Origin of the sequence: Vibrio sp. F13, from assembly GCF_020806305.2 — a bacterium.
In the GTDB taxonomy this organism is placed as follows: domain Bacteria; phylum Pseudomonadota; class Gammaproteobacteria; order Enterobacterales; family Vibrionaceae; genus Vibrio; species Vibrio crassostreae_C.
This window is the reverse complement of the sequence record NZ_CP170176.1, coordinates 403,700-461,370: the sequence shown is the minus strand read 5'-3', so window position 1 is coordinate 461,370 and position 57,671 is coordinate 403,700. Positions and strand designations below refer to the sequence as shown.

General features: G+C 45.7%; 56 protein-coding genes and 1 pseudogene (2 of these 57 running past the window's edge). 19 read left to right on the top strand and 38 right to left on the bottom strand.

The features are described 5' to 3' along the window. The 9 genes from LMH68_RS17025 to LMH68_RS16985 all read left to right on the top strand — a co-directional run. Positions 1–1,195 carry the 3' portion of an NAD(P)/FAD-dependent oxidoreductase gene (locus LMH68_RS17025; protein ID WP_102428126.1) on the top strand. It extends 77 nt beyond the left edge of the window, so only the last 1,195 of its 1,272 coding nucleotides appear in the window; its start codon lies off the left edge, out of view; the stop codon is at positions 1,193–1,195. Next, positions 1,192–1,998, top strand: a complete 807-nt coding sequence (locus LMH68_RS17020) for a DUF1365 domain-containing protein (protein ID WP_017061280.1) — start codon at positions 1,192–1,194, stop codon at positions 1,996–1,998. Before LMH68_RS17025 ends, LMH68_RS17020 begins: the two co-directional genes overlap by 4 nt. Before the next feature lie 105 nt (positions 1,999–2,103). Further along, entirely contained in the window at positions 2,104–3,384 is a 1,281-nt protein-coding gene (locus LMH68_RS17015) for an SAM-dependent methyltransferase (protein ID WP_229647555.1), read from the top strand. Continuing rightward, positions 3,362–3,883: a DUF2878 domain-containing protein gene (locus LMH68_RS17010; protein WP_017061278.1), complete on the top strand. Its 522-nt coding sequence runs from the start codon at positions 3,362–3,364 to the stop codon at positions 3,881–3,883. The genes LMH68_RS17015 and LMH68_RS17010 overlap by 23 nt, the downstream gene beginning before the upstream one ends. Before the next feature lie 3 nt (positions 3,884–3,886). Then, positions 3,887–4,462, top strand: a complete 576-nt coding sequence (locus tag LMH68_RS17005; RefSeq protein ID WP_017061277.1) for a chalcone isomerase family protein — start codon at positions 3,887–3,889, stop codon at positions 4,460–4,462. Next, positions 4,459–5,001 (top strand): DUF3833 domain-containing protein, encoded by a 543-nt coding sequence (locus tag LMH68_RS17000; protein WP_229647556.1) that lies wholly within the window; start codon positions 4,459–4,461, stop codon positions 4,999–5,001. Before LMH68_RS17005 ends, LMH68_RS17000 begins: the two co-directional genes overlap by 4 nt. A 246-nt stretch (positions 5,002–5,247) precedes the next feature. After that, on the top strand, positions 5,248–5,511 hold the full coding sequence (locus LMH68_RS16995) for a hypothetical protein (RefSeq protein ID WP_017061275.1): 264 nt from the start codon (positions 5,248–5,250) through the stop codon (positions 5,509–5,511). 271 nt (positions 5,512–5,782) lie between these two features. After that, the gene (locus LMH68_RS16990) at positions 5,783–6,451 is read left to right on the top strand and encodes an SDR family NAD(P)-dependent oxidoreductase (protein WP_017065090.1); all 669 of its coding nucleotides are present in this window, start codon (positions 5,783–5,785) and stop codon (positions 6,449–6,451) included. Between the two features lie 131 nt (positions 6,452–6,582). Next, positions 6,583–6,822 carry an RNA recognition motif domain-containing protein gene (locus LMH68_RS16985; RefSeq protein WP_017061273.1) on the top strand — a complete coding sequence of 80 codons (240 nt, stop codon included), beginning with the start codon at positions 6,583–6,585 and terminating at the stop codon, positions 6,820–6,822. Between the two features lie 144 nt (positions 6,823–6,966). Here LMH68_RS16985 and LMH68_RS16980 read toward each other — a convergent pair whose 3' ends face one another. The 4 genes from LMH68_RS16980 to LMH68_RS16965 form a co-directional block, all read right to left on the bottom strand. Further along, entirely contained in the window at positions 6,967–7,311 is a 345-nt protein-coding gene (locus tag LMH68_RS16980) for a ribosome recycling factor family protein (RefSeq protein WP_017061272.1), read from the bottom strand. Between the two features lie 169 nt (positions 7,312–7,480). Beyond that, a complete protein-coding gene (locus LMH68_RS16975) occupies positions 7,481–7,948 on the bottom strand; it encodes an OsmC family protein (protein WP_017065091.1) in 468 nt (155 codons plus the stop codon). A gap of 29 nt (positions 7,949–7,977) precedes the next feature. Continuing rightward, the gene (locus tag LMH68_RS16970) at positions 7,978–8,370 is read right to left on the bottom strand and encodes a GFA family protein (RefSeq protein WP_017057647.1); all 393 of its coding nucleotides are present in this window, start codon (positions 8,368–8,370) and stop codon (positions 7,978–7,980) included. Positions 8,371–8,483: 113 nt separating this feature from the next. After that, a complete protein-coding gene (locus LMH68_RS16965; protein WP_229647557.1) occupies positions 8,484–9,413 on the bottom strand; it encodes a LysR family transcriptional regulator in 930 nt (309 codons plus the stop codon). A gap of 173 nt (positions 9,414–9,586) precedes the next feature. On the opposite strand from LMH68_RS16965, the gene LMH68_RS16960 reads away from it, so the two are divergent. The 3 genes from LMH68_RS16960 (at position 9,587) to LMH68_RS16950 (ending at position 12,750) form a co-directional block, all read left to right on the top strand. Next, the gene (locus LMH68_RS16960; protein WP_102332307.1) at positions 9,587–10,270 is read left to right on the top strand and encodes an SDR family oxidoreductase; all 684 of its coding nucleotides are present in this window, start codon (positions 9,587–9,589) and stop codon (positions 10,268–10,270) included. 98 nt (positions 10,271–10,368) lie between these two features. Then, on the top strand, positions 10,369–11,577 hold the full coding sequence (locus tag LMH68_RS16955; RefSeq protein WP_229647558.1) for an MFS transporter: 1,209 nt from the start codon (positions 10,369–10,371) through the stop codon (positions 11,575–11,577). Positions 11,578–11,661: 84 nt separating this feature from the next. Further along, positions 11,662–12,750: an alkene reductase gene (locus LMH68_RS16950; protein ID WP_229647559.1), complete on the top strand. Its 1,089-nt coding sequence runs from the start codon at positions 11,662–11,664 to the stop codon at positions 12,748–12,750. Positions 12,751–13,057: 307 nt separating this feature from the next. On the opposite strand, the gene rlmJ is transcribed toward LMH68_RS16950, so the two are convergent. From rlmJ to phhA, 21 genes and pseudogenes are all read right to left on the bottom strand, one after another. After that, positions 13,058–13,924, bottom strand: coding sequence for a 23S rRNA (adenine(2030)-N(6))-methyltransferase RlmJ (gene rlmJ, locus LMH68_RS16945; protein WP_229647560.1), 867 nt, complete (start codon positions 13,922–13,924; stop codon positions 13,058–13,060). Between the two features lie 235 nt (positions 13,925–14,159). After that, positions 14,160–15,113: a protein translocase subunit SecF gene (secF, locus tag LMH68_RS16940; protein WP_017061264.1), complete on the bottom strand. Its 954-nt coding sequence runs from the start codon at positions 15,111–15,113 to the stop codon at positions 14,160–14,162. 2 nt (positions 15,114–15,115) lie between these two features. Beyond that, positions 15,116–16,915: a protein translocase subunit SecD gene (secD, locus tag LMH68_RS16935; protein ID WP_229647561.1), complete on the bottom strand. Its 1,800-nt coding sequence runs from the start codon at positions 16,913–16,915 to the stop codon at positions 15,116–15,118. 272 nt (positions 16,916–17,187) lie between these two features. Further along, entirely contained in the window at positions 17,188–17,652 is a 465-nt protein-coding gene (locus LMH68_RS16930; RefSeq protein ID WP_017072340.1) for a hypothetical protein, read from the bottom strand. Positions 17,653–17,944: 292 nt separating this feature from the next. Next, on the bottom strand, positions 17,945–20,719 hold the full coding sequence (locus LMH68_RS16925; protein ID WP_229647562.1) for a M16 family metallopeptidase: 2,775 nt from the start codon (positions 20,717–20,719) through the stop codon (positions 17,945–17,947). 297 nt (positions 20,720–21,016) lie between these two features. After that, complete coding sequence (locus tag LMH68_RS16920; RefSeq protein WP_229647563.1) at positions 21,017–23,779, bottom strand: M16 family metallopeptidase; 2,763 nt, start codon at positions 23,777–23,779, stop codon at positions 21,017–21,019. A gap of 175 nt (positions 23,780–23,954) precedes the next feature. Continuing rightward, on the bottom strand, positions 23,955–24,803 hold the full coding sequence (locus LMH68_RS16915) for a LytR/AlgR family response regulator transcription factor (RefSeq protein ID WP_229647564.1): 849 nt from the start codon (positions 24,801–24,803) through the stop codon (positions 23,955–23,957). A gap of 72 nt (positions 24,804–24,875) precedes the next feature. Then, positions 24,876–25,910 carry a sensor histidine kinase gene (locus tag LMH68_RS16910; RefSeq protein WP_229647565.1) on the bottom strand — a complete coding sequence of 345 codons (1,035 nt, stop codon included), beginning with the start codon at positions 25,908–25,910 and terminating at the stop codon, positions 24,876–24,878. Then, a complete protein-coding gene (locus LMH68_RS16905) occupies positions 25,910–27,202 on the bottom strand; it encodes a hypothetical protein (protein ID WP_229647566.1) in 1,293 nt (430 codons plus the stop codon). The genes LMH68_RS16910 and LMH68_RS16905 overlap by 1 nt, the downstream gene beginning before the upstream one ends. Before the next feature lie 9 nt (positions 27,203–27,211). Further along, positions 27,212–27,994 carry an outer membrane lipoprotein-sorting protein gene (locus LMH68_RS16900; RefSeq protein ID WP_017065102.1) on the bottom strand — a complete coding sequence of 261 codons (783 nt, stop codon included), beginning with the start codon at positions 27,992–27,994 and terminating at the stop codon, positions 27,212–27,214. Further along, positions 27,987–29,285, bottom strand: coding sequence for an ABC transporter permease (locus LMH68_RS16895; RefSeq protein WP_229647567.1), 1,299 nt, complete (start codon positions 29,283–29,285; stop codon positions 27,987–27,989). The genes LMH68_RS16900 and LMH68_RS16895 overlap by 8 nt, the downstream gene beginning before the upstream one ends. After that, a complete protein-coding gene (locus LMH68_RS16890; RefSeq protein WP_229647568.1) occupies positions 29,273–29,971 on the bottom strand; it encodes an ABC transporter ATP-binding protein in 699 nt (232 codons plus the stop codon). Before LMH68_RS16890 ends, LMH68_RS16895 begins: the two co-directional genes overlap by 13 nt. Before the next feature lie 46 nt (positions 29,972–30,017). Further along, a complete protein-coding gene (locus LMH68_RS16885) occupies positions 30,018–30,698 on the bottom strand; it encodes a hypothetical protein (protein WP_229647569.1) in 681 nt (226 codons plus the stop codon). Positions 30,699–31,158: 460 nt separating this feature from the next. After that, a complete protein-coding gene (locus tag LMH68_RS16880; RefSeq protein WP_102428112.1) occupies positions 31,159–32,034 on the bottom strand; it encodes an NAD(P)-dependent oxidoreductase in 876 nt (291 codons plus the stop codon). A gap of 12 nt (positions 32,035–32,046) precedes the next feature. After that, positions 32,047–32,211 (bottom strand): annotated as a pseudogene (locus LMH68_RS16875) (LysR family transcriptional regulator); the annotation flags it as partial. A 161-nt stretch (positions 32,212–32,372) separates the two neighbouring features. Beyond that, complete coding sequence (locus LMH68_RS16870; RefSeq protein WP_010432326.1) at positions 32,373–33,089, bottom strand: YebC/PmpR family DNA-binding transcriptional regulator; 717 nt, start codon at positions 33,087–33,089, stop codon at positions 32,373–32,375. A 96-nt stretch (positions 33,090–33,185) separates the two neighbouring features. Continuing rightward, positions 33,186–33,395 carry a DUF3283 family protein gene (locus tag LMH68_RS16865; protein WP_008216860.1) on the bottom strand — a complete coding sequence of 70 codons (210 nt, stop codon included), beginning with the start codon at positions 33,393–33,395 and terminating at the stop codon, positions 33,186–33,188. Positions 33,396–33,645: 250 nt separating this feature from the next. After that, positions 33,646–33,996 (bottom strand): hypothetical protein, encoded by a 351-nt coding sequence (locus LMH68_RS16860; protein WP_229647570.1) that lies wholly within the window; start codon positions 33,994–33,996, stop codon positions 33,646–33,648. A gap of 179 nt (positions 33,997–34,175) precedes the next feature. After that, on the bottom strand, positions 34,176–35,276 hold the full coding sequence (locus LMH68_RS16855) for a Fic family protein (protein ID WP_229647571.1): 1,101 nt from the start codon (positions 35,274–35,276) through the stop codon (positions 34,176–34,178). A gap of 141 nt (positions 35,277–35,417) precedes the next feature. Further along, complete coding sequence (locus LMH68_RS16850) at positions 35,418–35,756, bottom strand: 4a-hydroxytetrahydrobiopterin dehydratase (protein ID WP_229647572.1); 339 nt, start codon at positions 35,754–35,756, stop codon at positions 35,418–35,420. Beyond that, entirely contained in the window at positions 35,746–36,540 is a 795-nt protein-coding gene (gene phhA / locus LMH68_RS16845) for a phenylalanine 4-monooxygenase (protein WP_017065113.1), read from the bottom strand. The genes LMH68_RS16850 and phhA overlap by 11 nt, the downstream gene beginning before the upstream one ends. A 199-nt stretch (positions 36,541–36,739) precedes the next feature. Here phhA and LMH68_RS16840 point away from each other — a divergent pair, with 199 nt between their 5' ends. After that, complete coding sequence (locus LMH68_RS16840) at positions 36,740–38,779, top strand: acetoacetate--CoA ligase (protein ID WP_229647573.1); 2,040 nt, start codon at positions 36,740–36,742, stop codon at positions 38,777–38,779. Positions 38,780–39,302: 523 nt separating this feature from the next. After that, positions 39,303–40,232 carry a carbamate kinase gene (locus LMH68_RS16835; RefSeq protein ID WP_229647574.1) on the top strand — a complete coding sequence of 310 codons (930 nt, stop codon included), beginning with the start codon at positions 39,303–39,305 and terminating at the stop codon, positions 40,230–40,232. Positions 40,233–40,443: 211 nt separating this feature from the next. Here the strand turns inward: LMH68_RS16835 and maiA are convergent, their stop codons facing one another. The 4 genes from maiA to hppD are packed head-to-tail and all read right to left on the bottom strand — an operon-like array spanning position 40,444 to position 44,460. Next, entirely contained in the window at positions 40,444–41,133 is a 690-nt protein-coding gene (gene maiA, locus LMH68_RS16830; protein WP_229647575.1) for a maleylacetoacetate isomerase, read from the bottom strand. 38 nt (positions 41,134–41,171) lie between these two features. Beyond that, on the bottom strand, positions 41,172–42,209 hold the full coding sequence (locus LMH68_RS16825; protein ID WP_229647576.1) for a fumarylacetoacetate hydrolase family protein: 1,038 nt from the start codon (positions 42,207–42,209) through the stop codon (positions 41,172–41,174). 9 nt (positions 42,210–42,218) lie between these two features. Further along, positions 42,219–43,394: a homogentisate 1,2-dioxygenase gene (locus LMH68_RS16820; protein WP_104216085.1), complete on the bottom strand. Its 1,176-nt coding sequence runs from the start codon at positions 43,392–43,394 to the stop codon at positions 42,219–42,221. Further along, positions 43,387–44,460, bottom strand: coding sequence for a 4-hydroxyphenylpyruvate dioxygenase (gene hppD, locus LMH68_RS16815; protein ID WP_229647577.1), 1,074 nt, complete (start codon positions 44,458–44,460; stop codon positions 43,387–43,389). The genes LMH68_RS16820 and hppD overlap by 8 nt, the downstream gene beginning before the upstream one ends. Before the next feature lie 83 nt (positions 44,461–44,543). Between hppD and LMH68_RS16810 the strand changes: the two genes are divergently transcribed. Beyond that, the gene (locus LMH68_RS16810) at positions 44,544–44,774 is read left to right on the top strand and encodes a hypothetical protein (protein ID WP_229647578.1); all 231 of its coding nucleotides are present in this window, start codon (positions 44,544–44,546) and stop codon (positions 44,772–44,774) included. 123 nt (positions 44,775–44,897) lie between these two features. Here LMH68_RS16810 and LMH68_RS16805 read toward each other — a convergent pair whose 3' ends face one another. Continuing rightward, positions 44,898–46,946, bottom strand: a complete 2,049-nt coding sequence (locus tag LMH68_RS16805; RefSeq protein ID WP_229647579.1) for a DUF3466 family protein — start codon at positions 46,944–46,946, stop codon at positions 44,898–44,900. A gap of 309 nt (positions 46,947–47,255) precedes the next feature. Here LMH68_RS16805 and LMH68_RS16800 point away from each other — a divergent pair, with 309 nt between their 5' ends. The 3 genes from LMH68_RS16800 (at position 47,256) to LMH68_RS16790 (ending at position 49,822) form a co-directional block, all read left to right on the top strand. Next, positions 47,256–47,501: a hypothetical protein gene (locus LMH68_RS16800; RefSeq protein WP_229647580.1), complete on the top strand. Its 246-nt coding sequence runs from the start codon at positions 47,256–47,258 to the stop codon at positions 47,499–47,501. Between the two features lie 288 nt (positions 47,502–47,789). Beyond that, positions 47,790–49,160 (top strand): ATP-binding protein, encoded by a 1,371-nt coding sequence (locus LMH68_RS16795; RefSeq protein WP_229647621.1) that lies wholly within the window; start codon positions 47,790–47,792, stop codon positions 49,158–49,160. After that, positions 49,157–49,822, top strand: a complete 666-nt coding sequence (locus LMH68_RS16790) for a response regulator (RefSeq protein WP_136974564.1) — start codon at positions 49,157–49,159, stop codon at positions 49,820–49,822. The genes LMH68_RS16795 and LMH68_RS16790 overlap by 4 nt, the downstream gene beginning before the upstream one ends. Positions 49,823–49,897: 75 nt before the next feature. Here LMH68_RS16790 and LMH68_RS16785 read toward each other — a convergent pair whose 3' ends face one another. The 6 genes from LMH68_RS16785 to LMH68_RS16760 all read right to left on the bottom strand — a co-directional run bounded on the left by LMH68_RS16785 (position 49,898) and on the right by LMH68_RS16760 (position 55,317). After that, positions 49,898–50,557, bottom strand: a complete 660-nt coding sequence (locus LMH68_RS16785; RefSeq protein ID WP_229647581.1) for an HAD family hydrolase — start codon at positions 50,555–50,557, stop codon at positions 49,898–49,900. 1 nt (position 50,558) lies between these two features. Beyond that, complete coding sequence (locus LMH68_RS16780) at positions 50,559–51,578, bottom strand: ABC transporter ATP-binding protein (protein ID WP_017078395.1); 1,020 nt, start codon at positions 51,576–51,578, stop codon at positions 50,559–50,561. Continuing rightward, positions 51,578–52,363 (bottom strand): ABC transporter permease, encoded by a 786-nt coding sequence (locus LMH68_RS16775; protein WP_004732591.1) that lies wholly within the window; start codon positions 52,361–52,363, stop codon positions 51,578–51,580. The genes LMH68_RS16780 and LMH68_RS16775 overlap by 1 nt, the downstream gene beginning before the upstream one ends. Continuing rightward, complete coding sequence (locus LMH68_RS16770) at positions 52,363–53,256, bottom strand: ABC transporter permease (protein ID WP_102502128.1); 894 nt, start codon at positions 53,254–53,256, stop codon at positions 52,363–52,365. The genes LMH68_RS16775 and LMH68_RS16770 overlap by 1 nt, the downstream gene beginning before the upstream one ends. Next, positions 53,253–54,152: an alkaline phosphatase family protein gene (locus LMH68_RS16765; protein ID WP_229647582.1), complete on the bottom strand. Its 900-nt coding sequence runs from the start codon at positions 54,150–54,152 to the stop codon at positions 53,253–53,255. Before LMH68_RS16765 ends, LMH68_RS16770 begins: the two co-directional genes overlap by 4 nt. 61 nt (positions 54,153–54,213) lie before the next feature. Next, positions 54,214–55,317 (bottom strand): ABC transporter substrate-binding protein, encoded by a 1,104-nt coding sequence (locus tag LMH68_RS16760; RefSeq protein ID WP_102332330.1) that lies wholly within the window; start codon positions 55,315–55,317, stop codon positions 54,214–54,216. Between the two features lie 211 nt (positions 55,318–55,528). On the opposite strand from LMH68_RS16760, the gene LMH68_RS16755 reads away from it, so the two are divergent. Beyond that, on the top strand, positions 55,529–56,257 hold the full coding sequence (locus LMH68_RS16755; RefSeq protein ID WP_102428102.1) for a UTRA domain-containing protein: 729 nt from the start codon (positions 55,529–55,531) through the stop codon (positions 56,255–56,257). 103 nt (positions 56,258–56,360) lie between these two features. Here the strand turns inward: LMH68_RS16755 and LMH68_RS16750 are convergent, their stop codons facing one another. After that, on the bottom strand, positions 56,361–57,215 hold the full coding sequence (locus LMH68_RS16750) for an amino acid ABC transporter ATP-binding protein (protein WP_267868978.1): 855 nt from the start codon (positions 57,213–57,215) through the stop codon (positions 56,361–56,363). Beyond that, positions 57,208–57,671, bottom strand: partial view of an amino acid ABC transporter permease gene (locus LMH68_RS16745; protein ID WP_017071256.1) — the 3' portion only. Its footprint extends 202 nt past the window's final position; only the last 464 of its 666 coding nucleotides appear in the window; the start codon falls outside the window, past its right edge; its stop codon occupies positions 57,208–57,210. Before LMH68_RS16745 ends, LMH68_RS16750 begins: the two co-directional genes overlap by 8 nt.

The following is a 57,671-nucleotide window of genomic DNA, read 5'->3' as shown; positions in this document are numbered from 1 at the left end:
AACAGTATTCGAAAAGAATGATTACGTTGGGGGGCACACCGCGACCGTTGATATTGAACATCAAGGCTCGGCGTTTTCGATAGATACAGGTTTCATCGTATTCAACGATCGAACCTACCCGAATTTCAATCAGCTTCTAGAACAACTCGATGTCGAAAGGCAACCGACTGAGATGAGCTTCAGCGTCCACAACACGACGACCAAGTTTGAATACAACGGCCACAGCATTAATTCGTTATTCGCGCAGAGGAGCAACATCTTCAAACCTCAGTTCTGGTCTTTAGTGTCTGACATTCTCAAGTTCAACAAGCTGTGTAAGGCTCAGTTTGAAAGCAATGAATTCACACCAGACGTTACCCTTGGCAGTTTCCTACGAGATAATCAATTTTCCGACTTTTTCAGCCAGCACTACATCTTACCGATGGGCGCGGCGATTTGGTCGACAAGCTTGGAAGAAATGGAAGAGTTTGAGCTCAAGTTCTTCATTCAGTTTTTCTACAACCATGGATTGCTCGATATCGCGAACCGTCCTCAGTGGTATGTGATACCAAAGGGATCGCGTTCTTATGTTGAAATCATCCTTTCACGCCTAAGTAAGACTGTTGCACTGAATACATCGATTAAACAAGTGACTCGCCAAGAAACAGGCGTCACGATTGAATTTGAAGATGGCAGCGCACAAGGTTTCGACGAAGTAATCTTTGCTTGCCACTCAGACCAAGCCTTACGCTTGCTTGGTGATGCAACAGAACAAGAGCAACAGGTACTGGGCGAGATCCCATACAGCCGCAATGAAGTGGTTCTGCACACCGATACTCGCTTGTTACCAGACAGAAAACTGGCTTGGGCAAGCTGGAACTACATGTTGGATGGCGACAGTAAACGACCTGCCTGTGTCACGTACAACATGAACATTCTGCAAGGCATCGAAAGCCAAGACACCTTCTGTGTCACCTTGAATCAAAGCGAAGCCATCGACCCAGAAAAAATTATTCGCAGCTTTGTTTATCATCACCCGGTACTTAATTCGAACACGGTCGAAGCTCAGCACAAGCGTGAGCAAATCTGTGGCAAAAACCAGACGCACTTTGCTGGCGCTTATTGGTATAACGGCTTCCATGAAGACGGTGTCCACAGTGCACTCGATGTGACCAAACGCTTCGGTTTAGATTTGAGTACGAGTTCCGCGCTATGAACAGTCAAACCCTGACACCCGAGATGGGGATCGCATCCGAAAAGAGTGAAGAGCTCAGCGGTATCTATTGGGGTAACGTCAGACATCGCCGCTTTGGCGACATCACTCATGAGTTCAGCTATCAGCTGTATATGATGGGGTTAGATCTTGATGAGCTGCCCCAAACCACAGCGCGCAGTGCGCTGTTCGGAACTCGTTGGTACAACCCGATTCGCTTTGTCGAATCGGATTATCTCGCTGAAAAAAAAGAAAATGTCACCACGGATGAACCAAAATCACTTAAGCAACGTATAGCTTCCAAAGTGCAACAACTTGGTGGGGTTTGGTCTGATTCAAACCGTGTGACGATGCTGGCTCAGTGCCGCTGTTTAGGCATCTACTTCAGCCCAATCAACTGTTTCTTCTGTTATGACGAGACTGGAGATTGTAAGTACATGTTGGCTGAGGTGAGTAACACGCCTTGGCGAGAAAGACACTACTATCTCATCGACATGCACCAAGAATTGAAGGTAAAAAAAGAGTTTCACGTTTCGCCGTTCATGGATTTGAACATGACTTATTTTTGGAAGATTAAGCCACCAGCGAAACGCACGTTAGTTCACATCGAAAGCCGCCGAGACGACAAGCTTTTCGATGCGACACTAGCCCTGACGAAGCAGTCAGTAACCAAGACAAACATTAGACGAACGGTATTCAAGATTCCGGCGATGACGATAAAAGTCGTGATGGGAATTTATTATCAGGCTCTCAAATTATTCCTGAAAAAAGTACCGTTTGTGGCGCATCCAGACTCAACGTCTTAAGCGCACATGAAAGAACTCAATTGAAGCTTGGGTTCGCTCCAATCAAGGAGCAGAACTCAGCTTAGTTGGCACAAAATATTAGAATGAGTTATCAGCGAGGTTTACATGGAACAGCTTGCCAAACAAAACAACAATATTGAACAACAAGCTAAAGCCGTTGCTGTTTCAAGCAACTGTAAATATCGAGCTTTAATCTTCAAGGTGTTAGAAAGCCTGCAATTCGCGACGCTCGAGATCATTGAGCGCGACCAGCATTCGGTGTTCGGTGATCGAGAAGCAGACTTGAAAGGTCGAATCGTGATTCATGATGCGACCTTTTTTAGAGATGTGGTCATCAACGGCAGTATCGGCGCATCTGAAGCCTATATCGATGGTAAATGGACCAGCCCAAATCTAACGCGTGTGATTCAAATCATGGCTCGTAACCAAGCCCAATTGGATGAGCTTGATGACAAGACACAATGGATTTCTCGCATCAAAAACCTATTGCTGCGTCGTAAGAATGCCAACACCGAGCAAGGCTCTAAGCGAAATATTCTCGCCCACTACGATATTGGCAACGAGCTGTATGAGCGCTTCTTAGATAGCTCGATGCAGTACTCTTCCGCAATCTACAGCGAAGACGCAGAAACCTTGTCGAAGGCTCAACAAAACAAAATGAAAACCATCTGTGAGCGACTAGAACTGTCTGAGAAAGATAGCGTGGTCGAGATAGGCACAGGGTGGGGCGGCTTAGCCATCTTCATGGCGCAACACTACGGTTGCCACGTCACCACTACCACGATCTCAGATGCCCAACATGCACTTGCTGAACAGAGAGTAAAAGCGCTTGGTTTAACCGACAAAATCACCCTGCTCAAAGAGGATTATCGCAATCTCACTGGTGAGTATGACAAGTTGGTTTCGATCGAGATGATAGAGGCGGTCGGACATGAGTATCTACAAACCTTCTTTGAAAAATGTTCCTCGCTACTTAAGCCCTCAGGCAAGATGCTGATTCAAGCAATTACTATTGCTGACAGCCGTTACGACAAATACCGCAAAGGTGTCGACTTTATTCAGAAGTACATCTTCCCCGGCGGTTGCCTACCTTCTGTTTCAGTGATGACCCAACACCTTGCGTCCAGCACCGACCTTGTGGTTCAAGAAATTGATGACATTGGCCTGCACTACGCTCGAACGCTGAATGATTGGAACATCGCCTTTGAAAATAGTTGGGAAGAGCTAGAGTCTCTCGGCTATTCAGAAGAGTTTAAACGCTTATGGACCTTCTACTTCTGCTACTGTGAAGGCGCATTCAAAGAGCGCGTGATCAGCACTCACCATGTAGTCGCAAGAAAACCTCGTTACTTTGGAGCAAAAGATGAAGCGGTTTTGGATTATTAATCTCGTACTGTTTCAAGCGACCTGGGTTTGCAGTGCTTTCTTTACCGCGCAAGCCCCGTTCGTCACACCACTGATTGTAGTGGTTCACTTCCTTCTATCACCGACTCGCAGTAGCGATTTGAAGATACTCATTTTATTACCATTGGGGCTATTGCTTGATAGCCTCTTACTCCACTTCGGCGTGTTTGCCGTCGACTCTGAAATTGCGAATCAATCGTGGTTCCCGGTGTGGCTTGTCTGCCTGTGGATCATGTTCTTAATCAGTTTTAACCACAGCCTAAATTGGCTTTTAAAATGCTCGAAAGTGATCTTGTTTGTCATAGGGTTCGTAGCAGGTACTAGTAGTTATTGGGGAGGCATCAAAGCAGGTGCTCTTCTTACTACTTGGCCAGATGCATCGGTAGTTGCTGCCCTTGCAATAAGTTGGGGGATTTTGTTGCCCTTACTGGTGGCCGCCTACTCCAACTTAATACAACCTAAAATGGCAATAACGAGGTGACTTATGGCTTATCCACGCAACCCGACACAAACGTTCAAACCTGAGCGAGGTATTGTTCGCGCTCATCAGCAAGCAAAAAACACACTTCTAAGCTTTATTACTCTCCCGTTAATCTTTGCTGCGCTGTTATTTGCCGGACACGCTAGAGCCTCTGCTGTCGATGATCTGAACAAACGTGGTGAGGGTGAAATGAGTTACCTGTTTTGGACTCTCTACTCGGCAGAATTCTACGCGACTCCAACCAACTCCGAACGAGCTTTGAAGCTTGAGTATTACCGCTCTATCGATAGCAAAGACCTCGTAGACGCTACCGAAGATCAGTGGAACAAGCTTGGCTACTCTGACAGCAACATTCAACGTTGGTTGAAACCCTTGTACGCGATGTGGCCGAACGTGGAAGAAGGAAGCACACTCACGATTCGTGTCGCTGAAGATAACGTAAGTCGTTTTTATTTCGATGAACAACCGATCGGCACCATCCAAGACAAGCAATTTGGTGAAGCCTTTCTAGCGATTTGGTTGTCTGAAAACACCTCTGAACCCGGTCTTCGTAAACAACTTTTAGGTTTGAACAAATGAATCCAAAAACAACAATAATAAAATTTGCTCTGGCATTTTTTTCACTCACTTGGCTAGTGGGCTGTGGCTCTGCAAGTTTAGAAGACCATGTCGACACAACGCCAGAGCTCAAGCTTGAAACCTTTTTTAATGGCGAGCTAATGGCCTACGGCATGGTGCTAGACCGCTCTGGTAACTTACTGCGCCGCTTTGATGCCAAACTGATCGCGACTTGGGACGGTGACAACGGAGAAATAAAAGAGTGGTTCTCTTTTGCTGATGGCGAGCGCTCAACTCGCGTTTGGAATCTGATCAAAACGGGCGAAAACACCTATTCTGGGACTGCCAACGATGTCGTTGGAACCGCTTATGGTGAAACCCAAGGTTCTGCGCTGTATTGGAAATATGACTTAGAGATTGAAGTAGACGGCAGCACCTATGAAGTGGTGCTCGATGATTGGATGTTCTTAATGGACGATAAACGCTTGTTCAACAAGACTGAGATGTCTAAGTTTGGCTTTAAAGTCGGAGAGGTCATCTTATTCATCGAGAAGATTTGATGTAACTGCCGTTTCTGATTCTTAGTTTCAAATCGATGACTACATCTCCAGTACGTAACAAAACAGCCCACAACGAAAATTGTGGGCTGTTTTGTTTGATCCCTCGAATAGCATACCTGCATGCTCAAGCCATTGTGCTAAGATGCGCCACCAGCATACAAATGGACTAGACTGACACTAAGCAGTCCCCATTTGTTTCGCTAAGCGTAGATTCCCTACCATGAATAATTGAAAAGGCTTTAAAGCATGAGCAAGTTGACCTCAGCGGAGCGTAAAGCTCGCGACAATGAACGTTTCTCACAACGCGTAAACGACCGCAGAGAAAAAGGTGAAGACGTAGTTGCTTACGCACTGACCAACAAAAAAGCTGTAAAATTCCTGACTAAGTCAGAGAAAAAACGTTTCAACGAAACGAGAGCGACTCTGCAAGAAGAGAAGCGAGTGAAAGAACAAGAAGAGCTTAACCGAATCGAAGACGCGTTCACGATCAAACAGTTCGACGACGAATAATCACTTATGATTACTCAAAAGCGCTGGCTCTATGCCGGCGCTTTTACTTGTTAGTTCGTTGTTTTTTAACGCTGTTATTTCTTGCTAAACCCGTCGATTCTTAACGGCTTTCCCCCACTTTCTTAGCTCAGCCTTACCGCTCGACCGATCACCCAAGCTATCAACCTATCAACCTATCAACCAGGCTATCGATCAACTTTAGCCATAGATCTCAGAAAATCTTAGCCTAGCCCCTTACTATCTCGAATCAACTCTACAAATTGAAGACAGTATGATTTTAATTACCGGATCAAGCAGCGGTTTAGGCGCAGCTCTCGCGAAACAATATGCTAACGCCGACGCTCAGCGCGTAGCCATTACAGGTCGCAATGCACAACGTTTAGCAGAAGTGGCGCAAGGCCTACCTGCGAATACCATTAGCCAAGCGTGTGATCTCTGTGACCCGCACTCAGTGAGCGAGTTATTGGATGCGTTACCTGAAATGCCGAAGCTGGTGATCCACAGCGCTGGCAGTGGGTACTTCGGTAAGATAGAACAGCAAGATCCAACCATCATCAGCGACATGCTGAAGAACAATATTGAGTCTTCGATCTTTTTGATTCGCGAGCTTGTACAGCGCTACAAAGATCAATCGGTCACCATCGCTGTGGTGATGTCGACGGCGGCACAAGGTGCTAAAGCGGAAGAGTCCACCTACTGCGCGGCAAAATGGGCCGTGAAAGGCTTTATCGAATCGGTAAGGTTAGAGCTAAAAGGTCACCCGATGAAAATCGTGGCGGTTTACCCTGGAGGAATGGCGACCGAGTTTTGGAATACAAGCGGTAAAGGCATGGATACCTCGAGCTTTATGACCGCGCAAGAAGCCGCTCAGATGCTACAACAGGCGTTGACCAGCACAGAGCATGGATTCGTGTCAGATATCACGATAAACCGCGGCTAGCAGGTAAACAGCTCGCTTAATCGGTAAATAGAGCGACACATTACCAAAGAAATGATTAGAGTAATTATTTGTGAGGGTGAGCATGAAAGTGTGCGACAATGCTCGGCGTAAATTCATATTCAAGGTTTATTATGAAACTTCTAGTTCGTAACCTATCGCGCTCTACCTCTGAGCAAGACATCCGTGTGCTATTTTCTGAGTTTGGCTCAGTAAAAGAGTGCAGCCTAGTTTTAGACCAAGAAACTGGCGACTCAAAAGGCTTCGCTTTTGTTGAAATGCCAGAGCAAGAAGAAGCTAAAGCGGCACTAAACAAGCTGAACTTGTCAAAGCTTGGCAAAAACACGATTCGTGTAAAAGTAGCGAACTCTTAATCGATTCAATGCTTCATCAGCCGCATGGCTTAGCTTAACAGCAGCACAGATGATAAAGCCCGTAACGATATGACGTTTTCCAGCGCAATATCGTTACGGGCTTTTTGCTGCTCGCAATTCTCTTTTCACACGATTTGAATACGCCTACAGACCTTCATGTTCATCAATAGCACGTCTTGCTTCGGCCATTGAACATCCAGATTCCATCACCAGCTGAGCCACAGTCATTGAAGGTGTAGCGGCCAACAGAGATGCCAAACACACCACGGGTTTAGGCAGCACTTTGTCGATTGCAATTGCTATCCAACCGTCTTTTTCATGGGTTAACATCGTTTTAAATTCAACGAGTTGATACTCTTGAGCGACCAACAGCCAATTACGCGAACGACGAACTCGTTTCAACTGACATCCACATTCCGCAGCATTCACCATCACTTGGCTTTTATCACTCACACGATGTACAAAACTATTCAATGGGACGCTAAACATAACTCTCTGCTAATCAATCTATTCCTACCATTCAAGAGCTCTCTACCTATCTCTCAAAACTTTCTAACTGTCACTCAATTAAAACCGTACGTAGGATTACACAGACACAAAAAAACCGCCAGTGATGCACTAAGCAACCTCGCGGTTTTTGGATGTTAACGTGTGTGGTTTACGCTTTAGTTTCTACCACAATGTCCGTTTTTACCGAGTTCGCGATAAAGCAGTTTTTGTGCGCCAAGTGGTGCAGTTTGTCGAGCTGCTTGGCGGTGGGCTTTTTGGTACCTAAAAACACAATTTTAGGGCGCAGAGTCACCTTAGTGACCGATGAGCGGCCAGATTCATCTTCTTCCAGCACACCAATCGCATCATCGACATAGGAGTCGATCACGTACTTCTGCTTTGCGGCAATGCCCAAAAACGTCAGCATATGGCAGCTAGAAAGTGCCGCGATAAACGCTTCTTCTGGATCAACATTCGCTTCCACCGAAAACGGCAGTGGCACAACATGTGGAGAGGACGAAGCAGGCACAGTGACACCACCATCGAACTCCCACGTATGACCTCGACTGTATTGATTGTCGCTAAAGACTTCATCTTCTGCTTTTTTCCAGCGAATGATCGCTCCGTATTCAGACATAATTTCTTCCCTTTTTAAAGCTCAATAAATTAACGATCAGCTGGATGATTGACACCATCGTTGGTCACCACATCACCAATATCAAAAGGATTCACCCCTTCCAAACAGCCGATGTTAAAACCGTATTCGTTTGGGCTAGAACGGCGCTGATGATGGGTATAGATACCGCAGTTTGAGCAGAAGTAATGCTTCGCGGTATTGGTATTGAATTGGTAAAGCTTGAGATGCTCTGCACCTTTAAGGATCTTGATGCCATCCAGCGCAACAGAGCCCACAATCGCTCCCCTGCGACGACAGATCGAGCAATCACAGCGGCGTGGTTTTTCTATCCCGTTAGGTAAACTGAGCTCTAGTTCAACCGCACCGCAATGGCAGGTTGCCTTGTGAAAAGGTTGGATAACCGTATCTCCGACGACTTTCATTTTTCTCTCCAATCACATCCTTATGTTGGTCGTATCATAACCAGTTCAATGTTCTCTGTCCGTACCCGGGTGTTGAGTTCGAGAGATCTGTCATGCGCTGCTTCTCGGCTAATCTAACTAGACTTTTCAACCAAATCGCCAAACCGCTCAAACAAGAAATCAAGAAACAACCGGATACGCTTGGGCTGATATTTCTTGCTGATGTACACCACATTCAAATCGGCACTCGACACCGACATCGCGGTGTTGAAGTTCTTCATGTAGCCATTAAGTAGCGTCACAAGGCGTTGGTTATTGATGTCATCTTGCACATCGAGTACCGACTTCAACGCAATCCCTTCTCCTTGCAATGCCCAGTATCGAATCACTTCACCATCGTCTGAAAAGCGCTTCGGCACAACCGTCACAGCCTTCTTCATATCATGATCTTGAAAGTGCCATGTCTTGAGCTCTTCATTGCTACGCAGCATAGCCAAACAGTCATGTTCAACCAAATCTTGTGGCTTGATCGGCGTGCCGTGTTTGGCGAGATATTCTGGTGAAGCACACAGCACACGTCGGCTTGGTGACAAGCGTCTGGATATCAAACTGCTGTCGACCAGTTCACCATAACGGACCACGATATCCATGCCAGATTCAGCAATATTCGAGAGGTTATCGTTTAAATACAGGTAAGGGATCACGTCCGGATACTGCTGGCAAAACTCCGAAAGTATAGGAAGAATGTACTGCTTTCCGATGTCTTTAGGCGCGGCGATTTTTAGCGAGCCTTTGACTTCTTTTACGCCATTTTGAATCAGGTTTTCGGCCTCACTGACGTTGTCTAAAATCTCCAAACATGCCTTGTGATACAGCTCCCCTGAGTCGGTCAAAGACACATGACGCGTGCTTCGATTCAACAACTTCACACCATATCGTTCTTCAAGCGCCTGCAGCCTTGCTGTCATGGTCGCAGGAGAAAGCCCTAACTCTCGCCCCGCCGCCGCTAACCCGTGATGCTTAACAATACTGACGAACATCGCCATATCTGAAAACTTATCCATACGATTCTCGCTTCCACCTCTTTGTCTTACTTCTCGATCTTAATGCTCGATTTGAATACTCAGTCACACTATTCAGGTTAACCGAATAATGAATTTATATTTTAACCAATTATCAAATTTAGTCGAATAAATATAATGGCAAACATCAACAGAACAACGCAGGAATTCAGAGCATGACTAACGAATCGACTAAACAAGAGAAACACACTTTCGTCATCATTGGTGGCACATCAGGTATCGGCAAGGCACTCGCGATGAAATTGAGAAACGAAAACAACACAGTGCACATCGCTAGCCGACATACAGGACTTGATATCAGCAATGAAAAATCAATTTGTGAATACTTTGAATCGATTGGCGTGTTTGACCACTTAATCGTAACGGCTGGCTCATCCGCTCCCGCAGGAAAAGTAACAGACGTAGCAACCGCAGACGCCAAGACAGCTTTTGACACTAAGTTTTGGGGCAGCTTAAACGTAGCCAAACATGCCGCTCGTTACATGACACCAAACGGGTCTATCACGTTCACAACTGGCATGTTGTCACGCAAAGTTGTTGCTGGTACTTACGTAAAAACCGCCATCAACGCCGCACTAGAAAGCGTAACCAAAATACTGGCGAAAGAGCTATCACCTATTCGAGTCAATGCCGTTAGCCCGGGTTTAACCATGACGGAAGCCTACAAAAACATGGACGATTCCGCTCGTACAAGCATGTACGACAACGCCAAAAACAACCTACCCGCAGGCAAGGTTGGCGAGCCTTCAGAGATAGCCATGGGTTACCTGTTCGTAATTAATAACCCATACGTCACAGGGTCAATCATCGATATCGATGGCGGCGCTCTACTCGGCTAACACTCCGCAAAGAAGCAAAGAAGCAAAGACATAAAGAACAATCGTTAGGGCGTGTATCTCACGTCCTAACAAACAAGAATTAACACAGGTACTTCACTATGAAATCAGAAGCGATCCATAAAGAAAAGATCCCATTCCAAGTTTGGATACTGACACTCGCAGCTTTTGCCATCGGCACCGCTGAGTTTGTTATTGCAGGCATCCTTCCACAAATTGCCACATCCCTTTCGATCACCGAAGGTCAAGCCGGATACCTAATCAGTGCTTACGCATTGGCTATCGTTATTGGTGGCCCGATCTTAACCATCTACCTCGCACGTTTTAACAAGAAGATGGTACTGATTGGCTTAATGGCACTGTTCATCATCGGTAATGTCTTATCAGCCCTTGCTCCTAGCTACCCACTTCTACTTGCCAGCCGTGTTATCGCAGGCTTAGTGCAAGGCCCTTTTTATGGTATCGGTGCGGTTGTTGCAACCAACTTAGTGTCTGAAAAAATGGCAGGTCGTGCCGTTGGCCAAATGTTCGCAGGCTTAACACTCGCTAACGTTCTTGGCGTTCCAGCTGGTACATGGGTCAGCTTGCAATTCGGCTGGCACACTACTTTCTTTACCGTGGCAGCACTTGGCACTATCGCGATGCTTGCAATTTTGATATCGATTAAATCGACAGGTCACAGTGAAGCGAAAGACATCAAAACTCAGCTTCTAGCGTTCAAAAACCCAATGCTGCTGATCAGCTTGGCAATCACTGCTTTTGCTTGGTCTGGCTTCATGACGCTATACGGATACCTTGCGCCAATCGCTATGCACATCACCGGCTACGGTCAAGAGTCTGTTACTTGGATCTTAGTGATTGTGGGTGTCGGCTTAATCATCGGTAACACCTTGGGCGGACGCTCTTCAGATAAAAACCTAGGAAAAGCTTCAATGTTTTGGGCTATCGCGATGATCATTTCATTGGTGGTAGTTGGCCTTGTGGTAAACAACAAAATCCTATTCGTTGCAGCTACATTTGTCTTTGGTATTGCATCATTTGCGAACGTCCCTGCCATGCAACTGCGAGTAATGAACCACGGTGGCGAAGGGCAAGAGCTAGCAGCAACTGCGAATATCTCAGCGTTTAACTTAGCCAATGCCTTTGGTGGATTCCTTGGCGGCATGGTACTCGACAGCCAACTAGGCGCAGGCATGATTCCGTTCGCAGCCGTTGTGGTTCCTATCGTCGGCTTGTTCTTAATCGCTAAAGCTAACCGAAACGAGAAACCACAAAGCAACTCAATATTTGCACCAACAGAAGCTAAATAATTTAAGAACTCCGTAACTTCAAAGTGCCAATTCATTATCAAACTGGAATTGGCACAGCACTACAAATTCATAAAGGTAGAGATCATGAACAAGTTATTCGAAACATCAGAACTGAAAGGCCTAGAGCTGCAAAACCGTGTCGTTATGGCACCCATGACACGCGCTCGCACTAGCCAACCTGGAAACGTGCCAAACGACATAATGGCGACTTATTACCAACAACGAGCAAGTGCAGGGCTTATCATCACTGAAGCCACACAAATTTCAGATGATTCCCAAGGTTACTCATTCACACCCGGCGTCTATACCGATGCGCAAATCGAAGGTTGGAAATCAGTAACAACAGCAGCAAAAGAGCAAGGTGCCGCGATATTCTGCCAACTATGGCACGTAGGCCGAGTATCACACCCTACCTTTCAAAAAGGCGAGTTGCCGATTGCACCTTCTGCACTGGCACCCATAGAAACGCAGGTTTGGATCTCTGATGAAAATGGTAACGGCAACATGGTGGATTGCATCCAACCAAGAGAGATGACCCAAGCAGACATCGATCGTGTTGTTCAAGATTTTGCTAACTCAGCGAAAAAAGCTGTCGAGGCAGGGTTCAACGGAGTGGAAATCCACGGTGGTAATGGCTACCTCATCGATCAATTCCTAAGAACCAATTCAAATAAGCGCACCGACAACTATGGTGGCAGTCGTGAGAACCGACTTCGCTTTCTAATTGAAGTCGTGGATGCGGTAATTGAAGCGATTGGTGCTGACAAAGTGGGCGTACGTTTAGCCCCATTCATCACCTTCAAAGACATGAACTGCCCAGACATCGTGCCAACGATTTTAGAAGCGTCAAAGGAACTGCAGGCTCGTAATATCGCTTATCTACACCTATCAGAAGCCGATTGGGATGACGCGCCTGTGATACCTGAAAGCTTCCGTGTCGAACTAAGAGAGTTGTTCTCTAACACCATCATCGTTGCTGGCAGCTACACACCAGAACGCGCCGAAGAAGTGTTAAGCAAAGGCTACGCCGACCTTGTCGCATTCGGTCGCCCATTCGTTGCTAACCCAGATCTAGTTTCACGCCTACAAAACGGCAGCGAACTATCCGATCTCGATGGCGCCACTCTGTTCGGCGGCAACGAAAAAGGCTACATCGATTATCCAGCGTTGTAGTGAATTTGGAGGAGGTGATGGTTTCTAACCACTAGAAACATTTCCTTCAGGCAAAAGAAAGGCTCGCATGACTAGTGCGAGCCTTATGCAGTTTAGGGGGTAAACCACAATCTAGTTTAATCTTAAGATTAATTATTTAACTTATGAGCCATTATGCACTTGTGCGCATTGATATTCTATTTTTAAATGATTCACTGCAATTAATCAATCGATAAAAGTTAGCGTTTGGTCAATTTAAACCACATAGATAACAGTGGTTTAGTTAGTGATGTCTAGAAAACCATCATAAAACCCATAAAAATCAGATCTATAAACTTCTCATTTGCCAGTAACCTTCACCATTAGTCGCGAGTTGGCTGTGTAAATAATCGAGCGTATCTGCGACCGTTCCCGCAATGCCTTGTGGTGGATTGAACAACAGCAAACCACTACCGATCAGGCGATCATCACCCTTAGGATCTCGAAGGCGAAGCTCCGACTTGATCGGACTTGGTAGCAAGCCATCTTTTACCGCTGTCACGCAGTGATTCAGAATCAGTGAGCTCTTATCATCCGTGTAAAGCGGATACCAAATCAGGGCCGAAACCTTCTCAGATTGCTGATATGCCTTAACCAAGGCATCAATCACCGCGAGATATTCAGAATCGGTTTCATAGGGTGGGTCGATAACAATCAGGTGATGATTATCGTGTTTTGCTATGTCGTCAGGCAGTGCTTTCAAGCCATCGCCCGCGGTAATGGTGAGCTTACTTGAGACATCAAGATCGCGTTGCAGCTTCTCAATGTTGGTTTGTAATAAGTCGGCTTCATCTTGCTGAATGTCTGAAAAATAGAAGCTATCTTGGCTGCGGCCTTGTTGGTAGGTGATGGCTGCAGAACCCGGATAGAGAGAGATAAGTTGGTTCGGATTGTAGTATTCCAGCACCGACATAAAAGAAGCGAATGCCGGAGGAAGATAAGCCTTGTTTCGCCACAAGTACCCAACCCCTTCAGCAAACTCACCAGCATGATTACTTGGTGCAGTGTTGAGGTCATAACACCCTGTACCAGAGTGGGTGTCGATAACATTGAGGCGTGAATGTTGCTGCATTAATGACTGAACAAGTGCACTCAATACTGGATGCTTTAGCGCATCACCATGGTCGCCTACATGACATTGATGTCGATATTCCATTCCCTTGCCTCATTTCTACGAACGTCATCTAAACATACTTCATATCATGAGGGCTTGCCTGCTCAATCCATCGTTTTTTGAAATAGGCTCACTTTTCTCTAACCAGTTGACTCTTATAAAAAATAAAGCCCCTGAGCTTACTTAGGGGGCTAAGTGAGTTCAGGGGCTTTCATTATTGGTTTCGGTTAATAGCGTAAGTAAATCGGCCTACCGTGCATAAGCTAGCTTAGCTTGACTAAGGGTACTCACCCTCAACTTCCACTGGCGCTTTCACTTGGTAGTGACAAGGCTGTAGGCCAAGTAACTTGGGCAGTGTGATACCGACCGAAACGGAAGACCACGTACCGCTGACAATGCCGACAACGAGTGCAATAGCGAAACCTTGCAGCGCAGCGCCACCCAGTAGCCAAAGCGCTGATACGGTAATTAGCGTAGTTCCTGAAGTCACCATGGTGCGTGAGAAGGTCGCTTTAACCGATTCGTTAAGCAGGTTATCAGTATCACCGTTTGGGTTGCCGCGCAGCATTTCGCGCACACGGTCGGCGATGATGATCGAGTCATTCAATGAATAACCGAGAATCGCTAGCACAGCCGCCAATACGGTCAGGTTGAACTCAAACTGAGTAAAAGCGAATAGACCCAAGATAAGCGTCACGTCATAGATGATCGCGGCAAGCGCACCCAGAGCCAAACGCCATTCAAATCGCACACTCAGGTACAGCATGATCATCAAGAAACACACCAATACCGCCAAGCCACCTTGATCAACCATGTCTTGACCCACCTGAGGGCCAACCACGCTGCTGTTCAGCACTTTTACTTGGTCACTTACAGAAGACAAAGCATCCACTAAGTTTGGCTGTGGAGCGTCTGTCAGTTGGCTGTAACGAATAGTCCAGCGATCCTGCTCTGCCATACCAACCACTTGAACGTCTTGTTGAAAAGCCGTATCAAGTTTTGTTTTTAACGCATCTTTGGTGACTTGATCAGAGAGCTGAACCTCAGCAACCACACCACCTGTGAAGTCCAAGCCCCAGTTAAAACCTTTCACCGCCACCAGCATCACAGAGCTCATGAACAGCACAATAGATATCGCAGACATCACCTTACGAAGGCGAGTCATATTCTTATCCGAAATATAGCTATTTGAAAAATAGCGGTCTGAAATAGTCATTTTTGAAGTACTCATGCTTAAATCCTTACATCGTGGCGTTGGTCACGCCCCCAAACCAAATTGATGATTGCTCGTGAAGCAAAAATACCCGTAAACATACTGGTTAGAAGACCTAAGCCCAGTGTCAGAGCGAAGCCCTGAATCGGTCCATTACCAATGGTATATAGAGCCACAGCAACGATCATGGTAGTGACGTTAGCATCGAAAATTGACGAGAATGCGCTATCGAAACCACGATCGATAGAGCTAGCAAAGCTGCGCCCTTCTTTCATCTTGTCTCGAATACGCTCGAAGATAAGCACGTTAGTGTCCACCGCCATACCAACGGTCAGCACTAGACCCGCAATACCCGGTAGAGTTAATACCGCACCCGGTAGCAGCGCAATCAAACCAAACAATGTGGTCATGTTAACCACCAATGCACAGTTCGCGACCCAACCTAAGCGGCGGTACCATAGCGCCATAAACGTTAGCGTAAGGCCAAGACCAAGTGCCAAAGCAGCAAAGCCGTTAGTTACATTTTCAGCACCCAAAGATGGGCCAATGGTACGTTCTTCAATGATGGTCACAGGCGCAGTCAATGACCCCGCACGCAGCAGTAACGCAAGCTCTTGCGCATCAGCTAAGCTGCCAGCACCTGTGATTCTGAAGCGGCTACCCAGTTGAGATTGGATGTTTGCCACACTAATCACTTCGCTGTCTTGCTTGCTGTTGCCTGCTCTATCACGGCTGTATTCGCTGTACACCGTTGCCATTGGCTTACCGATGTTATGACGTGAGAACTCAGACATTTTCTTACCACCAGAAGAATCCAGCGTAATGTTGACTTCTGCACTGCCCATTTCACCAATACCACTGCGAGCATCAATAATGTGTTCGCCACTCAACACAGCCTTGCGGTCGACGACCACACGGTTGCCGTCTGAATCTTTCAGGGTTTGAGTACTGCGAGTGGCATTGTCGTACACCGAATAGAACGCCAATGATGCCGTTGCACCAATCACGTCTTTCGCGGCTGCAGGGTCTTGTACACCCGGCAACTCGATACGGATACGGCTTTCACCTTGGCGTTGAATCGATGCCTCAGTGATGCCTAGCTCTTCAATACGGCTGCGCATGATTTGCAGGTTTTGTTGAACCGTAAGGTTGCGTAGCGTTCTTTGTTCTTCTTCAGACTGAGTTAACGTTAGCGACTTGTCTGATCGGTTACGTAGCCATTGTGGGAACTCTTGACGAATCAGCTTCTGGGCTTTTTCGAAATCGGCGTCGGTACGGAAATCAAACTGAACTTGGTTGTTCACCACTTTACCGCGGGCATAACGCACTTCGCTCGTGATCTCGTCGACCACCGCTTGAGCTTGCGCGTGATAAACCGGTGCCATATCCACTTCTAGCAAGAACTGCACGCCACCGCGTAAATCAAGGCCTAATTGAATCGGTGCGAAGCCCATGTCAGTCAGCCATTTTGGTGCAGCTGGCTCCATCGCTAAAGCAACGGTTGCGCTGTCTAGTAGGCGCTCATTAAGTACTTCTTTGGCTTTCGCTTGCTGCTCTGCATCTTCTAAGATCACAACTAAGCGTTTGTCTTTTTGAAAGGCTGATGTCGCTTGGATGCCTTCGCTCGCGAGATATTGAGTAATTTGAGTGGCGTCGATCGTCTGTTCAGAACGGTTGCTAATTTGAACCGAGGCGTTCTCGCCATACCAAGAAGGTAAAGCACTCAGAACCATAACGATGATAGTGGCGATAAGCACCACGTATTTCCACTTTGAGTAGTGGTTGATTTGTTTTCTTGGAATGCGTTTTTTCACAGTCAAGATCTCTTCTTTTTACCAATCACAGTAAATAAGTGCTCGAAAATAGCGTAGGAAAAACGCAGTGATCGAGCATTTTAACCAGCTAGGGTGACCAGTTATTTACTACGATTGGTATAACTAATGTTTTGCGAACACGATCGATAGCTGAAACCAGAACAAGCTGATTGAAAGATAGTGATGCTAAAGCTGATGTCGCTATGTTTGTCTTGGTTAACTGGCGAGCTCAATGGGCACGAGGCGACCATCGATACGACCAATTTAGGGTCAAACGATTAGCTAAGAAGTTCTCGGAAATGCGAGTATTGGATGTTGCCCTCTTTCCACCCAGAAAGCCGGGAGGACGGAGAACTCACAATACTGGTCCAGTGCAGCTTGGAATCCAACAACGGCGTGTTGAAGAGCAGGGAAGCCAGTATTGAGGGGGGAGAGAAGTCAATCAGTAGATGATAAGCAGGCTCAAGATCGGCCACGCTTTCTTGCTCGTTACTGAGCATACGTCTGAAGTTTGCTGCTTGAAGGCTTGATTCGGTGTCGTGATAGTTAGAACTGTCACCAGAAGGCACGGTGCCAAACTGAGCCTTATCGCACTCTAAGTAGCTCGACGGATTATCCGTATCAGCTTGTTTACAAAGATCATTCTGTGAAGATTGCTCTTGAGCCGAGTATATTTGAAATGGCTTAGAAGGAAACGAATAGCCGTTAGAATTCACTAAGCCAAAGCTCAGTAAAAACAACATTAAGACTAATCGGGTACCCAGTTTAAGCAATCTAATATCCAAACAACATTCTCGTAGATTGTCAATCTACAATACAAATGAAACGCTGTCTTGATTTAAAACATTTTTTTAGAAAATGATACGATGCAACCGATTAAGCGATCTCAAAATTTAGATTTACATAGATCTAAAACGGCTTAACAACAGGTGAGGCATAGACGTTATGAATGGTGGGAAAACAAGAAAGCCAAGCGGTGCTCGCTTGGCTTTGAGTTGTCTCTTTCTGTTGGTTTCAAGCTTTAGGCTTTAGGCTTTAGGCTTTAGGACGCATGATGTTCTTAACCTTACGGCTATCTTCACCAAAGATGCGTTGGACAAGTTGATTCATGTCTTCCGCAGTAATCGACCTCGCCACTCGCTCAACTTGAGACAAAGCTTCGATATCGTAACCATGAAGTAAATAACGAGACAGGTACCATGCTTGGTCAATAGAGCTCATCTCGAGAGGCGTGAAGTCCGCTTCAAACTGTTTCACGACTGCGTGCATTTCCTTTTCAGAGACGCCTTGTAAAAGGTCTGCAATCACTTTATCGATCGCCACTTCGACTTGGTCAACGTTCTCCGGCGCTACCATCGCCCCGATAACCCACTCACCACTCAGCTCACTATCTGCGGATGATGAATACGTATATGGCGAGTAATCTAAGCTCAACTCTTCACGAATATAAGCATCTAAACGAGCCGCCAGCAGTCGTTCTAGCAAGTTTTCCGTGAAGATATCTTTTGCCGTTACGCCTTGGTCGGTTTCGGCTTCAGGTTCAGAGATGACTCGTAAGATGTACTCTGCACTATTCACATTGTTGATCGCTAAATCAATGCGTGATTCAGATGGCTGCTTGTAAGCCACCTTAAATTCAGGAACCTCAGCTTTTTCTAATGGAATCGAAGCCAAGTATTGCTCAACCAAAGGCTTTAATTCACTTGGGTCGATGTCACCCACGATCACCAATTGGTTATGCCTCATTTGACCAAACAATTGCTGATGAAGATTAGCGACGTCTTCCACAGAAACCGCTTCAACACGTTCTTTATCAACAAAGAGGTGGCCACTGTCTTGACGATAGATATTCTGGTTTCTTGCGCGCTCAAACTGACCGACAGGGCTGCTCAAGAAAGATTCTTGACCTTGTACAAACTCCTGTTTCACTGCCTCTAACTGCTCGGGAACAATTTTAGGCGCAGTTATGAAGGTATAAAGCGCAGCAAACGTATCTTTGAGCCCATCTTTGTTAATACTAAATTCAACACCATGGCGAGTGTTGCCAATAAAGGAATCAGCTCTAATATCTTCACGATCAAAGTACGCTAAAAGCTCAGAACCCGTAAATTCACCCACACCACTTCGAGCGAAAGTAGGTAACGCAACCTCAACCGCTGGGTAAAGGCTCGGATCCAAAGCGGCTTTTCCACCGAGGCTCATGTACATCACCCCAACATCATCACCCGCCACATAATCACGCAGATACCACATGTCGATACCATTGCTCAACGTCCACTTTTGGATATATGGGTCTACGGACATTTGTTCAGCAAGTACAACCTCGCCTTGCGAGCTAGGTACAGCAAAAGCACTGGCTGTTCCTATCGCAAGCGGCGGAATTCCCGCCTCGCTATACGTGGCTTTTAAGCTATCTAGAGAGTTAATGACCGCTGTTCTGTCTTCATTGTCATCCATCCCAATAACAATAAAGTAATCATCAGAAAGTAGATTCTTGATGTTGTCGTTAATCACTTCAAGGCTCAAGTTAGCGATGAAAGCTTCCAAGCTTGCTTGATAATCTTTCTGTGATTGGACTATTCGATCATTGACTAACGCACTCACTTTGTAATTCGCGTGTTCAACACTGTCCATTTTATCCCAGTTATGCTCGATGTTATCCAGCAAGTCTTGGTAGTAGTACAGTTCGCCAGCAATATCCGTTTCCGAAACACCAAAATCACGCAATGATGCCAATGTAGAAAGCAGATCTTGTTGGATAACTTCACGGTCTCCAGCCGGAAACCCAACACTTATTGACGAATAGTAAAAAGCGCCCATTCGATAACTATCAGATGCAATCCATTGAGTCGGGAACGCGGCATCATTGAACACCGCTTCTAATCGTCGTTGAATCAATTGCTGAGCGGTTTCATCTAACCTGCGTTGATTCTGCTGAGCATGATTTTCAACTATATTTGAACCGCGGTTAAACGTCAGAGTGATGCTTGGCGCTTCTCTTCCTGCGTACTCAACATAATCATCTTCATTGAATGAGGTCGTTTTCTGTTTCTCTGGTCTCGGCGTATCGCCACGCTCCCAGCTAGAAAACTTTTCTTCAATAAGTGGAATCACAGTTTTGATGTCCACATCACCAGAAACGACCAGCTCAACTATTTGAGGTTGATACCAAGTCTGATAAAAGTTGGTGATGCCTTGAGGAGTAGCATTCACGATCGACGATTTAGTCCCTAATGCATCTTGCGATTCGTACGGGCCGCCTTCAACGAAGTAATCATAATATATATCTCCGAATGACTTATCATCGAGGCGAGCCATACGGAACTCACCAAGAACCACGCCTTTTTCTTTTTCGACTTCTGAACTTGATAGATCCAGGCCATCACCAATGTCACGCATCCACGTCAAAGCAGACTGCAATTGGATGTTATCTGGCAAATCTAACTGGTAGACCGTCTCTTCATAAGAAGTGTAGGCATTAATATCAGCACCAAAGCTAGCGCCTGCGTCTTCGAATAGACGAATCACATCATTTTGAGAGAAATTCTTACTGCCATTGAATGCCATGTGTTCCAAAAAGTGCGCGTAGCCTTCTTGTTGAGAAGTCTCTTGAATCGAACCGGCGTGCACGACTAAACGAACAGATACGGATTCTTCATGATCTGGATAAACATGATAAGTAAGGCCATTTTCTAGTTGGCCTGAAGCCCATGCCGGATCCGGCTGGATTGGCGTTTCGGTAGTTTTTGATGTTGAGCTACAGCCAACTAAGGTGAGGCATAGAGCCGTCGCTAAATAATATGTTTTCATAACAACCTCTTAATGTCATTCATCGACAATATACAGATTGAGCTAACGATTATTATTTAATATTGAACCTGATGAGTATCTTTGTGATCTAGATCTTTATTTTATAAATCATAAATCGTTATGTAAGATCGCTGTGCTCATTTAAAGTGGTGTTTTGATAAGAGCCTAATACATCGATTTTAGACTCGCTTGTCAGTGCAATAAAAAAAAGCCAAATGCTTGAACATTTGGCTTGTAAGTGAATCCACATATAAAAAGTAGAAGCGGCTTTCAAGAAAACCACTCACCTAACTAGACCTAACCTTGTGGGCTTAACAAATTCTTCAGCTGATAGCTGTTATCACCAAAAATTTCTTTCGCATACTCTGTCATGTCTTGACTAGAAATTGAGTCTGCCGTCCCCTGCAGGTCGAACAACACCTCAAAACCATAGTCATGAATCAAATAACGAGAAATAAACCAAGCTTGTTCGGTAGGCTTATATTTAAGTGGAGTAAGGTCCGCTACAAGCTGCTTAGCGGCCGTCCGAGTCTCATCTTCAGAAATCCCTTTTGCCGCTTCAGCAATGACCTTATCAATCGCCTGTTCAATTTTATCTGAGTTTTCTGGAGCCGTTAAAGAGCCGATTAACCAGTCATGACTCGGCTCACTGTCTTGTGCAACCGAGTACACATAAGGCGCATAATCCAAACCTAACTCTTCACGAACATAAGCCGTTAAACGGCTCGACAACACGCGCTGAAGCATATCGTCCATAAACACATCTTTTGCGGTTTGATCCCGAGCTTGCTGGGAAATCACACGCAATAAATACTGACTGCTGTCTTCATTATTGACGGATATATCCATTCGTTCTTTCGAATCAGGACTATAAGCCACCTGATAATCAGGAGACACAGCGGCTTCTAATGGCAACGATGCAACGTATTGACGCACAAGAGGCTTAATTTCAGCGGGGTTAATATCAGCAACAATAACCAATGTATTGTCTCTTAATTTTTGAAAGAGTTGATGCTGTACGTCTAGTATATCTTGCGACGTGACAGCTTTAATATCGTCACTTTCAAGCATCATGTGACGGCTGCTTGTTTGATAGCTATTGCGATTAACCATCTGAATAAACTGACCAACTGGTGTTTCTAAATATGCTGTACGATCTTGAGCAAATTCAGACTTCACAGCCTCAAGCTGGGCACTGTCTACTTTAGGTTCGGTTACAATGGTATGGAGCGCAGCTAAACCCTCTGCAAGCGTCTTTTTCTTGGCGCTTATTTCTAAACCATGATGAGTAAAGTTGATAAAGGGGTAGATTTCAATGTCTTCGCGTCTCAAGTGAGCGGTGAACTCCGAACCACTAAATTTACCAACACCACTACGAATCGAAGCTGGCAGAGCAATCTCTACAGCAGGAAACAGCGAAGGACTCAGCGCCGCTTTTCCCCCCTCACTTGCATAGTAAACCCCAACACTATTACCAGCCTCAGAGTTACGGAGATACAAAACTTCAATGCCGTTGCTTAGTGTCCATTGCTTCAAATTAGGATCGTCACTCACCTGAACTTGTTTTACAATTTCACCTTGAGACGCTGGTACACTAAACGCCGAGCTTGCAGTAACGAGCAATGGTCTGTTACCTGTCTTTTTATAGGCTTTTCTGACATCTTTTAGCTCGTTATTCATTGCCTGCAAGTCTTCTTTAGACGATAAACCTAATCCCAAAATATATGGACTAGAAAGTAAATCATCTAAATTATCATTTACGGCTTCTAGATCCGTACTCGAAAGAAACTCTTTCAAGCTCGACTTATAATCAAGCTGTGATTGAACCGTTTGGTTAATCACCAGCGCCGTCGACTTACCGTCAGCATGAGCTACTGCGTCCATTCTCTCCCAGTTAGCTTGAATGTCATCAAGGTTAGCTTGGTATTGCTGTATCACACTCGTGAATTCATATTCGCTCACACCATAATCACGCAATGAGGCGAGAGTAGAAATAAACTGCTGCTGGCTTTGCTCTCGACTATCGATAGGAAAGCCAACCGTAGTAATGGAATACCTTTGGTACTCTAAGAAATAGGGAGTCGAAGCAACCCATTGCACTGGCAATGCAGCGTCAACAAAATCTGAATTCAACCTTTGTTGGATGAGTTGTTGAGCAATATCATCTAGCCAAAGCTGATGTTGTTGCTCATGGCTCTGTGTCACTCTTTGCCCACGCTCAATCACTATCCCGATGCTCGGTGGCTCGCTCCCAGCTCCATACGCCACAAAATCTTGAGTATTGTAATCCGCTGACGTGTTCTTCACGGGAACCGGTGTTGTGCCTCTTTGCCAATCAGAGAAAGTTTCTTCAATCAAAGGGATCACTTCTGCCAGAGTGATATCACCAGAGACAATCACCTCGGCTAACTGAGGTTGATACCAGGTTTGGTAATAGTTATTTAACTCTTGAACATTCGCATTAGAAACGGATTCTTTATTGCCAATGGGATCGTTGGTTTGGTAATTCGTGCCTTCAACCATATGATCGTAGAATTTAAATGAGAGAGGCTTATTTTCAACTCGTGTGTGTCGAAATTCTCCTAATATCACCCCTTTCTCTTTTTCGATCTCAGCGCCGGACAGCAGTAAACCATCGCCAATATCTCTAAACCATGCCAACGCTTTATCTAGATTCTTGTTGTCGGGTAGATCTAACTTATAGAGGGTTTCTTGATAAGAGGTATAAGCATTTAAGTCAGCGCCAAAGCTAGCACCAGATTGCTCAAATAACTCTACTACATCATTCCCTGAAAAATTGTTGCTGCCATTAAACGCCATGTGCTCAACAAAATGGGCATAACCTTTTTGTTGATCGCTCTCTTGAAAAGAGCCGGCATGCACAAGTAAGCGTACCGATACTGGTTGTTCTCGGTCAGGGTAAACGTGGTAGGTTAAACCGTTATCTAATTCACCTGTGACCCAATATGGATCGGATTTCAATAACGTTTGTTGATGAGGAGTAGAACTGCAACCTAGCAATGTGGAGCTCAATACGACGACTAAATAGTATGCTTTCATAACGATCTCTTTGAAGGGCTTTGCTTCAATATATCCGATCGCCAAAGTGTAATAATTCGCCATTAAATCAAACGACTAAAATTTTAGAGTCACTCGATATAAATATGAAAGTGTTTAATTTATAAATTACATGAATCAATTATAAAGGTGATATGTCGCGCCTTTTGCTCGTACGCTACATACCCTTAAACAACGCTTGCGAGGCACGGCTGATCGGTAGCTTTTCCCCTGACACATACGCCGACATCTGACCTGAGAGCCCTTTCTTCACCTTATCAATGGCGGAAACTTTCACTACCACTGAACGGTGGATTTGCCAAAACTCATCAGGATTGAGTTGCGCTATCAACTCTTTTAGTGACACGCGAAGAATATACTCCTCTAGCGATCCCCCTTGACCCTTCTTAAATATAGACACGTACTTGTCTTCTGCTTTGAAGTAAGCGACATCATCGACGGCGATTAGGTGAATGTCTTCCCCTACACTGGCTTTGAGCCATGTGAGATACTTTTTCTCCGATAGATAAGGAGGCTGCGTTTGCTGTGACGTCGACTGGGATAGTTGTTGAAGCTGAGCCATTAACGCCGTGATATCGGGCTGTTCTGGCGTGGTACCTGTTTGTGTTTGATTGCTCGACAGACGCGCTTGCACTTTCTGACATGTGGCCAGTAAACGCTCTTCATTGATTGGCTTAAGCAGGTAGTCCATCGCATTGTGATCAAAAGCTTTGACCGCGTATTCGTCATAAGCCGTGATAAACACAATCAATGGCGGTGAATCTAACTTGTTGAGTTGTTTCGCCAGAGAGATACCATCCAGTTCCGGCATACGAATATCGAGAAAAGCCACGTCGGGCTTAAGCTGCTGAATACTCTCCATCGCCTCCAAACCGTTTTGTTCTTTACTGACGATTTCTAACTCCGGCCAAACCTCAGCAAGGCTCTTGTCTAAGTGGTGCCTTAACAGTGCTTCATCGTCTGCGATTATCGCCGTTACGCTCGGCTGTACTGTTGGGTTGTTCATGGTTAGTCCTTTAAATTCACACTGTAAATCGTCTATTTTGCGTCACTGTTCGGTGTTTTCTGATCTGTAATTCTAGGCGGCTGCCTCAGTCAACGGTAACAAGATCGTCGAGACTACCCCGCCTTCAGCGTGTTCAGTAATCGTTAGGCTCGCCTTATCACCATACAGGGTTTCGATTCTTTGACGAATATTGCTTAACCCAACACCGTGACCCGTATTCGCAGAAGGCGTTTTCAACCCAGCGCCATTATCAGCCACTTCAATTTTTAGCTGCTGTGCTTGTTGAGTAATACGAATATTCACTTGGCCACCAGCGGCTTTGGGCTCGATGCCGTGCGTGAGTGCATTCTCGACCAAAGGTTGAATCAAGAACGGTGGAATCACCTGCAAATCGCTAATCTCGTGTGTTTCAATCGAGAACGTTAAGCGCTCACCCAAGCGTATCTTTTGGATATTAAGATAAGCGTCTAACAAGTCGACCTCTTGTGCGATGGTCGATTGTTCAGTGCGGCTGTTTTTCAGAGTTACACGCAATAAGTCAGTCAGTTTTTCGAGCATCAACTTGGCTTTCGCGCTGTCACTCTCAATCAATACATTGATGGTCGCAAGCGTGTTGAACAGGAAGTGCGGCTCAATTTGGCTTTGCAGCTGTTTTAACTGGCTAAGTACAACGACCTTTTCTTGATCAGATTGGCGACGCTTCGCCACCTCTAATTCATTATCGGCACGTAGCTGCTGCTCTCTTGTGTAGAAATAGTAATAACAAACGGAACAAAAGATCACACCAAGCAGAATCACAGACTTAAGATCGGAAAGGTTAGAGCCGAAAAAGCCGTTCAACCAATAGTGTGCATTCAAGGTACCAAGGGTCATTGCAATCACCATTGATACCCCTACATCAAATGCCTTTGATTTCCTTTTGAATAGTTCAACCAACACAAACGAAGAGCCAACTGCGCTGTAGCCAAAGCCGAAGCTGATGGCCAAGTTAAGCGTAAACCCGCCTCCCCAAATCGTATTGGTTGTAATTGCAATAAGAACGCAAAATAGCGTAGTGAACGCGAAGCTTTTAATCCATGAAAAGCGACTGTTTGAAGAAGTGTCCATTAAAATCGTCCTTTGATATTTAAAAGAATCATATGACTATCCGGTAAGTTGGCGTAAGCAGAATCACTTTTACCGCCTAGAAAGCGTGCAGCAAGTTCCAATTCCAACGATGAATCGCCATTATCGAAAGCCTGATAATTGAGCCACTGCGTAGCAATAAAGCCACCGTCTTGTGGAGACAGCATGACATCAAATGTTGGCGTGATATCTTCAAGCCAGCCATGTGTCGAGTCCAAAGACCAGTGAAACATGAGGTTGTGTTGAACCAAATTGGCGTGTTGATAGCCTTGCGCATAAGAACCTACCAACGAAGATGTCATCGGATTAACCGACAAAGACTCTGCACTTTCTATCGCGCTTTGCCACTCAGAATGACTCCAAGCACGGCTATCAAACCAGTATTCCAGCACCACATTATGGCCCGTGTCATTGGCCCATGTTAATCCTGCTAACGCTTGATAAGCCTCGCCCTGCTCTTCAAGATAAACCGGTTTAAGCATTGAATCCGGCTGACTGTAGCCAAGGCTTTGTCGCTGATAAACCACCGAGCCATGAAACTCCCAAGCGAGATTCAACACCGACACTAAACTCGCCCCAAGTAAGCCATGGCGTACATCGTCGTAATAAGCGACCCACTGATATTCGTGGTCGCCAACCAGATTGTAACGACGTATCCCAAAGCCTTGTTGCTGATTCTGCTTTTCGAATTCATTTACGTCTTGGGAAGTCCATGACGAATCGCTGTAAAGCAGTGTCCATTCGCCCGTCATATCGAACAGTGACGCCGAGGCAACACCTGCGCCCTCTTCTGCGACAATGCCCACTGGGTTTTGTCGATAAGGTTTGATGATGTCTAACAGTCGATAGCCATAACCAACACCCCAATCTAGGCGAACCTTACCGAGTGTCACATCAAGGTAGTGATCACCGAACGCTGAATTAGACAGTTCAACACCACCTTGCCAAAACAGCTCGCGCGCAATGAATTCCGATTCAAAGCTCGCGTCTTGGTCTTGAGGAGTATTAGTCAAAATATCATTGGCTTTCACGGCAAACAGGCCAAGCCAATTGCCATATCCAACTTCAAGATCCAACAAACCATTGAGTGACTGACGATTATCAGATGCAAAAGGGCTAAATGGCGACTCTCGCGATTCAACGGCTTCAGCACTCAGTTGCCAGTCCCACGCTAGGCTCAGATCGTCCGCTTGAGTCGTGTTACTCACACAAGACAATGCAAGAAAGCTAGCGATTAAAGGCTTAATGTGGAATCGACGACTAGAAGCTTTCATGGCACCCACCTAAAGCCCAGACACGCTATTACGTGATAAGTAAGCAGGGTTGTAGTATTTGTCCGCTAAAGCTTGTTCGCTTACCTCGCGGTACTCAATCACGGTTTTCTTACTTGGTTGAATCTTATCGAGCAAAGTCATCGAAACTACACTTGGCAAGCCATCTCGCACGCCTTCAGTAAACCAAGCTTGCTTGGCTAACTTACCTGAACGCAGATACAGATCCGCTTTAACAGGAAACGCTCGGTCTGCCGTTAACCACAGATCAATCGATTGATAGCTGGCACCCTTGGTTTTCGCCGTTAGCTTTAGATGATAAGTATCGAGTGTCTCGCCAGTCGACCTCTCAACCTGTTGCTCGGCAACCCACTTACCTTGGTAATCTTCGCTCCAAGTGAGCGTCGAAATGTCCCCTACCGAAGCTTCACCCAAGAGTTTCTGCATTGGTGTGATTCGGATAGGTCGGCGCGATTTCGGCATCAGTAACCAATAGTTGTCCTCTATCATCAGCATCTTTTGACCCGCCTCGACCGCCGACTTGAACACGACCAGCGACTCTCGGTTTGGTCTTGTGTAGACGTTGTATTCGCGGGTTTTGTCTAGTTGCTCGTCTTGATATAGCGCGACCAGAGAAACCACTTTAGACGCCTGTTCGCTGTTCAAGCGATAGCTATCCGCCTTGGCGATCATCTCTGTGACTTGTTGTGAATCGACTGCCCAGCTTGGTGTCGATGCTAGAACCAAAACCAATACAGAACCTAAAACAGTGAGTGAACGAGTAAATTTATACATAAACCAGCGCCTCCGTGATTGGCTTATTCACGCCTTTGCGAGCAGAAAAATAAGCAGCTAGCAAACAGATCGTCAACACACCTAAAGTGGCGTAACCAACTAATTCCAATGAGAAGTAAATGTTGAGTGGGTAACCCTCGGTTCTGCCGGGAGGTGGTGGCATTTGGATATCCACCACCAGCAATAACACCGACACGAAGCCACTCACTAACGCGCCGATCGCGCTGCCAATCACAGCCAACAATCCCGCCTCTTTTAAGAAACCTGCGACGATTTCAGACGGGTAACTGCCTAGTGCCGACAAGGTGCCAATTTCACGAGTACGCTCGGTCACCGACATGGTCATGGTGTTAAACAACGACACAAACACTACCAATGCCATCACCGCGCCCATGATGCCGAAGATCCGGTCGTAAAGATCTTTCACCTTGGTGTAGAAAAACGCGCGATCTTGCCACGGGGTGATCTCGATCTCTGTGCCTTGATCGCTTTGGCTCGCACTATTTCGATCTAAAGCTGTTTGGATACGCTGTTGAACGGTCGAGGTCTTGCTTGTTTCAAATAGAAACACCGACAAGGTACTGACTTTGTCTGACGCTAAAAGCTCTTGGGCAGTGATGATGTGTACGTATAACTGACGCTTATCCAGCTCAGGCACTCCTGTCGAGTAAATACCCTGCACCTTAAAATCAAAAGCGTTCAATGCGCCGTCACTGGTAGTCGCGAGCAGTGTCACCCAATCGCCAACGGCAACTTTGAGATTACGAGCAAGGTCAGTTCCCAGCATCACTTGTGGCTCTTGGCTGTCGTATCTTGGCGATTTCACATCCGAGAGGGTCTGACCGCTGCGCACATCTAAGAAAGGACCTTTCATGTCGAACTCACGCTCATTGACACCCGTTCCCATAAAAATGGTCGATTTGCTGCCGTTAGACACCAAGCCGCTGAAGTAAACTCGCGGTTGCACACCACGCACATCACTGTCACCAATGATGCTCTTGGTTAGCGCTTGAACATTATCGAGACCATTGCTCAGCGGCATGTCTTCGTCTTGTTCAAAATATCCCGGCGTACTCAAAGTAAGATGACCAGTATCGCGCGCGGTCGATTCACGCAAAGATTCATAGGTGTAAAGCCCATAACCTCCGGCCGAGGTCATCGCAAATACGGCAATTGCGATGATCAATACCGAGAGCAGACTGCGTCGACCATTTCTCAATAAATTAAGCCACGCCAAACGCACCGAGGTAGGAAGCAAAAAAGTGCTCATTCTTTGTGTTAACTTGCCCATGAGATCGCCTCCGTAGTTGCAGCTTGTGGCGCCAGTTGTCCATCGATAAGTTCAATCACTCGGTCACAACGCTGCGCCATTCTTGGGTCGTGCGTTGCGACAATAAAAGTCGTGCCCATTTCGTGGCCAAGCTCTTTCATAATGTCGATCACCAGGTTGGCGGTGTGACTGTCTAGGCTTGCAGTCGGCTCATCAGCAATCACTAAGCTTGGGTTGTGGATCAGCGCTCTGGCTATCGCGACACGTTGTTGCTGGCCACCTGAAAGATTGTCTGGGCGATGATGTACATATTCGCCTAGCCCAACACGCTCTAACATGTCTTGTGCTCTGGTCTGCTGTTCTTGTTTCGAACATTGGTTCAACATCAATGGGTAGGCCACGTTCTCAAGTGCCGTCATCACTGGAACCAGATTGAAGCGCTGAAATACAAAACCCAACGACTGACGGCGAAAGCGTGCAGCGGCGATTTGCTCTGTCGGATACGGTTGGCCATCAATATTGATCTGTCCTCGATAGCTCATATCCAACAAACCCAAAATATTCAAAAGTGTGCTTTTTCCAGAACCCGACGGGCCACACAACGCCACCATTTCACCGCGCTGGATATGGCCATCGACCCCGTTTAATGCATCAACACGTTGACCGCCTGTGACATATGCTTTGCCGATATCTTTAAATTCAATCATCCCGTTTTCCTCTGATTACTAACCAACTGTTTAGCTTCCATGCCCTTTATTTCGCTTTCGCTATTAGGGCCTTCGCAGTCATCGTTTCGATGTTGTCGGCATCGGCCGTTTCCATTTGCTCTAGCCACGCTTGTGCTTGCGTTAGGTCTTCAGCACGAATCGATGCCTCAATCGCATAACGGTAAATCCACGATGTCACAGCGAAATGCTGTTGCTGGAAAGCATCTTCAGCCAATAGCGAGAGGAACAGGTCATAACCACGATCGAAATGATTAAACATGTCTGGTAGCGAGGTGTAAGTCACCGCGGCCATTGCGCGAGTTAAGTAAGAATCTGGCAGCCCTTGAACACGAGGTTGCTCATGAATCGGTTGGTCTTCGTCTTTTAGCAGCACCAGTGATTTATCAATGGTTGATAAACCTTTCTCCACATACTTCATCTTGTTCCAAGGTAAGAACGCATCACGCCCCATCAGGGTTTCTGTGCTTCCGAGGTAAACCAAGGTCAGTGGTGTCGCTCCGTCTTGTTGTAAGGTTTCGTTAAGGCGTTCATACGCCACCTCAACCAAATCTTCATTGCCTTGCGCGGCTTGGTTATAGATATCGAGCACGTCTGAACTCGGGTTGGCCTGCACCAAAGTGGGTGCGAATGAAACAAGTGCAATCAGTAATGAACGCTTAAGCACAGAAGTTGTAGAGCCTGAATTAAATGAGTGTGAAGTAGTCATAATTTCTAATCCCTTTCAAATGTTGACGTTGAAAGGTTAACTAGAATTTGTCGCGCAGTTTTACCAATGCGACGAATGGTAATAATGAGGAGTGAATGGTTGAGAGGCGGTGTGAGTGGGGTCTCAACCTTATAGGAACTAGACGAACACTATTCGCATAATTAGCCATAGTTACCTCCCCCTCTAACTCCCCCTCAATCTGGGTTCATCAATATCTCTAGATCTTTAGCAGAGGGGGAGAACTTTCTTTAGCACTGAACATATATCGACACTTTTAACGATCGATGTTCTATTCCTCCCCTCTCCACGATCAGCAAGGGATCTACATATGAATCAAGGGGAGGCTAGGAGGGGATTTATTTTGGATTAACGCATTCGGCAGAGCTCAAACCAAAAAAATAGCCGCTAATCCGCGGCTATTTTTAGTTATCTAAACGAAGTTCCTATTACTTCGATCTTTCTACTTCTTTGTCTCTTCAACCACGGCTTTCATCAATACTGATGTATCCATGCGGCCTTGTCCTTCGGCAGACAGTGCCTTGTAGGCGTTGTTGGTCTTTTCAGTCAGTGGAAGCTGGATGCCTTGGCGCTCAGCTTCATCTAGACAGAAACCTAAGTCTTTGATCATCCAATCAATTGCAAAGCCAAAATCGAACTTGTCTTGTGCCATTGTGGTAGCACGGTTTTCCATCTGCCATGAGCCAGCAGCGCCGTTTTTAAGGCAATCAACCAGAGTTGGGATATCCAAACCTGATTTTTCAGCAAGCACTAAGCCTTCAGATAAGCCATTCAACACTCCTGCAATGCAGATCTGGTTAACCATTTTCGCGCGTTGGCCTTGGCCGACTTTACCCATAAGAACTGACGACTTACCGTAAGCTTCGAACACAGGTTGAAGGTCGTTGAAAAGCGCTTGTTCGCCACCACACATGATGGTTAGCACGCCATTTTCTGCGCCCGCTTGGCCACCAGATACAGGTGCATCCATAAAGCGAATACCGGCTTGCTTCGCTGCCACTTCAAGCTCTTCAGACAGAACTGCAGACGTTGTAGTGTGATCGACAAGAATCGCGTTTGGCTTCATCGCTGCCAATGCGCCTGTTTCGCTGGTTGTCATGCTGCGTACGTCGTCATCGTTACCCACACAAACCAATACCACGTCAGCTTCCGCTACACACTCAGCCACAGATTCAGCCGCTTTACCTTGGTGTTTATCAGCCCAGCCTAGCGCTTTGCTGTGAGTGCGGTTAAATACCGTTACTTCAAAACCGGCTTTGACTAGATGGCCTGCCATTGGGAAACCCATAACGCCTAGCCCGATAAAACTTACTTTCATTTCTTTCTCCTTTTATTTGACCAAACCATCGCTATGAAAAGATCGAACACTCTCAATCAATGCATCAATAAGCAGGGTCAAAGCCTTTGGCTGATATTTTCTTTCTTTGTACACTAAATACGCTTGGCGATCACCCCGATGATACTCAGGGAGTACTTAAATCAGATTCATGTCGGGATAAGACGAACAATATAATGAAGTTCAGCGATAAATCGCGACCAGAGAACGCTTTGTCAGCCGTACATTATGGAACGATGATCAAGGAAAATCAGGTATAACGTTCATAAAAAAACCGAGCACTAGGCTCGGTTTTTTAATAACTGTTGTTACTGTAAAGATTACAGCTCAGCGTTGTGGTAAACCTGCTGAACGTCATCACAGTCGTCAAGCATGTCTAAGAACTTCTGGAACTTCTCAGAATCTTCTTCAGCTACTGGTGTAGTTGTTTGAGGAACGAAAGTGATTTCCTCAACGTCTAGCGTTAGCTCTGGGAACGCAGTGTTTAGTGCAGTCTTCGTTTTGAAGAACTCAGTCGTTGGAGCGAATACAGTGATAACACCGTCTTCTAGCTCAACGTCAGTCACGTCTACGTCTTCCATCATTAGCGTTTCTAGGATGATCTCGTCATCTTCGCCTTTGAACTGGAATACAGCTTGGTGAGCGAACATGTGAGACACAGTACCTTCAACACCGATTTTCGCGCCAGTCTTAACGAAACATTGACGAACGTCTTGGAAAGTACGGTTGCCGTTGTCAGTTAGACAGTCAACGATTACACTTGTGCCACCTGGGCCAAAACCTTCGTAACGAGCTGGTTGGAAGTCTTCACCGCCGCCGCCATTCGCTTTATCGATCGCTTTTTCGATAACGTGTGCTGGTACTTGGTCTTTCTTCGCTTTAGCAATCAGGTGCTTAAGAGGTAGGTTCATGTCTGGGTCAGAGCTGCCGTTCTTAGCCAGTACGTAAATCTCTTTACCGTATTTAGAATAAACTTTAATTTTTGCGCCTGCAGTTTTCGCCATTGAGGCCTTGCGCACTTCAAAACTTCTTCCCATCGGGATCTTCTCTCTGATTCAATTAACGGTGCAAATTCTAGCAAATTACTGTGTCATTTCAATTCTACAGCACTGCTGGGCAAGGTTTGTCTGCGTTTATGCAACACCCATTACCCGTTTGTATTTTTCTACAGACTGTTCAAACCACACCTTTTCATCTGGGTCACCTAGCTTCATTGCTTCTTCAACAATGGCTTCAGGGCCACATTTCGCTTGCTTCAGTTTCCATACAAGAAACGATGCTTGCTTATCCAGTTCGATTTTATTTTTCTCACTGGGTGGAAGGAGTGAAAGGTTGATAGACATTATTAGCCTTCGTCTGTAATACGCTTGGCCGAGAAATATATCATAGAGCAGCCTCATAAAACCAATACTATGAGCAATAGTGGGGGTTGTCGGACGAGAAAGCAGCAAGTCGCTGATGCAGGTCAAGCTAGTTTGGGAAAGTGTGTTTGGCTAAAGAGCCGTTACAAGATAAAAAGTAGAGGGGTAAATGTTATCTTTGTATGGCCAATGCTGCTGCATTTCGAGAAAAGCAGCAGCATAACTAACACGCTTACTCTATATTAGTAAAAGCTTGGCAAGGGAGGTCTAAAGGAACTTCAAAAGTGACTCTATGAGCAATGTTTGATTCATCTAAGTTTTTAATACCGCCTCCGATAGAGAAAACTGATAATTTGGCTTTTGCGCTAGCATCAACATCAGTGCTTTCTTTTACTTGGATTGCTATATCAAATTTAATAGTTTGCTTTGGTGGCTTTTCAGGGTGTACATCAAAACCAACATCAATAAACGTTGCATGAGGATTAACAGTGCCACCTAACGAAGAAACCTCTTGAGCAGCATCATTCACGCCTTTTACTATCTGTACTAACGTCTCTTTAATATACTCATCTAACTGCATCATTTAACTCGATTCATCACGCTTATCAAAGTATCATAATACCAATATAGAACTGCAGTTGCATAACATTATTCTTTTGAGATTTATGAGTTTTTGATACTCTAAATTGAAAGCAGAGCAGGGGGATGTGGTCGCTAATAGCTAGGTCAAACTTACCCTGAGATACATCAAAGGCATAGACCCTACTTCGGCAACAGATAGCGGGTGCTTCGTCCGCCAGAACCAGATTTAACTAAGCAGCCATGCTCAATCAAAGCGTTCAAATGACGTGTTGCTGTAGCACTACTCACCTTTGCTACTTTCTGATATTGGCTGGCATTGATACCTTCTGAAAAATCACCATCGAGCATCCTATTCAGCACTTTTACTTGCTCTGCTGTAAGCTTGGTTTGGTCGATGCTGCGCCAATAGTTGGTCTTATATACAGTTTGGTCGACCTCAGCGAAAACCCCTGTAAACGTCTCGTCTAACGTATCTAAGAACCACATCAACCATTCGCTAATATCGAGTCCCCCTTTCTGGGTTCGCTCCAATATCTCGTAGTAATGCTTGCGGTTAGCGAGAATTCCCACCGACATCGCATAGAAGCGTACCGACTGCTGCTCGGCCTGTGCTAACGCCAAGTCGGTCAACAATCGAGTAATACGACCATTACCATCATCTAACGGGTGTAAGGTGATAAACCAAAGGTGAGTGATTGCGGCTCGCAATAGAGGATCGAGTGTGGCGTCGGTAAGTGAATCATTAAACCATTTGATAAACGCATCTAGCTCAGCATCAAGAATGTCTCGACTAGGCGCTTCAAAATGTACGGTCGGACGGTCAATTCTTCCCGATACCACTTGCATGGGAGTATCACCTCTTAGCTGACCTCCGATTACAGGGTTAAACATGGTGTAACCTTGAGGAAACAGCCTATCGTGCCAATGTAAGATCCTATCAAGCGCTAGTGGCTCTGTTAGGTTCTGCACCGCATCCAACATAATTTCAGCTAAACCATCGGTTTGTTCTGTCGTAGGAAAAGGTCGCTCTTCACTCACGCCAAGTTTGTTGGCTAAAGAAGAACGAACAGAGAAGGCATTCAGCTTTTCTCCCTCAATCGCACTGGAATGGACTATGTTCGCTAATAAGGTGTCGAGCATGGTTTGGGATTGGTCTGCCGACTGGGAGGTAATCTTACCCAATAAAATGCCCTGATTAAGCCGAACTTCTCTTAACCTCACGCCTATTCTCTGATTATCCCAAACAAAGTTTGGCCAATTATCTTGCTGCCAAATCCACATATTACGCCCCATGATGCGAAAATATCACTTATTCAACTCATACTATGAGCTGTTTAAGGCAATTATTCAACTCACATTATGAGCCGAATAATGAGTTAATCGCATCACAGAGGTTGCAAGAGTAACTTCTAACCTACAAAACTATTCACTCACCGCGAACACATCGCAGCGTGAGGCGCAGATGAAATCATTCTTATGCAAGCCTTTGATTGAGTGGCTCCACCAAGTGACGGTGACTTTGCCCCACTCCAATAAGATCGAAGGATGATGGAACTCTTCTTCTGCCAATTCTGACACCTTGTTGCTGAATGACCACGCTTGTTTGTAGTTCTTAAACTTAAACACTTTCTCAAGCTGCGGGATGCCGTCTCTTTCGATGATCTGCCAGTCTGACAACTCCAACAGTAAAGATTGTTGTTCATCTTCACTTAGGGCAATCGCGTCGATACTGCAGGCTTCGCATTTTTGTTCATTCAACATGTGTTGGTTCCTTGGGTTCAAAAAGTGGTGGTAGTAACCCCGCATCGATGGCGAGATCAGCTTGCTGTAATAGGTTTTCCTGACTGATTTTAAAGAGCTCAGATAGCTCGTCGATCACGTAATATTTCGGCTGCATGATGTCGATACGATAAGGCGTTCTTAAAACCGTTTGCAGATCGAACCGCTCGCGAACGGCCAAATCCCCTCCCAACGCATACATAGTTTCCGCTGGAGACGAAAGAATGCCACCGCCATAGATTTTCAGTTGTTGGCCTTCTTTTACTAAACCGAACTCAACCGTAAACCAATACAAACGGGCAAGATAAGCGCGCTGTTTAGATGTGGCGGCTTGGCCTAGTTTTCCATAATGCTCAGTGAAAGCCGCGAAATCGGCATTAGTGAGCATGGCACAATGGCCGAAAATTTCATGAAAGAAATCAGGTTCTTGTAAGTAATCGAACTCGTCTCGCGTTCTCAGAAATGTCGCAACTGGGAATTTCTTATTGGCGAGCAAATCAAAGAATCGGTCGAAATCGATCAATGCAGGCACAGGCTGAACTTGCCAACCGGTTGTTTCCATTAGCACTTTATTTATCTCTGGCAGCTGGGGAACTCTGTCTAATGGTAGATCCAGCAAGGTCAAACCGTGCAAATAAGCATCGCATGCGCGGTCATTAATCACGTCCAGTTGCCTTTTCACTAAGTCGTGCCAAATAGCGTCTTCTTCGAGGCTCCACTCAACCCATCCCTCTTGGCTCACGGGCTTAGAATGATATTGAGTCATTACACTCCTCCTTTCGAATGTCTCACTTTAAGCCTATCTCCACTCCTTATAAGCGCCAATTTGCGCGATTTTTCGAAACAAGCGATCGTGTAACATTTTATTTACACAATTCCACCAAGCGCTTATTTTGCTGAACTTTTGACTTTGTAAAACCTAAATACCAGACTGAAAACGTTAACTTTTTGTTAAAGGTAAAGGAATGCACGGAAGCAATAAGCCCATTTGGCAGCCAAGCGAGCAGCGTATCGCCAATGCCAACTTAACCCGATTCATCGATAGCCTTGAACAGTCTTGGTTAAACCTAGATAGGGACGTAAAAAACTATGTCGAACTCCACCAATGGTCTGTAGTTCAGCCGGAATCGTTTTGGCAAAACGTGTGGCAGTTTTGTGGAGTAGTCGGCTCACAAGACTCTATTAACAAGGCAGAAAGCGAGACCATCAAAGCTCAAGGTGGGAGCCGCTGGCAGCAGCCTAAATCGAACCGTGATGCGGTTTGGTTTCCCAATGCACAAGTAAACTACGCCGAGAACTTGCTGCGTTTGGCACACACCATGCCTGATGAGCTTGCGATTTGGTTTGAGAATGAACGTGGCGAACAACAGAGTTATACATGGGAAACCCTGTGTGAAGCTGTCTCTAGTGTTCAGCAATGGCTTGTCGATAGCGGAGTGAAACAAGGTGATATAGTTGCTGCGTATACTCCCTATCTGCCACAAACCGTGATAGCCATGCTAGCCGCCACCAGCTTAGGCGCGATTTGGACATCGACCTCGCCTGATTTTGGAGTAGAGAGTGTGATTGAGCGATTCGGACAGGTGAAACCTAAGGTGCTGTTCACCTGTGACGGTTACACCTTCAATGGCAAAACGTTCGATATGGCGGGCAAGAACCGTGAAATCATCGAACACTTAAACGAATTAAAACAGGTGTGTGAGATCGGTTATTTGAAACCGAGTAATGACTTAGAGAAGAGCGATTTAGAGAAGAAAAAAGTTGAACATGATGTGTCGATTCTAAGCTGGCACAGCATCATTAATCACTATCAGACAAAACCTCTTCGATTTACTCGTGTCGGCTTCAATGAACCGTTGTTTGTACTCTACTCTTCCGGCACCACAGGCAAACCCAAATGTATAGTGCATTCTGTCGGTGGCACTACCATCAACCACCTAAAAGAGCATCAGCTTCATTGCGATATTAAACCAAGAGATCGCGTGTTCTACTACACCACTTGTGGTTGGATGATGTGGAACTGGCACGTATCTGCGCTCGCCAGCGGTGCTTGTTTGGTTATCTTTGATGGTAGCCCGGTTTACCCGCAACCTAACGTTCTATGGGATTTAGCGCAGCGTGCTGACGTATCGACATTTGGCACCTCAGCCAAGTATTTAGAGGCGATTGAGAAAGCCGAACTCTCGCCAATAGACAGTCACTCGCTTCCTCATTTGAGAACACTGTGCTCGACGGGTTCTGTGCTTTACCCAGAGCAGTTCGATTACGTTTACAAGCACATCAAGCAAGACCTGCATTTAGCGTCGATTTCTGGCGGCACGGATATTTGTGGCTGCTTTGTTTTGGGTAACCCAATCTCGCCTGTGTATCGCGGTGAGTGCCAACAGGCCGGGCTCGGCGTCGACATCAAGGTGTTCAATTCGTCTGGTCAAAAGGTCGATCACGAACGTGGCGAATTAGTATGCACCAACTCCCTACCCAACTTCCCCGCTGGCTTTTGGAATGACACCGGAGAGCGCTATCACAGCACCTATTGGGATAGGTTCGACAATGTGTGGCATCACGGTGATGAAGTCGCACAGAGCGAACATGGCGGCTACCTGTTCTACGGGCGAGGCGACACCACACTCAACCCCGGTGGCGTGCGAATTGGTACGGCCGAAATCTATCAGAAAGTGAACACCATTGACGGCATCATCGATTCGATAGCAGTCGGTAAAAACATCGACCGCAATGAACAGGTATGGCTGTTTGTTCAGCTGCAGCAAGGTGTGAGTTTAGATGAAAAGTTACTGACAGCCATCAAAAGCAAACTCAAATCCTCTTGTTCGCCAAGACACGTGCCAAGCCAGATATTTGCGATCAGCGACGTGCCAAAAACACGCTCTGGCAAACTGGTGGAGTTGGCTGTGAAACAGGTGATCAATGGCAAAAATGTAGAAAACCTCGGGGCTATCGCTAACGCCGAGGTTTTGGAAGAGATAAAGAGTGTTGTTTCGCTTTAGTGTTGAGCCTTAGAAAGTGGCTAACTATCTCCGATTTTCATTTGGCTGTCAGATAACACCTAGAGTAAAGGCAGCCGATTGAAAACCGAATCGAAGCCACTATTAAAGCTCATGAACCCTCTCATCAGTTTGGCTTCGTGCCTTTTCTAAAGCTCTTAATGCGATCTGCTCATCATATTTAAAACAAAAATAGAAAATTAATCATTTTATAGCCAGAGATAATATTCACTAAAGACGAATCATTCATACCAAAAAAGCCTCCACCGCTAGATTGTATCCAAGCTTATGGATATTTAATCGAATTGCAATAACTCCTATTTCCACAGCTCCATTTCTAGTGAAATAATAATTTGATAACTATCACATTTAGGACGATTATTTTCCCATACTATCTCGGTATGTTAATTACTTAAGAGTGATTAAAAACTTAGTCACTGTTATTAATAAGCTTGAATTTAATTAGAAACAAGCGGTTAATCCCTACGTAAAATAAAATCATTATTAAATGATCGGAGACATTATCATGCGCATAGTATTAGCTTTAGGCGGTAACGCTCTTTTAGCAAGAGGCCAAGCATTAACGGCTGAGAACCAACGTGAAAATATAATCAAATCAGCGGCGAGTATTGCCGCGATCGCACGCGAGCATGAGATTGTTATCGTTCATGGTAATGGCCCACAAGTAGGTTTGTTGATGGAACAAAACGCGGCTTATAACGAATATTCGCCTGAGACGACCCCGTATCCAATGGATGTACTCGGCTCTCAAACCTGTGGCATGGTGGGCTATATGTTACAGCAAGAACTAAGAAACATTGACCCTGAATTAGACGTAGCGACGCTAGTCACGCAAACTGAAGTATGCAAAAAAGACCCTGCGTTTGCTAACCCAACTAAATTTGTTGGCCCTGTATATACAGAGCAACGAGCTAAAGAGTTAATGGCTCAAAGCACAATGCAGTTTAAAGCTGATGGCGAGTATTACCGTCGCGTTGTGCCTTCTCCTATGCCAAAAAGCATTGTTGAAATTCAGCAAATTGAAACTCTTCTAGATACAGAAAACCTTGTTATCGCTTGTGGCGGCGGTGGTGTTCCCGTGAGTATTGAGCATGGTAAGAGTACTGGCGTAGAGTGCGTAATTGACAAAGACCTTACGGCTGAATTACTGGCTGAAAAAATCCATGCCGACTTATTTATTATCTTAACCGATGGTTCGATTTTCCGTAACTATGGTAAAGAAGACCAAGCAGAAATGAAGCAAGCAACGCCTGCTGGTTTAGCAGAATTTTCATTCCCTACTGGTTCTATGGGGCCAAAAATTGATGCCGTTTGTAAGTTCGTTGAAGCTGGATTGGGTAATGCGGCGATTGGTTCATTATTTGATTTAGATAAAATAATCACCAATGAAGCTGGTACTCTGATTACTAAAGGTGAAGGTATTTTTTATTATTAATATTATCGAATGATAATCACCACTAATATAAAACCTTGGGGTAAAGCCTTTTAATTAATAACAAGGCTTTTTATTAAATCCATATTAGTTCTAAACGAGATAAATATTCACACACTAACTGTATTTAATATATTTAATGTTGGAAACCGCTTCTTTCAAGAAGCGGTTTTGGCAGCGCAAGGGAAGAGTATTTGCATTTACATCAGTGAATCTACATGGACTCATTCGCATCCGCTTGGTTCTCTGGCATCGCGTCGATAAAAGCGGGTAACTGATTACACGCTTCGACAATTGAGTTAATCAGCGGATAAGGTGACATATCAACGCCAAAACGCAGCGCGTTATACACCTGTGGCACCAAGCAAATATCGACAATGCATGGTGAATCGGTGAGGCTATACACCGAATCACCGTGTGCTTTTCTGTGCTTTGCCAGTTTCTCTTCTAGAGCACGGAAACCTTGGTTCATCCAATGATGAAGCCAGTCCATTCTCGCCTCTTGCTCGCACGACAATTCCCGCTCCAAATACTGCAACACGCGCAGGTTGTTCAGAGGGTGAATTTCTATCGCAATATCCTGAGCCATAGCCAACGCTTGATAGCGCAATGGTGTTTGCTCAGGAATCAACAAGGCGTCTGGGCTGCTCTCACACAAATAGTTTTCGTCCAAGTATTGCAAGATCGTCAGCGACTGATTGAGTTGAACTTCACCATCCACCAGCACCGGCACTAATTCACTGGCATTGAGCTCGCGATATTGTGGATCATGCTGCTCGCCGCCATTACGCACCAAATGCACCGATTTAGACTCATAGTCGAGTTGCTTTAGGTTCAATCCAATACGCACCCGATAGGCGGCCGAAGAGCGCCAATAACCGTAAAGTGTCATGTTCTGATTCATACAATGATCTCGCTCGAGCTGAATCTTTATAATATGGGTTATAACGCTCGATATTGGCTAACTTTTTGGTCAATCGCACCAAAAATGGAATCACCCGCCGTATCAAACATCTCTAGGCGAATCGAGTCGCCAAACGACATGAATTGAGTCGAAGGTTTGCCATCGCGAATCGTCTCAATCATGCGCACCTCGGCAATGCATGAATAGCCCACGCCGCCCTCGGCAATTGAGGTGCCGTGGTCAGTGCCTTGCTTATTCGATACCGTGCCTGAACCTATGATCGCGCCTGCCGATAATGGTCGAGTTTTAGCTGCATGCACAACCAACTCTGCAAAATTGAAGGTCATATCTACACCGGCATTCGGACAACCAAAAGGCTGGTCGTTGTAGGTCGATATCAACGGTAAATGTACCTTACTGCCTTTCCATTGCTCGCCAAGCTCATCAGGTGTTACCGCAACCGGAGAGAACGCAGAAGACGGTTTAGACTGGAAGAAGCCAAAGCCCTTGGCGAGCTCTGCCGGAATTAAGCCGCGCAGCGACACATCATTCACTAACATCAGCAGACGAATCGAATCATGCGCCTGCTTAGCACTAGCGCCCATAGGCACATCACCGGTGACAATCGCAACCTCACCTTCGAAATCGATGCCCCACTCGTCGCTGGCAAATTCGATATTGTCACGAGGGCCGATAAACGCATCTGAGCCTCCTTGATACATTAATGGATCAACCCAGAAGCTTTCTGGCATTTCAGCACCACGCGCCTTACGCACCAGTTCAACATGGTTTACATAAGCACTGCCATCCGCCCATTGATATGCGCGTGGCAGAGGTGATTCACAATACTGAGATGCAAACACTTCACTGCCAGTCACATGCCCGTTGTTTAACGAGGTGTATAACTCTTGTAACTGAGAAGCCACGCTGTCCCAGTTATCCAATGCTACCTGCATGGTTGGCGCTAGATGCATCGCATGGAAAATTTCGGTTGCAGCTACACATTGTTTAAGATCTTTACTTACGACCATCAATAGACCGTCGCGAGTGCCATTTTTCTTGGTTGCTAATTTCATCCTTGTCCCTTACTTCTTATCGTCAGCCATGGTTTGAGAACCTGTCTCTTGCAAACCCGTGTCTTGCCAACTGTAGACATATTCTTTGTTCTCAACGCTATCGAGTTCATCAGAGAACTGCAGCGCGTGGCGAGTATCGATCATCACCGCGACTTCATCAGTGAACTTTTTCTTATACGCTTGCCCTGCCTTAAAGGCTTTTGGGTGAGGCCCATGCGTGAAGCCTGCAGGGTGGAAGGTCACCATGCCCGCTTCAATGTTATCGCGGCTGAAGAAGTCACCAGCGTGATAGAACAGCACTTCATCGTAGTCGTCATTGTTGTGATAGAACGGCACTTTCAACGCACCTGGATCGCTCTCAATCGGGCGTGGCACAAAGGTACACACTACAAAGCCTGCGCCAACAAAGGTCGTATGCGCAGACGGTGGCAAGTGGTAACGATGTGACATCAGCGGTCTGATATCGCGCCAATTCACTTTCACCACAGCCAAATCCCCATGCCAACCAATCGCGTCTAAAGGATTGAACGGATAAGTGATCACACTGACTTTGTCGTGGCGTTTCACCTGAACTTGGGTTTGATCTTCGGAGTACTGAGCGCGGAATTGATCGTTGATCGACGGGATTTCAAGAACCGCTGGATCAAACACCGCGTGATTGCCGACCATGCCCTTCTCAGGCAAGGAATAAGCCGCGTCTGTGTTCTCAATCATCAAGATGAACATCGGCTCACTTGGCTCCAAGCGCCAATTGGTTGAGCGCGGGATCATCACGTAATCCCCTTCACTCACCTCTAGATGACCATAGTCACAATAGAGATCGGCGCTGCCTTGATGAATGAACAGCAGCTCATCACCGTCGGAATTACGCACCAAGAAATCCATCTTCTCGTCCATGCGCCACACACGAATTTTGCAGTCCGCATTGTGCAAAAGATGAGGCACAGCCCAAGGCGTTATCTGGCTGGCTTTTTCCACCAGCGTGAAATCAAAAGCGCGAGGGCGCAGATCACCCTCCCACTCCGACCAACCTGTTGGGGCATGTTGGTGATGAAAGTGAGCCGCTGGGCCGAAGAACCCACTTCGGCCCGCCTCTCGCTCATAAATTGCCTCTTCGGGAAAATCGGCGTGCGCTTGTTTAGAGCACACACCCTCCCGATGAGGAAACGAGATCCATTTATGCATCGTCTAATACTCCTCGACGAATCTGGTCCTCTTCAATCGATTCAAACAGCGCTTTGAAGTTACCTTCGCCAAAGCCTTCATTACCTTTACGCTGAATGATTTCAAAGAACACAGGCCCGATTACCGTCTGTGTGAAAATTTGCAGCAAGATGCCGTCTTTGGTCGGCGCACCATCAATCAGAACGCGTAGGTCACGCAACAGATCGGTATCTTCCCGGTGGCCTTTTACACGATCGTCAACTTTCTCATAGTAGGTATCTGGGGTTGGCATAAAGTCCATGCCGCGATCACGCAGGGTTTTCACCGTTTTGTAGATGTCATCCGTAGCAAGCGCGATGTGTTGGATACCTTCGCCGTTGTATTCACGAATGAACTCTTCAATTTGTGATTTGTCATCTGAAGACTCATTGATTGGAATACGGATCTTGCCACATGGTGAGGTCATGGCACGGCTCACAAGGCCTGTCAGCTTACCTTCAATGTCGAAGTAGCGAATCTCACGAAAGTTACCGATACGCTCATAAAAACCAGACCACAGATCCATATTGCCTTGTTTCACGTTGTGCGTGAGGTGATCGATCTCATAAAGACCAACATCGGCTTTCGCCATGCGCTCTTCCGCGTCATCATAGAATCGGAAGTCAACGTCGTAGATGCTCTGCTTGCCGTAGCGATCCACCAAATAGAGCAGGCTTTCACCGATGCCGTAAATGGCAGGAATGCTAAGCTCCATCGGCCCTATTTCTGTCTTGTACTCTTCACCGCCACCCTTAAACGCTTGCTCCATTGCAGCTGTTGCTTCGTTGACACGAAACGCCATGCCACACACCGATGGGCCGTGAACTTTAGCGAACGCTTCCGCTTGGCTGTGAGGCTGTTCATTGACGATAAAATTGATATCACCTTGTCGATACAGCCAAGCTTCTTTTGAGCGGTGCTTGGCTATCTCAGCAAAACCAAGTGACACAAACAGTGCTTTAAGTTGCTCAATTCCCTTGTGGTCAACGGCCGTGTATTCAACAAACTCGAATCCATCCGTGCCAAGCGGGTTGTATGTATCCACCATGAACTTTCTCCTTGTACCTATTGGTTTTGTATTACGTGTTTTTTGTCCTTAATTAAATTTGGCCCACAAGCGGAAAGATTGGAATGCATCGAAGGAAATGGGCAATAACGCTAAAAACCCGTCAAATTGTAAAATATTTGTTACACACAAAACCTCACAACAACAAAGTGAGTGCTATCAAGGGATTGAAAGAGGGTGGTTTGATTTACAGCAGAGCAAGAGATGTTATTGAATTGTTACATGTGATTTTTTTGGCTAAAGCAGAAAGAGATAAGTGTATGTTGAACGTAAAAAGAGCATCACAAAACAGGTGATGCTCTTTTAAAAAGCTTCATATCCCAGCGGTATTCTTATGGGACGAAGTATCAAACCTAACCCATTACTTTAATGGTTGACGGTCAAATAGAGGTTGTTTCTCTCGTGAGCACGTCATCAATTTAGGCAATCACAGAACGAGACTTTTTCAAGCGAACTGAAAGCACGGACATTAAACTGATAAGCACCAATAGCCCGGTACCGGCACCACTACGTTCAACATCTTCAGCGCTATCATCACTTCTTTCAGCAATGTCTTCACTTGTTGCTCCAGATATCGGGATAAGTTTTACAGCCACCACCCTCTCGTCACCTACTCCATCATTACAATAAGCAAAGTGTGCGGTTGAATCATAAGCCATAGAAGAGGAGCTACTTTCACTCGCAAAACATTGTATTGCCGTCCCTGAGATAACACCCGCGTCATTAATGTCGGTTGCGTCCAATATTCTAAAGTGGTTGTTGGCATCACTGTCGTCACCACCGTTAGTTAGGTCGTCTAACCACCAAGCTTGATCATTATATCTTGCACGTCTATCAGCATCGGTACCAGTGTCGTTATAAGGGAAAATGAAGCCGCGATGCCTTCTTTCATGTCCGTCTACTTCAGCGTGAGTTTCGGCGTCAACATAGCCAACGATTTCATTGTAGCTATTGATCTCACTTGCTTTTCCCTCTGCACTGTCAAAGAAAATGTCTTCACCTAAACTTGCGAAGAATGTGGCTGTTGGCGTTGTGTCATTCGCATCAGCGACGAACATACGATTATCAGACACACGATCCGACGGATAATCACCATCTCTTTTTGCATAACCAATAACCATCATGTTTTCATTAATGTCTGTTGCGACAGAATTACTGTGAATGTATGAATCACTCACTTCTACCGTCGCATTAGCGATAAATGTAGTCGTCCAAGCATTTTCCGAAACGCTGAAATTTGACGTACTGCTTGGCCTAAACACAGCAGCCTGCATAAGAAAGTTATCTGAATCATCTAGTTCCGTATTGTAACCAACTAAAACAGGATAAGAGCTATATGTCCCTCTAGACGAAATCGTTGCAGCCCTCACACTCGCTTGTGCTGAAGCTTCATCATCGTTGTAAGAGTAATAGGTCGAACTGGTTTCCCAATCGGATACTGCAAAACGGTTTCCATCATCATTGGGACCATTCGCATCGGTTATATTCCAGACAAAAGCTCGATTAGCAAAAGCAAAGTTCTGACACTCTGGATATAAAGCAGGCTCAATATCTTCATCGATACAATTATCTAGATCCTCAGCATCACTGTCGGATGTGTACGGAGAGTCATAATCTTTGTATCCATCACTGTAATAAAAAGTCGCAACGGACGCGCTTCCGACCACATAGCTTTCCCCTCCATAACTGAAAGAGTCAAAAGCCCTCGTTCTTCCCATTTGGGAGATTATATTCGCTTCGCCGTCAGCATCGCTGATCGTAATGCTGGTATCGGCTTCAGGTTGGAGAACCGTAAATTCAGTGCCTGTATCGTAGTAACCACGCTGCCTATACAACTGAATATATTGGTTGTTATAACTGTAGTAACCACTGCTGGTGTTACCAAGAACAAAACCATTCTCGTCAACTTTAGTGATGACCTTCTCCTCTGTTCCATCAACAAAGGAATAACTATAACTGCTCACATCAGGTGGGTTGCTGCCAACATCTGGGATCTCGCTTAGCGAAGAAGAATCATAAAAAGCCGTGGAATTGGTCTGATAGCTCAGCCCGTAATACGCATCACGCTCATTTTTCAAGCCTCCAATGCCCGCATCATCATCGCCATACCACAATAAAGAACTCCAAGCTTCACAAGTCGCGTAGCCAAGTTCGCTCGTGCAGTAGCTATAGATATCGTCATAATCCAAATAGTAGAACGTGTTATCGATGCCAAAGGGGACCTCCTCTTTAAAGGAAAAACCTGGTTCTGCATTTTGAGCTTCCCCTGCGAATGCGTAGTCGGTGTCACCACAACTGGTACTAAAGCAATCCGTTGTACCAAGCTCTGGTTCAACTGCGACCCCATACACCGATTCAGTTTCTACTGGTGATTCCTCCAAAACCACCCTATAAAGAGCAGCGTTACTATAAGAAGCAACCAACAACGTAGAAGAGACAACGACTGATTTTTTTACCATTGCCTTCATTCTACGGCTCCTAAAAAATAATCCATTTCAATACCAACGATAGCTTTCTGCCTTTATTGCTAAAGGCATTAAATTCATGAGTTCAATAATGGACTAGGATAAAAATAGAAAATGTGGAAACTATGTAGAAACAATGGAGGTTTAAACAACCTGACTTGATGGGCTGATGAACTGATGAACTGATGCCCTATTAAAGTTAAACGCTAACTTTCATCTCCTAGATTTATCCATTTTCTCTGCTAATTTGATTGCTAACCTATTTGCGTCAAAGAAATACACTTATATTTGGTTACGAATAGGAATTAAATTATGAAAAAAATCACGACAGCATTACTTTTACTGACATCGACATTCGCGCTTCAAGCGTGTGCTGAAAGCCGTGAAGCTCCAAGAGAAATGCCAAGTTTTGAAGAAATGGATGCAAACGGTGATGGCGAGTTACAATTAGAAGAGCTCAGAGGTCCACTCGCCGATGACTTTGATAAACTAGACGCAGATGGAAGCGGTGGTCTATCGGAAGAGGAAGTTCCGCCACCACCACCAAGACGTCAATAATGGTTAGAGGGTTATCCTAAAATAGTGATAATTCAATGCGAGCTGATGGGGTATAGCACCCTGTCAGCTCGCTATTCATTTCTAACAAAAGAGTGCTTATACATGGCCTAAGATGAATAAAGAAATCAATGTCCATATTTCCCACACGATCGAGGGCTAATATTGGTTTATCTCATTTTATTGTCTTAACTCACTCTATCGTCTTAATTCACTTTAATTTCTGGAGAGAACGTGCGCATATCAATTTTCACCAAACTGTTTGTTTCAATACTAATGGTGTGCGTGACCATGCTCTTTGTACTGACCTATTTTATTAACTCCAGTTTTCAAAGAGGGCTCCAAGATTTCACAAATAATAATGAGCTTGCCCTAGCTCAAGAACTCGCCAATAACTTAAAGCAATATTACTCACCTTCCGAAAAGTGGAGGCGGCTAGAGCGTGAACCACATTTAATCGCCAGTAGCATTAGCGGCCCCTCACGACCACATCCTCGTGACAGACACTCATCGCCACCACCATTAAGAGAGCCGGAAGCGCCAGGCCTTCAACCTATTTGGCAACGACTCAACATTTTAGATCAAGACGGGCGAGCCATAATTGGACCGCCTGAAAACCTACATCACCTTGAAGATGGTCAGCATCAAGCACTAGTCGAAATAACACTGGATGATCAAGTTATTGGGTATATCTCCATCGTCCAGATGGATGAAATATCAGGGCCTTTAGCAGAAAGCTTTTTCAAACAACAAACGACGCATGTAAGCACTATCGCATCGATTACCGTGTTGCTTTCATTCCTTATCTCTTTGTTTCTTGTTAGGCGATTTTTGAAACCATTGCGTGCTTTGTCGAAAGGTGCCAAATCTATCGAAAATGGCGATCTCGATTTCTACATTAAAAAAAGCGGCAATGATGAATTGTCTGATCTCATCGGAATATTCAACGGTGTTGTCGAGACACTAAGAAAACAGAAAACACTTAGAGAACAGTGGTTATCAGATATTTCACATGAACTTAGAACGCCTATCACCGTGCTTAGAAGTGAACTAGAGGCGCTACAAGACGGTATTCGATCACCTGAACCAAAATACATCGACTCGTTACATCAACAAATCATCACGTTGGGTCAACTCGTTGAGGATCTTCACCAACTCTCCCTGTATGACATCGGATTTAACCTCAATGTTAAAAACAACGTTGATATACATAAACTGATTGATTCTGTGATCGTTCAAAACTCGATCCGTTTAGAACAAAAAAACATCACATTAACAAAGCACTATGACCATTCGGCGCCACTGTTTACCTCGTGTGATGAGAGATTACTGACACAACTGTTTGTGAATCTGTTGGAAAATAGCGCACGATACACTAGCGATAATGGGCATGTATCGATAGATGTTACCGACATTAGTGATAGTATTATTATCAACGTTGAAGACAGTGATCCAGGTGTACCTGATGCATCACTTCCACGTTTATTTGAGAGGCTTTACCGCGTTGATAAATCGCGCAGTCGCTCAAGTGGCGGTTCTGGGCTTGGCTTATCTATCTGTAAAAATATCGTTGAAGCGCACCAAGGACACATTACTGCCGACCACTCAGAATTGGGTGGACTACGAATCATCATAGCGTTACCAAAGGAAATAAAATCGTGATTTTAGTCGTCGAAGATGAGCCTGCATTAGCAAGTGTACTGTGTGAGTACTTAGAGCACTCTGGCCTTGAAAGTCATCATATTATCGATGGTAACCTTGTCATTGACTGGGTAAAGCAAGCATCGCCTAAACTCATTATTCTCGACCTCATGCTACCCAATCGAGACGGGTTGGATATTTATCGAGAGCTGAGAACGTTCAGTGACATCCCAGTGGTTATGGCGACAGCCAAGGTCGAAGAGATTGATCGACTCGTTGGGCTTGAACTGGGTGCAGATGACTATATATGTAAGCCGTACAGCCCGAGAGAAGTGGTTGTGAGGGTGAAAAATATTTTGCGCCGTTCCAACAAGCCCCAAGCCACGTCACCAACGAACGCCATTGATATTGATGAATTGAGTATGACCGCTGTCCTATGTGGTATTAAGCTAAGTTTAACGCCAGCTGAGTTTCGGCTTTTGCACCTTCTCTATCAAAATGTTGGCCGCATTTATAGTCGCGATCAATTGATTGATAAAATCTACGACGATAGAAGAGTGGTCAGTGATCGCACTATCGATAGCCATATCAAAAACTTACGCAAAAAAATGGTCTCGATAAATGAAAAATGTGACTACATCAAATCCATTTACGGGATAGGTTACAAACTAGAAATAGAATAATACGAATCAAAAAGCCGCTTTCATCAGCGGCTTTTTTCGTTCTAAAGCGAACATAATTCAAAGATGGGATCAGCGTTAATCCCAGTTGAGAATCGACCAATTCGGTTGATCTGCTAACGCTTTCAAACGCGGACACGGGTTCACCAAATAAGCAAAATCAGCGTGTTCACACAAAGGTAAGTCGTTGATTGAATCCGTATAAAAGTGGATATCTGAGTAGTTGGTTTCTTGATTGTCTAACCACTCTTTTAAACGCGTTACTTTACCTTCACGGTAGCTTGGTACACCTGAGATCTGAGACGTGAAGCGGCCTTGGCTTTCAATCAAATCAATACCGAGTGCATTCTCGATACCAATCTTACGGCCGACCGCTTCTACTAAGAAAGTGACGCTGGCTGAGATGATCAACATGTCGATATCGTCACGCTCTAACTGCTCAATCAAAGGTTTCGACTGCTTGAACTGTTTAGGCAAAATATGCTGTTCAACACACTCTTCCACCAAGGCGGTGACTTGCTCTGTTGGCATATCGGCTAATGGCTGCATGGAAAACGTGAGGTAATCTTCCATGTTCAGTTTGCCTTCCGAATACAGGCCCATTAAGCGTTTATCTTCATCAATAAAGTTGGGCGCAGTGGCAATGCCCTTTTCAACCAAGAACTCATTCCAGAGCATCGCTGCATCGGCATTTATCAGCGTTTCGTCCATATCAAATACATACAAAGGTTTGAACATCTTAGGCTCTCACAGGTTGAATTTCGTTAAGGTTAAACAGGAGTTCAAGTTGGCTGCCGTTTGCCAACAGTCGCTCAGAGGAACGGTTAAGTAAATCGACAGTTAATTCACATTCATCGACGTCCACTTGGTAGCGAATCACATTACCCAAGAGCTGGTGGTTACGAATTGTGCCCGTTTTCGGCGCAGAGATATGCTCGCCATACTGTCGGCCTTGCTCTTTCACGTAGATAGATTCAGGGCGAATCGCCACTTTCCACTCTGTTTCAATATTGAAAAGTTGCTTGGCTTTGTTCGCTTGCACCAGATTGTAGTGCCCCATGAACCCAGCAACAAACTCATTAGCAGGTTGAGTGTAGATCTCTTCGGGTGTGCCGGCTTGTACGATCTCACCTTTATTCATCAAGAAGATGCGGTCAGACATGATCATCGCTTCTTCTTGATCGTGAGTCACGAAGATCGTGGTCAGGTTCATCTCTTTTTGAATATCTCGAATCTGTTGGCGAAGGTGTTTACGGATCTTCGCATCCAACGCCGAAAGTGGCTCATCGAGCAATAGAATACGCGGCTTGACCACCAAGGCTCTTGCCAAGGCAACACGCTGACGCTGACCTCCCGAAAGCTGATGCGGGTAGAATTTCTCTTTACCCGTTAAGTCCACCAGTCCAATCACTTTCGCCACTTCACGTTTAATCTCGTCAGCAGCAAGCTTTTTCATCTTGAGGCCAAACGCAATATTGCCTTCAACCGTCATGTTCGGGAACAGCGCATAAGATTGAAACACCATGCCGATGCCACGTTGTTGCGGCACTTGGTGAGTAATCTCTTCACCGTTGACCCAGATCTCGCCACCATCAACAGGATTCAGGCCAGCCAAGCTGCGCAGTAGAGTCGATTTACCACAGCCACTTGGGCCAAGCAGAGTAATGAATTCGCCCTTCTCGATGGAAAATTCAATATCTTCAAACACCGTGTTGTCACCAAAGCTTTTGGTAAGGTTTTTCGCATTTACATAGCTCATTATTTTGTTCCCTGGCTGAAACGACTTGCCAACCAAGTCAGTAAGAAAATAAACAGGAAGTACGTCATCACAAGGGCTGACGTGAAGTGGCCGCTGGTTTGACGCATGTTGTATAGGTAGATTTGCAGTGTCTCGTAACGTGTACCCACCAAGATGTTGGCGAACACGAACTCGCCCAATAGGAACGAGAACGACAAGAACAATGACGCCATTAAGCCTTTCTTAAGGTTTGGCAGAATAATCAACAAGAACGCCTTGGTGGTACTTGCACCGAGCAGATGTGCTGCATCCATCAAGTCATGCAAGTTAATCGCTTCAAAGCTGTTGGCAATCGCGCGGTACATGAATGGCAGCGCGATGGTGAAGTAAGTACCAATCAAAATCCACGGCGTGCCTATCAGTGAGATTTCGCTGTCTGCATACAGCTGAAGCAAGCCGACTGACGACACTACTGGCGGCACCGCGAACGGCAATAAAATCAGGATATTCATCACCTTGTCGAGTTTCGGGAAATAGTAAAACACAACGAAAATCGCAGGCAAGACCAACACCACACTCAATGACAGTGCTGCCACACAGATAAACAGTGAACGACCAAAAGCTTGTAAGAAGCGAGGATCGGTCAGCAGGTTGATATACCAATCTAACGTGAAGCCATCCGGCAGGATCGTTGCGCCCCAACGAGAAGAGATCGAGTAAATAAAGGTCGCTAAGATCGGGATCATCATGATGCCGACAATCGAATAGACAACCGTTTTATGAAAACGAGTATTGACGGTGTTCATTACTTTCTCTTCCCTGCGTAGCTTTTGCTGATCAGCCATTGGTTAATCACGGTGATGAAGGCCAGCATCGCCATCAGAATCACTGAAATTGCCGCAGCTAGGTTTGGTTCTAAGAACAAGTCGCCCGATACCAAGCTCGCGATACGAATCGTAATCACGTTGTAGTTGCCCGAGGTCAACGCATACACACTCGCATAGGCGCCAATCGCATTAGCAATCAAGATGATGAAGGTGCCGAACAAGGCAGGCGACAACACAGGCAGTGCTATTTTGGTCCAGTATTGCCAAGTTTTCGCGCCAAGCAGTGCCGAAGCGGCTTGCCAGTCGTCACTCAGAGCATCAAACGCTGGATACAGCAACAACACCGCCAATGGGATCTGGAAGTAGATGTAAATCGCCAGCAAGCCCCACTTGCCGTAAAGGTCGAAATCACCCAGCAATCCATACTGCTTGAGCAATAAGGTAATCGCACCATTGGTGCCCAAGATGATGATGAATGCGAACGACAGAGGCACACCAGAGAAGTTGCTGCTCATATTGGTAAACGCGATCACCGCATCGCGGATTTTAGAATCAACACGGCGCAATGAAGAGACCAACAGAGTTGCAATCGCCAAGCCAACAATGCTCGACCAAATCGACAACCATAAACTGTTGCCAAAAGCCTGCATCATGAAAGCAGAATCGAATATTTCAGAATAGTTTTCGAGAGAGAGTTCGTCGTCATAGAAGAAGCTGTTGATCAGCACCCAAACCATAGGTGCCAGTTGGAAAAGATAGAAAAACAGCGCGAAAGGCGCAAGCCACAAAGCGGGCTTGAAGCGTTGAAACAAAGATTTGGTTTTGGGTTGAAGCGCAGAGCCATCGGTCTGCGTGATTACAGAACTGCTCATAAGGCCAACAATTCCTGAGTGTAAGATTTATCGTGTTCAAGGTTGAGTAACTGACAGACGCTGCCGCAGATATCGGTCTGTTTCACTGAACAGGCTTGGTGTGTGAACTTATCGCCAATCACAAAGAATGGCACTTCACGCTCTTCAGGCAGAATGCCACCGTGAGACAAGTCATTGTTCATGCCGTGGTCACTGGTGATGATCACTTGATAACCATCATCTACCCATTTCTCAAGGTAGTTCGATAGGTAGATATCCGCGCCACGTGCACTGTTGCGGTACTGGCGAGAATCTAGCCCATGCTTGTGTCCCATATCGTCAATGTTCATTGGGTGAATCAATAAGAAATCAGGTTGATGAGTGACGCGCAGATGCTCTGCATCCAAGAACAAGGCTTCGTCTGGGTAGTGGTCCCAGTGGTAGAAACAACCGTGTTGGATGTTCATGGTTTCATCGTTGGTGAAACGGTCACGTACTGCATCAAATGGCGCTCGGTTATACAGCTCGCTCACCCAATGATATGCCGCTGCAGCCGTCACTTTGTTCTGCGACTTCGCCAAGCTAAATACCGACTCGTGATTCGATAAACGCACGATTTGATTGTTGACGATGCCACTCTCGACAGGGCGAACCCCAGTTAAAATGCACTCATACAGTGGACGGGACATAGATGGCAGCTCACCCTGCACAGGGTAAAGCGTGGCGCGCAGCTTGTTTTTTTGCGTGCTCTGCGAAGTGCTCTGTTTATTCTGCAAATCGCCCTGTTTCTCATACATATCGCCCTGTTTTGTCTGCAAATCGCTTAGTTCTAGAAGACCGTTCAGGTAGCCCATGCAATCACGGGCTACCTGATAGTTCAGTCCATCTAGAACAACAAGGATAACCTTATTGCTCATGGTCTATTCTCTATTGCTTGTTTCTATAAGCCACCTATTGAAGGTGGTGTGTTAAGCGGGGTTATTGCTGGTGAATCAATACGCTTTCTTGCCATTGACGTGGCAGGCGACGTGCTGATTTTTCCCATGCTGAGAAGTCAGTCACTGGGTGAACATTGCTGTATTCATCGTTTGAGATCAGCTTGTCTTGTACTGATTGAGGTAGCGTAACGCTGCTACGGATTGGGCGCGCGTAACCTTCTGCTAAGTTGATTTGGCCTTGGTCACTGAAGATGTATTCACGAGCCAACTTCGCCGCATTCGGGTTTTTCGCGTATTTGTTGATGATGGTGGTGTAACCAGAGATCACTGAGCCATCTTGCGGGATGCTTACGGTAAAGCGCTCACGGTCAATCTTGTCGCGGTAGTTCAGTGCGTTGAAGTCCCACATGATTGCTACTTCCACTTCGCCTTTTTCAAGGTTCGCAATGCTTGGATCTGTGTAAGATAGGCGGCCTTGCTTCGCTAGTTCACCAAAGAATTTAATCGCTGGTTTCAGGTTCGACTCGTCACCGCCATTAGCAAATGCTGCCGCTAAAATCGCGTTGTTTGCTTGCGCGGCTACGCCGACATCGCCCACTGTGACTTTGTAGTCGCCTTCTAGTAGGTCACTCCAAGTTTTCGGCGCATCTTCAACAAGGTTGTTGTTTGAAATGAACGAGATAGTACCTGTGTAAGCCAGAGCCCAGTGACCATCTTTGTCTTTTGCCCAGTCTGGAATGTCATTCCAAGTGGTTGGTTTGTATGGCTGAGTGACGTTTTTCTTTACGGCCACACGTGCGAATGCGAAACCCACATCACCAATATCAGCGGTTGCGTTTTTCTTCTCTGCTTCAAATTTCGAGATCTCTTGCGCCGAGCTCATATCGGTATCCTGATGCTTCAAACCGTAGTTTGCTTTCAGGTCAGTCCATGTGCCTTTCCAGTTTGCCCAACTGTCTGGCATACCCACACTGTAAACTGCACCCTCTTTTTGAGCGGCTTCAATCAGTGACTCAAGATCAGCATCCTTCGCCATCGCTGGCATTGAAAGTGTTGCCGTTATTAGCGTTGCGCCGATTAATTTTGCAGGTGAACCGATTAATTTAGCTGGCGATACAGTAGAACGGCTAAGCAAAGTTTTCATTGTCTCTATCCTTCTGGACTAGGTCAGTAAGTTCGTTTTGTATGCTATAGCCGGAATGTGACGGTTTGCCGTAAGTTATTTGACAGTTCGAGTGCATTTACGTGGCAGTTATATTTCACTCATATGACAATAAGCCATTGTTTACTGTCACATTCCTGTTAACTCCATGGTTTACCTTATTAAGCACACGAACTTATGGACTAGATCAGTAATGAGAACATTGGGCACCGGGCAGTCAGGGACACAGTTAGGAAGAATTAAGGCGAGTATTCGAGAGCAGCTTCAATCAGGTATCTTCATTGAAGGGCAAAAACTGCCATCAGAAAGAAACCTTAGCGAACTGTTTTCCACCACACGAATCACGCTCAAAGATGCGTTGGTGTCTCTGGAAACCGAAGGTTTGATATACCGAGAAGAGCGCCGTGGCTGGTATGTGTCACCCGAACGTGTTCGCTATAACCCATTATCACGTTCTCACTTTCATCAAATGATTCGTGAACAACACCGCATAGCAGAAACCAGACTGCTCAGCACCCGTACAGAGATGGCGACAGGCGATTACGCCAAAGCATTAGAGATAGAGCAGATAACGCCAATACACGTGATTGAGCGCTTGCGTTTTATTGATGGTAGAGCAGTGCTGTTTGTTGAAAATGTACTGAAAGCGCCCTTATTTGATGGTGTCTTGTCGGAAAACCTCACCATGTCACTAACAGGCATCTACCGAGAAAAATACGGCTACGAGACCCAACGCTCGCGTTTTGATGTAATTCCCACTTCAGCCCCAGCCTATGTCGCTAAGGCGCTAAATTTGGCTGAGGGTCAACCGGTGCTGAAGATCTGCCGTGTGAACTACAAGCAAGATGGCGAGTTGATGGACTGCGAACTGGAATACTGGCGACCAGACTCAGTAGTGATCCACATTGATAGCATTGGCTAGTACCACATCCTCTTAATGCGGTAGCAACACAAATACAAAAACTCCGACTGATTCAGTCGGAGTTTTTTAACAATCAAACATTAAGGTGCGCGAATCATCTAGCTCATGAATCAAGCTTGAGGAACTTCCTTACCCTTGTTGAATCTGGGTTAGTGAAGAACTTCTCAGGGTTGGATTTCTCAATCAAGATGCCCTTCTCAAGGAATACCACCTGATCCGACACCTGACGCGCGAATTCCATCTCATGAGTCACCACCACCATGGTGTAACCCTCTTGCGATAGCTTCTTCATTACCAGTAACACCTCTTCGACCAATTCAGGGTCGAGCGCGGAGGTTGGCTCATCAAACAGCAATACATCCGGTTCCATCGCGAGAGCTCTGGCAATCGCGACACGTTGCTTTTGCCCACCCGATAACATGCTTGGGTAACTCTCTAGTTTGTGTGACATCCCAACCTTGTCGAGTTGCTTACGAGCCATCTCCTCGGCGTCTGATTTCGCTATCTTCTTAACATGAACCAGCGCTTCCATGACGTTTTGCAACACGGTGAGATGCGACCATAAGTTGAAGCTTTGGAAAACCATTCCAAGACGCTCTCGAAGTTTCGCCAACTCTTTGTATTTGAGTGGCTTACCCGTTTCAGAGTTGATACCAATACGCTCATCACCCATAAAAATCGTGCCGCGCTCTGGCTGCTCTAACCAGTTCATGCAACGCAGTAGCGTCGATTTCCCCGAACCTGACGAGCCGAGAATACTCACCACATCGCCTTTGTTGATGTTGAGGTTGATGTCTCGCAGTACTTCGATGCCATCAAACTGTTTCGACAGGTTTTCAACCTTGATGATCGTCTCTCGTTCTTCCAATAGTGGCTCGCACTCAATCACTTCCAAATTCACGCCCAAAGAAGGGTTAATCGGTGCTTCCGTTTCAATAATCTCTGATTGTTTAAGCATGGCTAAGTCCTCTAAGTTCAACTTTGGTTTGGATTCGTTTGGTGATGCTTTCAAGTGCAATACTCACAACCCAGTAGAGCGCGATAGCAATGATGAACGCATTCAATGGGATGAAGTAGGTCGATTGAATGCTGTTGGCGGCCGCGGTAATTTCTGCGACGGTGATGATGCTAAGAAACGCAGTGTCTTTTAAGCAGATGATGAGTTGGTTAGTGATCAGAGGAACCGACTTACACAACACGTTGGGTGTGATGACTCGTGTGAAGGTTTTGAGTTTAGAAAAGCCATAAGCGTGCGCCGCTTCGATGTAACCAGGCTCTAACCCCTTACGAACACCTCGGAAAATCTCACAGAAATACGTACCATGATAGAGGCTGAGTGCGATGATTCCCGCAGTCACTGCATCTAGTCGAATGCCAACCTGAGGCAAACCGTAATAGAGCAGATAGGCTAAAA

What these genes read in the sequence shown, in the direction of transcription:
- LMH68_RS16995 (WP_017061275.1), top strand. Translation starts at nt 5,248, where the DNA reads ATGAGCAAGTTGACCTCAGCGGAGCGTAAAGCTCGCGACAATGAACGT.
- LMH68_RS16825 (WP_229647576.1), bottom strand. Translation starts at nt 42,209, where the DNA reads ATGAAATTAGCAACCAAGAAAAATGGCACTCGCGACGGTCTATTGATG.
- LMH68_RS16805 (WP_229647579.1), bottom strand. Translation starts at nt 46,946, where the DNA reads ATGAAGGCAATGGTAAAAAAATCAGTCGTTGTCTCTTCTACGTTGTTG.
- LMH68_RS16900 (WP_017065102.1), bottom strand. Translation starts at nt 27,994, where the DNA reads ATGTATAAATTTACTCGTTCACTCACTGTTTTAGGTTCTGTATTGGTT.
- LMH68_RS16950 (WP_229647559.1), top strand. Translation starts at nt 11,662, where the DNA reads ATGAACAAGTTATTCGAAACATCAGAACTGAAAGGCCTAGAGCTGCAA.
- LMH68_RS16910 (WP_229647565.1), bottom strand. Translation starts at nt 25,910, where the DNA reads ATGGACACTTCTTCAAACAGTCGCTTTTCATGGATTAAAAGCTTCGCG.
- LMH68_RS16770 (WP_102502128.1), bottom strand. Translation starts at nt 53,256, where the DNA reads ATGAGCAGTTCTGTAATCACGCAGACCGATGGCTCTGCGCTTCAACCC.
- LMH68_RS17020 (WP_017061280.1), top strand. Translation starts at nt 1,192, where the DNA reads ATGAACAGTCAAACCCTGACACCCGAGATGGGGATCGCATCCGAAAAG.
- LMH68_RS16765 (WP_229647582.1), bottom strand. Translation starts at nt 54,152, where the DNA reads ATGAGCAATAAGGTTATCCTTGTTGTTCTAGATGGACTGAACTATCAG.
- LMH68_RS16775 (WP_004732591.1), bottom strand. Translation starts at nt 52,363, where the DNA reads ATGAACACCGTCAATACTCGTTTTCATAAAACGGTTGTCTATTCGATT.
- hppD (WP_229647577.1), bottom strand. Translation starts at nt 44,460, where the DNA reads ATGGTGGATACATACAACCCGCTTGGCACGGATGGATTCGAGTTTGTT.
- LMH68_RS16750 (WP_267868978.1), bottom strand. Translation starts at nt 57,215, where the DNA reads ATGCTTAAACAATCAGAGATTATTGAAACGGAAGCACCGATTAACCCT.
- LMH68_RS16920 (WP_229647563.1), bottom strand. Translation starts at nt 23,779, where the DNA reads ATGAAAGCATACTATTTAGTCGTCGTATTGAGCTCCACATTGCTAGGT.
- LMH68_RS16795 (WP_229647621.1), top strand. Translation starts at nt 47,790, where the DNA reads ATGCTCTTTGTACTGACCTATTTTATTAACTCCAGTTTTCAAAGAGGG.
- LMH68_RS17005 (WP_017061277.1), top strand. Translation starts at nt 3,887, where the DNA reads ATGGCTTATCCACGCAACCCGACACAAACGTTCAAACCTGAGCGAGGT.
- secF (WP_017061264.1), bottom strand. Translation starts at nt 15,113, where the DNA reads ATGAGTACTTCAAAAATGACTATTTCAGACCGCTATTTTTCAAATAGC.
- LMH68_RS16930 (WP_017072340.1), bottom strand. Translation starts at nt 17,652, where the DNA reads ATGTTGTTTTTACTGAGCTTTGGCTTAGTGAATTCTAACGGCTATTCG.
- LMH68_RS16895 (WP_229647567.1), bottom strand. Translation starts at nt 29,285, where the DNA reads ATGGGCAAGTTAACACAAAGAATGAGCACTTTTTTGCTTCCTACCTCG.
- LMH68_RS16955 (WP_229647558.1), top strand. Translation starts at nt 10,369, where the DNA reads ATGAAATCAGAAGCGATCCATAAAGAAAAGATCCCATTCCAAGTTTGG.
- LMH68_RS16975 (WP_017065091.1), bottom strand. Translation starts at nt 7,948, where the DNA reads ATGTCTGAATACGGAGCGATCATTCGCTGGAAAAAAGCAGAAGATGAA.
- LMH68_RS16865 (WP_008216860.1), bottom strand. Translation starts at nt 33,395, where the DNA reads ATGTCTATCAACCTTTCACTCCTTCCACCCAGTGAGAAAAATAAAATC.
- LMH68_RS16880 (WP_102428112.1), bottom strand. Translation starts at nt 32,034, where the DNA reads ATGAAAGTAAGTTTTATCGGGCTAGGCGTTATGGGTTTCCCAATGGCA.
- LMH68_RS16980 (WP_017061272.1), bottom strand. Translation starts at nt 7,311, where the DNA reads ATGTTTAGCGTCCCATTGAATAGTTTTGTACATCGTGTGAGTGATAAA.
- LMH68_RS16965 (WP_229647557.1), bottom strand. Translation starts at nt 9,413, where the DNA reads ATGGATAAGTTTTCAGATATGGCGATGTTCGTCAGTATTGTTAAGCAT.
- LMH68_RS16890 (WP_229647568.1), bottom strand. Translation starts at nt 29,971, where the DNA reads ATGATTGAATTTAAAGATATCGGCAAAGCATATGTCACAGGCGGTCAA.
- LMH68_RS16785 (WP_229647581.1), bottom strand. Translation starts at nt 50,557, where the DNA reads ATGTTCAAACCTTTGTATGTATTTGATATGGACGAAACGCTGATAAAT.
- LMH68_RS16760 (WP_102332330.1), bottom strand. Translation starts at nt 55,317, where the DNA reads ATGAAAACTTTGCTTAGCCGTTCTACTGTATCGCCAGCTAAATTAATC.
- LMH68_RS17000 (WP_229647556.1), top strand. Translation starts at nt 4,459, where the DNA reads ATGAATCCAAAAACAACAATAATAAAATTTGCTCTGGCATTTTTTTCA.
- rlmJ (WP_229647560.1), bottom strand. Translation starts at nt 13,924, where the DNA reads ATGGAATATCGACATCAATGTCATGTAGGCGACCATGGTGATGCGCTA.
- LMH68_RS16820 (WP_104216085.1), bottom strand. Translation starts at nt 43,394, where the DNA reads ATGCATAAATGGATCTCGTTTCCTCATCGGGAGGGTGTGTGCTCTAAA.
- LMH68_RS16850 (WP_229647572.1), bottom strand. Translation starts at nt 35,756, where the DNA reads ATGTTGAATGAACAAAAATGCGAAGCCTGCAGTATCGACGCGATTGCC.
- LMH68_RS16990 (WP_017065090.1), top strand. Translation starts at nt 5,783, where the DNA reads ATGATTTTAATTACCGGATCAAGCAGCGGTTTAGGCGCAGCTCTCGCG.
- LMH68_RS17010 (WP_017061278.1), top strand. Translation starts at nt 3,362, where the DNA reads ATGAAGCGGTTTTGGATTATTAATCTCGTACTGTTTCAAGCGACCTGG.
- LMH68_RS16960 (WP_102332307.1), top strand. Translation starts at nt 9,587, where the DNA reads ATGACTAACGAATCGACTAAACAAGAGAAACACACTTTCGTCATCATT.
- LMH68_RS16755 (WP_102428102.1), top strand. Translation starts at nt 55,529, where the DNA reads ATGAGAACATTGGGCACCGGGCAGTCAGGGACACAGTTAGGAAGAATT.
- LMH68_RS16885 (WP_229647569.1), bottom strand. Translation starts at nt 30,698, where the DNA reads ATGACTACTTCACACTCATTTAATTCAGGCTCTACAACTTCTGTGCTT.
- LMH68_RS16835 (WP_229647574.1), top strand. Translation starts at nt 39,303, where the DNA reads ATGCGCATAGTATTAGCTTTAGGCGGTAACGCTCTTTTAGCAAGAGGC.
- LMH68_RS16915 (WP_229647564.1), bottom strand. Translation starts at nt 24,803, where the DNA reads ATGAACAACCCAACAGTACAGCCGAGCGTAACGGCGATAATCGCAGAC.
- LMH68_RS16800 (WP_229647580.1), top strand. Translation starts at nt 47,256, where the DNA reads ATGAAAAAAATCACGACAGCATTACTTTTACTGACATCGACATTCGCG.
- LMH68_RS16855 (WP_229647571.1), bottom strand. Translation starts at nt 35,276, where the DNA reads ATGTGGATTTGGCAGCAAGATAATTGGCCAAACTTTGTTTGGGATAAT.
- LMH68_RS16810 (WP_229647578.1), top strand. Translation starts at nt 44,544, where the DNA reads ATGCATCGAAGGAAATGGGCAATAACGCTAAAAACCCGTCAAATTGTA.
- LMH68_RS17015 (WP_229647555.1), top strand. Translation starts at nt 2,104, where the DNA reads ATGGAACAGCTTGCCAAACAAAACAACAATATTGAACAACAAGCTAAA.
- LMH68_RS16870 (WP_010432326.1), bottom strand. Translation starts at nt 33,089, where the DNA reads ATGGGAAGAAGTTTTGAAGTGCGCAAGGCCTCAATGGCGAAAACTGCA.
- LMH68_RS16925 (WP_229647562.1), bottom strand. Translation starts at nt 20,719, where the DNA reads ATGAAAACATATTATTTAGCGACGGCTCTATGCCTCACCTTAGTTGGC.
- LMH68_RS16970 (WP_017057647.1), bottom strand. Translation starts at nt 8,370, where the DNA reads ATGAAAGTCGTCGGAGATACGGTTATCCAACCTTTTCACAAGGCAACC.
- LMH68_RS16985 (WP_017061273.1), top strand. Translation starts at nt 6,583, where the DNA reads ATGAAACTTCTAGTTCGTAACCTATCGCGCTCTACCTCTGAGCAAGAC.
- maiA (WP_229647575.1), bottom strand. Translation starts at nt 41,133, where the DNA reads ATGAATCAGAACATGACACTTTACGGTTATTGGCGCTCTTCGGCCGCC.
- LMH68_RS16860 (WP_229647570.1), bottom strand. Translation starts at nt 33,996, where the DNA reads ATGATGCAGTTAGATGAGTATATTAAAGAGACGTTAGTACAGATAGTA.
- LMH68_RS16840 (WP_229647573.1), top strand. Translation starts at nt 36,740, where the DNA reads ATGCACGGAAGCAATAAGCCCATTTGGCAGCCAAGCGAGCAGCGTATC.
- LMH68_RS16905 (WP_229647566.1), bottom strand. Translation starts at nt 27,202, where the DNA reads ATGAAAGCTTCTAGTCGTCGATTCCACATTAAGCCTTTAATCGCTAGC.
- phhA (WP_017065113.1), bottom strand. Translation starts at nt 36,540, where the DNA reads ATGACTCAATATCATTCTAAGCCCGTGAGCCAAGAGGGATGGGTTGAG.
- LMH68_RS16780 (WP_017078395.1), bottom strand. Translation starts at nt 51,578, where the DNA reads ATGAGCTATGTAAATGCGAAAAACCTTACCAAAAGCTTTGGTGACAAC.